General features: G+C 54.1%; 54 protein-coding genes and 1 other RNA gene (1 of these 55 cut by a window edge). 21 read left to right on the plus strand and 34 right to left on the minus strand.

From position 1 onward, the window contains the following. Positions 1-178 precede the first annotated feature (178 nt). The 3 genes from rdgB to tsaE form a co-directional block, all read right to left on the minus strand. A complete protein-coding gene (gene rdgB / locus Pla22_RS10205) occupies positions 179-787 on the minus strand; it encodes an RdgB/HAM1 family non-canonical purine NTP pyrophosphatase (protein WP_146514520.1) in 609 nt (202 codons plus the stop codon). 4 nt (positions 788-791) lie between these two features. Continuing rightward, positions 792-1,925, minus strand: a complete 1,134-nt coding sequence (locus tag Pla22_RS10210; protein ID WP_146514521.1) for a hypothetical protein — start codon at positions 1,923-1,925, stop codon at positions 792-794. A 110-nt stretch (positions 1,926-2,035) separates the two neighbouring features. Next, positions 2,036-2,536, minus strand: coding sequence for a tRNA (adenosine(37)-N6)-threonylcarbamoyltransferase complex ATPase subunit type 1 TsaE (gene tsaE / locus Pla22_RS10215; RefSeq protein ID WP_146514522.1), 501 nt, complete (start codon positions 2,534-2,536; stop codon positions 2,036-2,038). A 108-nt stretch (positions 2,537-2,644) separates the two neighbouring features. Between tsaE and Pla22_RS10220 the strand changes: the two genes are divergently transcribed. From Pla22_RS10220 to Pla22_RS10235, 4 genes are all read left to right on the plus strand, one after another. Continuing rightward, positions 2,645-4,000, plus strand: coding sequence for a Gfo/Idh/MocA family protein (locus Pla22_RS10220; RefSeq protein ID WP_146514523.1), 1,356 nt, complete (start codon positions 2,645-2,647; stop codon positions 3,998-4,000). Between the two features lie 89 nt (positions 4,001-4,089). After that, entirely contained in the window at positions 4,090-4,725 is a 636-nt protein-coding gene (gene upp / locus Pla22_RS10225) for a uracil phosphoribosyltransferase (RefSeq protein WP_146514524.1), read from the plus strand. Between the two features lie 28 nt (positions 4,726-4,753). Next, the gene (locus tag Pla22_RS10230; protein ID WP_146514525.1) at positions 4,754-5,998 is read left to right on the plus strand and encodes a NupC/NupG family nucleoside CNT transporter; all 1,245 of its coding nucleotides are present in this window, start codon (positions 4,754-4,756) and stop codon (positions 5,996-5,998) included. 42 nt (positions 5,999-6,040) lie between these two features. Then, positions 6,041-6,406, plus strand: coding sequence for a VOC family protein (locus Pla22_RS10235; RefSeq protein ID WP_146514526.1), 366 nt, complete (start codon positions 6,041-6,043; stop codon positions 6,404-6,406). A gap of 10 nt (positions 6,407-6,416) precedes the next feature. Here the strand turns inward: Pla22_RS10235 and Pla22_RS10240 are convergent, their stop codons facing one another. From Pla22_RS10240 to hisE, 11 genes are all read right to left on the minus strand, one after another. Then, positions 6,417-6,989: a hypothetical protein gene (locus tag Pla22_RS10240; RefSeq protein ID WP_146514527.1), complete on the minus strand. Its 573-nt coding sequence runs from the start codon at positions 6,987-6,989 to the stop codon at positions 6,417-6,419. A 14-nt stretch (positions 6,990-7,003) separates the two neighbouring features. Then, the gene (locus Pla22_RS10245) at positions 7,004-7,264 is read right to left on the minus strand and encodes an acyl carrier protein (RefSeq protein ID WP_146514528.1); all 261 of its coding nucleotides are present in this window, start codon (positions 7,262-7,264) and stop codon (positions 7,004-7,006) included. 36 nt (positions 7,265-7,300) lie between these two features. Next, a complete protein-coding gene (locus tag Pla22_RS10250; RefSeq protein WP_146515356.1) occupies positions 7,301-8,563 on the minus strand; it encodes a beta-ketoacyl-[acyl-carrier-protein] synthase family protein in 1,263 nt (420 codons plus the stop codon). Positions 8,564-8,762: 199 nt separating this feature from the next. Further along, positions 8,763-9,749: an NAD-dependent epimerase/dehydratase family protein gene (locus Pla22_RS10255; RefSeq protein WP_146514529.1), complete on the minus strand. Its 987-nt coding sequence runs from the start codon at positions 9,747-9,749 to the stop codon at positions 8,763-8,765. Between the two features lie 34 nt (positions 9,750-9,783). Further along, the gene (locus tag Pla22_RS10260; RefSeq protein ID WP_146514530.1) at positions 9,784-10,455 is read right to left on the minus strand and encodes a hypothetical protein; all 672 of its coding nucleotides are present in this window, start codon (positions 10,453-10,455) and stop codon (positions 9,784-9,786) included. Between the two features lie 9 nt (positions 10,456-10,464). Further along, entirely contained in the window at positions 10,465-11,013 is a 549-nt protein-coding gene (pyrE, locus tag Pla22_RS10265) for an orotate phosphoribosyltransferase (RefSeq protein WP_146514531.1), read from the minus strand. 191 nt (positions 11,014-11,204) lie between these two features. Continuing rightward, entirely contained in the window at positions 11,205-12,590 is a 1,386-nt protein-coding gene (locus tag Pla22_RS10270) for a L,D-transpeptidase family protein (RefSeq protein ID WP_242631917.1), read from the minus strand. A 291-nt stretch (positions 12,591-12,881) separates the two neighbouring features. After that, on the minus strand, positions 12,882-13,706 hold the full coding sequence (locus tag Pla22_RS10275; protein ID WP_146514532.1) for a GDSL-type esterase/lipase family protein: 825 nt from the start codon (positions 13,704-13,706) through the stop codon (positions 12,882-12,884). Further along, complete coding sequence (locus tag Pla22_RS10280; RefSeq protein WP_315854165.1) at positions 13,706-14,041, minus strand: rhodanese-like domain-containing protein; 336 nt, start codon at positions 14,039-14,041, stop codon at positions 13,706-13,708. Before Pla22_RS10280 ends, Pla22_RS10275 begins: the two co-directional genes overlap by 1 nt. A gap of 77 nt (positions 14,042-14,118) precedes the next feature. Further along, positions 14,119-15,000, minus strand: coding sequence for an ATP phosphoribosyltransferase (hisG, locus tag Pla22_RS10285; protein WP_146514533.1), 882 nt, complete (start codon positions 14,998-15,000; stop codon positions 14,119-14,121). A gap of 40 nt (positions 15,001-15,040) precedes the next feature. Next, the gene (gene hisE / locus Pla22_RS10290) at positions 15,041-15,415 is read right to left on the minus strand and encodes a phosphoribosyl-ATP diphosphatase (RefSeq protein WP_146514534.1); all 375 of its coding nucleotides are present in this window, start codon (positions 15,413-15,415) and stop codon (positions 15,041-15,043) included. A gap of 213 nt (positions 15,416-15,628) precedes the next feature. On the opposite strand from hisE, the gene hisH reads away from it, so the two are divergent. The 6 genes from hisH (at position 15,629) to Pla22_RS10320 (ending at position 24,381) form a co-directional block, all read left to right on the plus strand. Beyond that, positions 15,629-16,255 (plus strand): imidazole glycerol phosphate synthase subunit HisH, encoded by a 627-nt coding sequence (gene hisH, locus Pla22_RS10295; protein ID WP_146514535.1) that lies wholly within the window; start codon positions 15,629-15,631, stop codon positions 16,253-16,255. Positions 16,256-16,282: 27 nt separating this feature from the next. Then, entirely contained in the window at positions 16,283-16,801 is a 519-nt protein-coding gene (locus Pla22_RS10300) for a hypothetical protein (RefSeq protein WP_146514536.1), read from the plus strand. 12 nt (positions 16,802-16,813) lie between these two features. Beyond that, a complete protein-coding gene (locus Pla22_RS10305; protein WP_146514537.1) occupies positions 16,814-17,917 on the plus strand; it encodes a Gfo/Idh/MocA family protein in 1,104 nt (367 codons plus the stop codon). A 221-nt stretch (positions 17,918-18,138) separates the two neighbouring features. After that, positions 18,139-22,062 (plus strand): ATP-binding protein, encoded by a 3,924-nt coding sequence (locus Pla22_RS10310; protein WP_146514538.1) that lies wholly within the window; start codon positions 18,139-18,141, stop codon positions 22,060-22,062. 52 nt (positions 22,063-22,114) lie between these two features. Further along, positions 22,115-23,269 carry an SMI1/KNR4 family protein gene (locus Pla22_RS10315; RefSeq protein WP_146514539.1) on the plus strand — a complete coding sequence of 385 codons (1,155 nt, stop codon included), beginning with the start codon at positions 22,115-22,117 and terminating at the stop codon, positions 23,267-23,269. After that, positions 23,266-24,381 (plus strand): tRNA-queuosine alpha-mannosyltransferase domain-containing protein, encoded by a 1,116-nt coding sequence (locus Pla22_RS10320; protein WP_146514540.1) that lies wholly within the window; start codon positions 23,266-23,268, stop codon positions 24,379-24,381. Before Pla22_RS10315 ends, Pla22_RS10320 begins: the two co-directional genes overlap by 4 nt. A gap of 75 nt (positions 24,382-24,456) precedes the next feature. Here the strand turns inward: Pla22_RS10320 and Pla22_RS10325 are convergent, their stop codons facing one another. Beyond that, positions 24,457-25,413 (minus strand): flotillin-like FloA family protein, encoded by a 957-nt coding sequence (locus Pla22_RS10325; RefSeq protein ID WP_146515359.1) that lies wholly within the window; start codon positions 25,411-25,413, stop codon positions 24,457-24,459. 346 nt (positions 25,414-25,759) lie between these two features. Here Pla22_RS10325 and Pla22_RS10330 point away from each other — a divergent pair, with 346 nt between their 5' ends. Next, positions 25,760-26,779 (plus strand): restriction endonuclease, encoded by a 1,020-nt coding sequence (locus Pla22_RS10330; RefSeq protein ID WP_146514541.1) that lies wholly within the window; start codon positions 25,760-25,762, stop codon positions 26,777-26,779. Here Pla22_RS10330 and Pla22_RS10335 read toward each other — a convergent pair. Further along, positions 26,776-28,446 carry an Eco57I restriction-modification methylase domain-containing protein gene (locus tag Pla22_RS10335; RefSeq protein ID WP_165440590.1) on the minus strand — a complete coding sequence of 557 codons (1,671 nt, stop codon included), beginning with the start codon at positions 28,444-28,446 and terminating at the stop codon, positions 26,776-26,778. The two genes, Pla22_RS10330 and Pla22_RS10335, sit on opposite strands and share 4 nt — an antisense overlap. 276 nt (positions 28,447-28,722) lie before the next feature. Here Pla22_RS10335 and Pla22_RS10340 point away from each other — a divergent pair, with 276 nt between their 5' ends. Further along, positions 28,723-29,856, plus strand: a complete 1,134-nt coding sequence (locus tag Pla22_RS10340) for an exonuclease/endonuclease/phosphatase family protein (protein ID WP_146514543.1) — start codon at positions 28,723-28,725, stop codon at positions 29,854-29,856. Between the two features lie 60 nt (positions 29,857-29,916). On the opposite strand, the gene Pla22_RS10345 is transcribed toward Pla22_RS10340, so the two are convergent. The 5 genes from Pla22_RS10345 to Pla22_RS10365 all read right to left on the minus strand — a co-directional run bounded on the left by Pla22_RS10345 (position 29,917) and on the right by Pla22_RS10365 (position 35,969). Beyond that, entirely contained in the window at positions 29,917-30,759 is an 843-nt protein-coding gene (locus Pla22_RS10345; protein ID WP_146514544.1) for a class I SAM-dependent methyltransferase, read from the minus strand. A 234-nt stretch (positions 30,760-30,993) separates the two neighbouring features. Beyond that, positions 30,994-32,724, minus strand: a complete 1,731-nt coding sequence (gene polX, locus Pla22_RS10350; protein WP_146514545.1) for a DNA polymerase/3'-5' exonuclease PolX — start codon at positions 32,722-32,724, stop codon at positions 30,994-30,996. A gap of 5 nt (positions 32,725-32,729) precedes the next feature. Continuing rightward, positions 32,730-34,658, minus strand: coding sequence for a sodium/solute symporter (locus tag Pla22_RS10355; protein WP_146514546.1), 1,929 nt, complete (start codon positions 34,656-34,658; stop codon positions 32,730-32,732). Then, positions 34,658-34,969 carry a DUF485 domain-containing protein gene (locus tag Pla22_RS10360; protein ID WP_146514547.1) on the minus strand — a complete coding sequence of 104 codons (312 nt, stop codon included), beginning with the start codon at positions 34,967-34,969 and terminating at the stop codon, positions 34,658-34,660. The genes Pla22_RS10355 and Pla22_RS10360 overlap by 1 nt, the downstream gene beginning before the upstream one ends. Before the next feature lie 202 nt (positions 34,970-35,171). Next, entirely contained in the window at positions 35,172-35,969 is a 798-nt protein-coding gene (locus Pla22_RS10365) for an MBL fold metallo-hydrolase (RefSeq protein WP_146514548.1), read from the minus strand. A gap of 241 nt (positions 35,970-36,210) precedes the next feature. Between Pla22_RS10365 and Pla22_RS10370 the strand changes: the two genes are divergently transcribed. The 3 genes from Pla22_RS10370 to Pla22_RS10380 all read left to right on the plus strand — a co-directional run bounded on the left by Pla22_RS10370 (position 36,211) and on the right by Pla22_RS10380 (position 39,360). After that, complete coding sequence (locus Pla22_RS10370; RefSeq protein ID WP_146514549.1) at positions 36,211-37,143, plus strand: TIM barrel protein; 933 nt, start codon at positions 36,211-36,213, stop codon at positions 37,141-37,143. Positions 37,144-37,225: 82 nt separating this feature from the next. Beyond that, positions 37,226-37,603 (plus strand): translation initiation factor, encoded by a 378-nt coding sequence (locus tag Pla22_RS10375; RefSeq protein ID WP_146514550.1) that lies wholly within the window; start codon positions 37,226-37,228, stop codon positions 37,601-37,603. Positions 37,604-37,698: 95 nt separating this feature from the next. Continuing rightward, positions 37,699-39,360 carry a sulfatase-like hydrolase/transferase gene (locus Pla22_RS10380; protein WP_146514551.1) on the plus strand — a complete coding sequence of 554 codons (1,662 nt, stop codon included), beginning with the start codon at positions 37,699-37,701 and terminating at the stop codon, positions 39,358-39,360. 7 nt (positions 39,361-39,367) lie between these two features. Here the strand turns inward: Pla22_RS10380 and Pla22_RS10385 are convergent, their stop codons facing one another. The 7 genes from Pla22_RS10385 to Pla22_RS10415 form a co-directional block, all read right to left on the minus strand. Then, positions 39,368-41,392, minus strand: a complete 2,025-nt coding sequence (locus Pla22_RS10385) for a vWA domain-containing protein (protein WP_146514552.1) — start codon at positions 41,390-41,392, stop codon at positions 39,368-39,370. After that, positions 41,389-42,279, minus strand: coding sequence for a DUF58 domain-containing protein (locus Pla22_RS10390; RefSeq protein ID WP_146514553.1), 891 nt, complete (start codon positions 42,277-42,279; stop codon positions 41,389-41,391). The genes Pla22_RS10385 and Pla22_RS10390 overlap by 4 nt, the downstream gene beginning before the upstream one ends. Before the next feature lie 42 nt (positions 42,280-42,321). Then, the gene (locus tag Pla22_RS10395; protein WP_146514554.1) at positions 42,322-43,818 is read right to left on the minus strand and encodes a sulfatase family protein; all 1,497 of its coding nucleotides are present in this window, start codon (positions 43,816-43,818) and stop codon (positions 42,322-42,324) included. A gap of 133 nt (positions 43,819-43,951) precedes the next feature. After that, positions 43,952-44,425, minus strand: coding sequence for a hypothetical protein (locus Pla22_RS10400; RefSeq protein WP_146514555.1), 474 nt, complete (start codon positions 44,423-44,425; stop codon positions 43,952-43,954). A gap of 32 nt (positions 44,426-44,457) precedes the next feature. Then, a complete protein-coding gene (locus tag Pla22_RS10405; RefSeq protein ID WP_146514556.1) occupies positions 44,458-45,918 on the minus strand; it encodes an MlaD family protein in 1,461 nt (486 codons plus the stop codon). Beyond that, positions 45,911-46,459 (minus strand): paraquat-inducible protein A, encoded by a 549-nt coding sequence (locus Pla22_RS10410; protein WP_146514557.1) that lies wholly within the window; start codon positions 46,457-46,459, stop codon positions 45,911-45,913. Before Pla22_RS10410 ends, Pla22_RS10405 begins: the two co-directional genes overlap by 8 nt. A gap of 85 nt (positions 46,460-46,544) precedes the next feature. After that, complete coding sequence (locus tag Pla22_RS10415) at positions 46,545-46,781, minus strand: FmdB family zinc ribbon protein (RefSeq protein ID WP_146514558.1); 237 nt, start codon at positions 46,779-46,781, stop codon at positions 46,545-46,547. Between the two features lie 66 nt (positions 46,782-46,847). Here Pla22_RS10415 and Pla22_RS10420 point away from each other — a divergent pair, with 66 nt between their 5' ends. Beyond that, entirely contained in the window at positions 46,848-47,552 is a 705-nt protein-coding gene (locus tag Pla22_RS10420) for an NAD(P)H-hydrate epimerase (RefSeq protein ID WP_242631918.1), read from the plus strand. On the opposite strand, the gene Pla22_RS10425 is transcribed toward Pla22_RS10420, so the two are convergent. The 3 genes from Pla22_RS10425 to Pla22_RS10435 all read right to left on the minus strand — a co-directional run bounded on the left by Pla22_RS10425 (position 47,549) and on the right by Pla22_RS10435 (position 51,299). Next, positions 47,549-48,820 carry a cytochrome-c peroxidase gene (locus Pla22_RS10425; RefSeq protein WP_146514560.1) on the minus strand — a complete coding sequence of 424 codons (1,272 nt, stop codon included), beginning with the start codon at positions 48,818-48,820 and terminating at the stop codon, positions 47,549-47,551. The genes Pla22_RS10420 and Pla22_RS10425 overlap by 4 nt on opposite strands. A 95-nt stretch (positions 48,821-48,915) precedes the next feature. Further along, positions 48,916-50,040, minus strand: coding sequence for an A/G-specific adenine glycosylase (gene mutY, locus Pla22_RS10430; RefSeq protein WP_242631919.1), 1,125 nt, complete (start codon positions 50,038-50,040; stop codon positions 48,916-48,918). 119 nt (positions 50,041-50,159) lie between these two features. Continuing rightward, a complete protein-coding gene (locus tag Pla22_RS10435) occupies positions 50,160-51,299 on the minus strand; it encodes a PDZ domain-containing protein (RefSeq protein WP_146514561.1) in 1,140 nt (379 codons plus the stop codon). 161 nt (positions 51,300-51,460) lie between these two features. On the opposite strand from Pla22_RS10435, the gene rnpB reads away from it, so the two are divergent. The 5 genes from rnpB to Pla22_RS10460 all read left to right on the plus strand — a co-directional run bounded on the left by rnpB (position 51,461) and on the right by Pla22_RS10460 (position 55,267). Beyond that, positions 51,461-51,889, plus strand: an RNA gene (gene rnpB, locus Pla22_RS10440) — RNase P RNA component class A. 159 nt (positions 51,890-52,048) lie between these two features. Next, positions 52,049-52,267 carry a DNA gyrase inhibitor YacG gene (gene yacG, locus Pla22_RS10445; RefSeq protein ID WP_242631920.1) on the plus strand — a complete coding sequence of 73 codons (219 nt, stop codon included), beginning with the start codon at positions 52,049-52,051 and terminating at the stop codon, positions 52,265-52,267. Positions 52,268-52,425: 158 nt separating this feature from the next. Continuing rightward, positions 52,426-52,905, plus strand: coding sequence for a transcription elongation factor GreA (gene greA / locus Pla22_RS10450; RefSeq protein WP_146514563.1), 480 nt, complete (start codon positions 52,426-52,428; stop codon positions 52,903-52,905). Next, positions 52,898-53,620 (plus strand): hypothetical protein, encoded by a 723-nt coding sequence (locus Pla22_RS10455; RefSeq protein WP_146514564.1) that lies wholly within the window; start codon positions 52,898-52,900, stop codon positions 53,618-53,620. The genes greA and Pla22_RS10455 overlap by 8 nt, the downstream gene beginning before the upstream one ends. A gap of 99 nt (positions 53,621-53,719) precedes the next feature. Beyond that, positions 53,720-55,267 (plus strand): phytoene desaturase, encoded by a 1,548-nt coding sequence (locus Pla22_RS10460; protein WP_146514565.1) that lies wholly within the window; start codon positions 53,720-53,722, stop codon positions 55,265-55,267. A 45-nt stretch (positions 55,268-55,312) separates the two neighbouring features. Here Pla22_RS10460 and Pla22_RS10465 read toward each other — a convergent pair whose 3' ends face one another. From Pla22_RS10465 to Pla22_RS10475, 3 genes are all read right to left on the minus strand, one after another. Further along, positions 55,313-55,882: an ECF-type sigma factor gene (locus Pla22_RS10465; protein ID WP_146514566.1), complete on the minus strand. Its 570-nt coding sequence runs from the start codon at positions 55,880-55,882 to the stop codon at positions 55,313-55,315. 198 nt (positions 55,883-56,080) lie between these two features. Further along, positions 56,081-56,629, minus strand: coding sequence for a hypothetical protein (locus Pla22_RS10470; RefSeq protein WP_146514567.1), 549 nt, complete (start codon positions 56,627-56,629; stop codon positions 56,081-56,083). Positions 56,630-56,913: 284 nt separating this feature from the next. Next, positions 56,914-57,546, minus strand: the 3' portion of a protein-coding gene (locus tag Pla22_RS10475; RefSeq protein WP_146514568.1) for a PDZ domain-containing protein. 78 nt of this gene lie beyond the right edge of the window; 633 of the gene's 711 nt are visible here — the last part of the coding sequence; the start codon falls outside the window, past its right edge; its stop codon occupies positions 56,914-56,916.

A 57,546-nucleotide genomic window follows, 5' to 3' on the forward strand; every position in this document is an offset into this window, starting at 1 on the left:
AACAGCTGGATAGCCTTGGTGCTAGAAGTCCATTTTGAAAAAGCCGCTTGCCAAGAAGTCGCAAAACGACAAATTGAAGTTCGCGGCTGGGGAATCGAGCACTTCCAATGGCCGGCTGCCGTTGCACTCGCGACAAAGTCATTCTCGTGAGGCGACGCTGGTCGTTGAACGGTCCGAGTTAGCTCAGATTGCCAATCAATCGCATCAGCTTGGGCACGAATGATCGAAGCGCGCGACTTCGATGACTGATGGCTCGCTTGACGGTTAAGTCCAATTCGCCAAACGTGCGATGGTATTCCGGAATCACGAACAGAGGATCGTAGCCGAATCCGGCTTTCCCCGATCTGGAGGTTGCGATCACGCCGCCACAGGTTCCGTGTTCTTCCAGGCGAATGTTTCCGTCTGGATCGGACAAGCACAGATAGCAGTTGAACTTCGCCGTCCGTTTTTCAGCGGGCACGTTCTCTAGTTCGGCGAGAAGTTTGTCGTTGTTGGCTTCGTCATCACCGTGCGTTCCCGCATAGCGAGCCGAGTAGATTCCGGGATCGCCCTTGAGAGCGTCGACCGTCAGTCCGCTGTCCTCGGCCAACACCCAGCGGCCCAAATGTTTGGCTTGCTCGGTCGCTTTGAGTGCGGCATTCTCGGTGAATGTTGCTCCGGTTTCCTCGACATCAAGCGATTCGGGAATCTCCGCTAGCGTGGTCAGGCTGATGTGTCGCTCAGGCAACAGCAAACGCAGTTCGACCAGCTTTTTCTGATTGTTGGTTCCCAGGACGAGATCAAACATAAAGTTATCGCAATCCGAACGCGGCACCGTAGAGGCTGCGTTTGGTTTTCTTGGGAACGGCGATGGGTGTGGGTTCGACATCGAAAGGAATCAGTCCCACATTTTTGCTTGCGTAACCTTTGGTGCCAGGAGGAACCTGGCGTGCCAGCGCCGGATCAACATTCAGCGCGCTGTACTCTTTCATAACAGCTCGGATTTGCGGATCGTATTCGAATTGCCCATTAGGAAGTTGTCGGCCAAGGGAATCAAAGCTGCCAACTGTGACGAGCGATTTTTGACGATCATGGAACTGATAGGCTTCAACGCCCTTCTTGCGAAGTTCTTGCGCCATTTTGCTGGCGTCCATCGCCATCTTGTCCATTCGCGCGCCGCTGGGTTGGACTTCCTTGGACTTCGAAGCACCGATCAGAGTTGAAACCCCTTGGAAGGTCTTTACGACGACGGTGAACTTGCCATCGCTCTCGAGTAGATTGAATTCGTCGAACTGTTCATTGAGTTGGCTGACAAACGAATCGACCACGGGGGCTTCAAAGTACTCTTCAGGCAACATCGGATTACGAGTAACGAAGGCTGTGGCCATTGGTCCGGCGTCTTTGTCACCAGATGACTTTCGGGTCAAGCTTGCTGCAATCGCTTTGACCGTAGTCACAGGAGTCTTTGCGTTGAGTTCAGCCGCTTGTGATTTGGGATCGACCAAGACGTTTGGTTTGGCAGATTTGATTCGGTTCAAGTCACGCTCGACATCGGGATGGTCAATTCGATCGTACTCGCCGACTAATACCGCGTACGCTTCATACTCATAGCGGTTGGCATAACGCACTCGCTTAGATGTATTGTGGTCGTAGGCGAGCGTGCCGGTGAAGTCGAACTTTTCGTTATAGATGAAGGCCGCGAGGCCTAGGTCTCGACGAATTTCGATCGCCAGTTGATTGGCTCGTTCGCGTGCCCCTTCGCCAACTTGGGTCGAGGCCAGAATCATGAACGGCCCATCTTCCTCGCTCAATTCATACACCTTCGAATCGTCGGCATCGGCTTTGGGAGCTCGCCCAAAGAGGCTGCGAAAACTCGGTGGCTCAGCGCAAACAAACGTGACGCTTACGAACAGGAGGCTTAGCGAGAGCAGTGATCGTGGGATCATGATGTCTTAAGCTTGGCAAAAAGGCGTGAAAGGAACCGGAGACGAACCGGGTGTACCAAACCTGGGGCGTCAGCCGAAAGGCCGGCTCGCCGAGAAGTTTCACGCAGATTTCACAAGCCCAGGAACCCCTGAGCTACTTTGGCCGATCGAGTGCTTAAGATCAGCTCACGAGCATCGTTGTCGTCGTCGATTTCAATTCGGATCCACAATGCACCGGGGGGCATCACCGCTTCCACTCGGTCAGCCCATTCAATCAATGTCCACGATCCAGATTCTTCAAAAAGTTCATCGACGCCAAGCTCAAGGAACTCGTCTTCGTCAGCCAAGCGATACGCATCGAGGTGATGCAGCACATGCGGCAAATCGTCGTTGGTGTCGTCGCGCAGAGCCTTGGTTTGGTGACTCTGCAGAAGCGTAAAGGTGGGGCTGGTCACATCGCTGGCGTCAATCCCGAGCGATTCGGCAATGGACTGTACCAATGTCGTTTTGCCTGCCCCTAGGGTGCCCACCAAGCCAATCACCAAACTCGCTGGCATGTTCGTGATCAAAGCGGTGGCGAAATTTGGTAAGTCGTGCAACTGCACGTTGTCAATTTTGTGTTGGTGGGACATCAGGGTTCGGCAAGGACGCGCGCGGTGAAAAGTTTGTTTACAATGAGCCTCCATCTTACCACCTCTTCCTTGAGGTACCTCCCGCCTACCTTCGATTGAGTGCCCACCATGTCCAATCATTCCCAAGCCGATCATCCAGCATCCAGTCATTCCCAATCCGATCATCGCTCGTCCATTAAGTCCACTCCCACCCGTCGCGACTTCGTTACGGCAGCCGGTGCGGTCGCGGGAGTGTTGGCAACTGGCTTGCCCAAGGTTCATGCCGCGTCCGATAACGTCATTCGCGTCGGTTTGATTGGATGCGGGGGACGAGGAAGCGGTGCCGCCGTGAACGCGATGGCGGCCGATCCATCCGTTCGCATCGTGGCCCTTGCCGACTTATTTCCCGAGGCGGTTGAATCATGCCGCAAGAGCATGGAGTCTCGTTCTCGGTTCGCTGATCAATTCAAAGTGACGGATGAAACATGCTTTGTCGGCTTTGACGCCTACAAAAAATTGCTTGCCTCAGACGTCGACGTCGTGTTGTTGGCTGCTCCCCCCTGCTATCGACCTGATCATATTGAAGCGTCGGTGGAGGCGGGAAAAGAAATTTTTTGTGAGAAACCTGTGGCCACAGATCCTGCGGGAGTTCGGCGAGTTCGAGCCGCCTGTGAGCTGGCCGATCAGAAAGGTTTGAATGTCGTTAGCGGGTTGTGTTGGCGCTATGACAAGGGAATGCAAGAGACCGTTGCTCGCGTCAACGATGGGCAAATCGGAACGATCGTTTCCACCCAAGCGGATTACTTGACTCGTCCTGTGTGGGTGAAGACTAGGAAGCCTGGTGAGAGCGAACTGATGTACCAATGTCGCAATTGGTACAACTACACATGGGCATCGGGTGATCATATTGTCGAACAGTTCATTCACAGTCTTGATAAGGCACTTTGGTTGCGATTCGACAAGCCACCGGTCAAGGCGTACGGAATGGGCGGGCGTCAAGCGCGCGGTGAGTTGACCCACGGTAATATTTACGACCACTTCACCGTGGTTTATGAATGGGAAGACAACACTCGTACGTATGCGAGCACTCGTCAAATGGCGGGCTGCTTTAATCAGACTGAAGATTTCGTCTACGGTACCGATGGCATGGCGAAGTTGTGCGCTTACGAAATTGCAGGACTCAAGCCGTGGAAATTTGATTCTGATTCGGTACAAATGCATCAAGCCGAGCAGGACGAAATGTTTAAAGCCATCCGTGGGGAACGCGAACGCATCAACAATGGTGAGTACATGTGTGACAGCACGTTGTTGGCAATTCTCGGTCGCGAAGTTTGTTATACGGGAAAGGTTATGACCTTTGATGAGATCGCCAACAGCTCTCAATCGCTTGTGCCCGAGGGCCTCGAGACGGGGGATCTGTCAACGATCAAAGCACCATCGGTGGACGTCCCATCGCCCGGAAAGTACCAACATCCGAAAGCGTAAACGCAAGTAACGGCTCAACCGCTACTGTTAAGCACTTCAAACTTCGTTCTACTATTGCGGACCGAAAACTTGTCTTTGGGAATTTTGCTGTGAAACGAGTTAGCCTGATAACGCACCCGTTGGTGGACCATCACCTTTGTACCGTTCGCGATCAGGCGACTTGTTCGAGTGAGTTCAGGGCAGCCATATCAAGGTTGTCGGTCCTGGTGGGGGTTCACGCGACAGAAGACTTGGCCACCGGGCCCAAGAAAATTCAAACGCCAATCTGCGAAGCGGATTGTCGAGCGTTGAGCGTGAACGTGGGCTTGGTTCCGATCCTGCGAGCAGGTTTGGGCATGGTTGAACCCTTGCAAAACTTGTTGCCCGATGCTGCTGTTTGGCACCTTGGCATGTATCGCAATGAAGAAACCGCCGAGCCGGTCGGCTACTACGACAAGTTGCCGCAAAAGGGCGCACCCAACGTCGCGTTGGTCCTTGATCCGATGTTAGCAACCGGTGGCAGCGTGGACATGGTGGTCCGACGGTTGCAGAGTTGGGGCGTCGATGAAATACGAGTGCTGAGTATCATTGCATCTCAGGCAGGCATTGATCGCGTCTCGAAAGATTTCCCTGATGTGCGTTTGTACGTTGCTGCGATTGATCCGAGTTTGAATGATCAATCATTTATTGTGCCGGGATTAGGCGATGCCGGTGATCGTATCTTTGCTACACCGCAAAAACCCTAGTCCGTGTCACTTCTTTGCGAACGTTCTTATGCAAGCTCGATTGATCTGTGCGCTTGGCCTGGCTGTCTTCATCGGCTTGGCGTGGTTGATTAGCACCGATCGAAAACGCTTTCCGTTGCGAGTCGTCGTGGGCGGCTTGTTGTTGCAGTTGTTGCTCGGTTTGATCGTGCTGCGAACGGATCCTGGCCGATACGTGTTCCAGCTTATCGGCGACGCATTCACGGAGGTGATGGCGACGGTGAAAGCGGGCAGCGGTTTTTTGTTTTCGATCAACGGCGATCAGTCACTGCTCAATACGTTCGCCTTTGGCATATTACCGACGGTGATATTCTTTTCTTCGTTGATGAGCATCCTTTACCATTTGGGCATCATGCAAAGATTGGTGTGGGCCTTGGCCTGGGTGATGCGTTTCACCTTGGGGACTAGCGGTGCTGAAACGCTTGCGGCGGCGGCCAATGTTTTTGTCGGACACACGGAAGCTCCGTTAGTCGTTCGGCCTTACCTTGGCTCCATGACACGCAGTGAATTGTGCGCCATGATGACCGGTGGGTTTGCAACCGTGACGGGCGGCTTGTTAGGGGTCTATGCCGGCATGGGCATCGATATCTCGCACCTGTTAACGGCTTCCATCATCAGTGCCCCTGCAGCCTTATTGATTGCCAAGGTCATGGTGCCCGAAACGGAACCCGAGAAAGTGGCTGCGGAAATGACGCTTTCAGCGCCAAGCAGTCATGTGAACCTCATCGGCGCAGCGGTCGAGGGCGCCAGCGATGGATTGAAGCTTGCACTTAACGTTGGTGCGATGTTGATTGCGTTCTTGGCACTGATTGCGCTCTTCGATGTGATATTGGGTTACGGATGCTCACTGGTTGGTCTGGTTGACGACGCCGGTTCGCCGATGGTGACGCTGGGGGTGATTTTAGGATATTTGTGCTGGCCGCTAGCGTGGTTGCTAGGGATTCCAGCGGGTGAATGTATGGAAGCCGGTCGCCTAATCGGGCTTAAGACAGTCGCCAATGAGTTCATCGCCTACGATGCGTTGGGGAATGCGACGGTTGGTCCCGGCGGCGTGATCAGCGAACGAACACGCGTGGTGCTGACCTATGCACTCGCCGGATTCAGCAACTTCGGGGCGATCGGCATTCAGGTCGGAGGTATTGGCGGCCTAGAGCCCTCTCGCAAAGATGATCTAGCTAAACTAGGTCTGCGGGCGATGTTCGGGGGACTGCTTGCTTGTTGCATGACTGGTGCCATCGCCGGACTGCTTCTTTAATCTACCGCTTGCCCCAGCGTCTCGTTGACGACATTGGATCCTATGAAAGTACTGCAACTCAACCATGTCGCCCTTCATGTGGCCGATGTTACCGTCAGTGAGGCGTTCTATCGCGACGTGTTGAAATTGCCGGTAATGGAACGGCCTGCGTTTGATTTTCCGGGGGCTTGGTTCCGTTTAGGAGTTGACCAAGAATTGCATTTGATCGGTGACCGAGATCATCCAGTGCATTCGCACCATCGCGGTGGCCACTTGGCTTTGATGGTGGACGAACTTGATGGCTGGGAAGCGCAACTCGATGCCAGCGGCGCCAAGCGATTGCCACGGAAGGTTCGTCCCGATGGCGCCCAGCAAACCTTCTTGCAGGACCCTGATGGCCATTGGATAGAACTCTGCGTCCTACCGTGACTAGGCTCGCCTAACGTTGAAACGCGCCAGGTTGAAACGTATAAGGCTGAAATGTATTTGGCTGAAACGTTCCGGGGATGATGAATGGTCTGCCTTGATAATCGCCAACCACTGGCGCTTGCCACTGATAGATCGGGGCGAAGCGGCTGCCAGCGTCGGGTGAGCAATACGCGCCGCGTGAGTCATAGTAGCCGGTGAGATCCAAGTACATGGCCTGCCATAATTGCCAAGCAGGTGGCGGTGACAAGCCTGCGGCTTTGCGGCGCTGGTCGAGATCATCCGCCGGTTCGTAGTCTCGATGGCGACGGACCGACATCCCTAGTCCAAGATCGCTCTCGTCGCGAAGCAAATCGCGTCGGCTCTGGCGAGCGTTTTTTTCTCTAATGGTGGTATCCCGCTTTCCGGTATCGCCACTACCGGCACTTTGGCTTCCGGCACTTCGGCTACCGGCACGGTCACTTTTGGCGTCGAGAGATGCAGGGCCACGGACGCCGGAGGCTTGAGCCAACAGCTCGTTCGCTCCGCCTAGCAAAAGCCCGATTAGCAGCGTTAGAGTCAACAGGCGGCTGATCGGGTAGGGCATCTTAGGGAACCCGTTTAGGCTTTGACGATGTCTTTCATCTTTGGTTCCAGGTACGTCACCGTTGACGTCATGCTGGCCAAGTGACCGTAGTCTTCTTCAGGAATCTGAACGCGGTGTCGCTTACGGAGTTCCATGACAATGTCGAGGAAGTCCATGCTGTCGAGTTCGAGTTGGTCGCGGAAGTTCTTGTCGTCATCCAAGTCGTCCAACTCATCGTCAGGCGAAATGTCTTCAAGAATGTCAATGATTTCGTCGCGAATTTCAGCAGGCGTCATGCAATTATTAACAAAGGAAAAGGTCAGTAAACGGGCTTAAGACATACGGCCAATGATGACCACGGAGTTGATCCCCAGCATGCCAAACGAATTGTTCAAAATGTAGTCTACCCGTTTGGTTTCCTGGGGCTGGTTGAGCACCAATCCTGGAAGGTCGCACGCGGGATCGAGTTCGTCTACGTTGATCGTCGGATGGACAACGTTGTCCTGGAAGGATGCTAGGTTGCCGGCAAGTTCCAATGAACCGGCGGCTCCCATCGCATGACCAATGTAGCTTTTTGTGTTGTTGATTCGAGGGTTGTCGCACTCGCCGAAGACCCGTCGCAAGGCATCGCACTCTTGTGCATCGCCGCTGGCGGTGCCAGTTGCGTGCGTGCTGACGATATCGATGTCGTTCGGGTTCAAACCGGCTCGTTTCAACGCCATGTTGACGCACTCGGCCTGCCGCTCGGGGTTGGGCAGGACGAAGTCAGTCGCATCGGTATTCATGTGATAGCCGACCAACTCGCCGTATATTTCGGCTCCGCGTGCTTTCGCATCGCTGAGTCTTTCAAGCGTGTAAAGGCATCCGCCTTCGGCCACGACGATCCCGTTGCGATCGACGTCAAACGGACGTGACGCTTTGGTGGGGTCATCGTTCGTTGCCAGTGCGTTCTGGCTGTTGAAGCTGGCGAAGATTCCGAACGTGTGAATGCTTTCGCTCGTTCCGCCAGCGATCGCAACATCGCATTCTTCCAGGCGAAGCATTTGAGCGCCCTGGATTAGCCCCGCGTTGCCCGCTGCACATGCGGCGCCGATGGTGTAGTGCGGGCCTGTGATGCCCATGTTCAGTGCGATTTCCCCAGCCGGATTATTCGCGACGGTACGTGGGTTGTGGTGGTGCGACCAGCAACTCGTGTCGTAATCGAAGCCCTTGATCACAAAGATTTCGTTTTCCGTTTCGACGTTACCGTGTTCGGTGACGCCGACATAAATGCCCACTCGCGACTTGTCTGTGTTTTCCCAATCGATGCCAGAGTGCTTGATGGCTTCGTTGGCTGCGTAGACACCGACGCTGCCGGCGCGGGTTCCGCGGCGGATATCTTTTTTGGTTTGGTAGCGATTCCAATCGAAGTCGCATATACCCGCAAGCGTCTTGCCGAAGTAGCGAATTTCATAGGGGCTAACGCCACTGCGGCCTTCCAATAGGGCGTCGCGATACGAACCCCAGTCGTTGCCGTTGGGGGCAGTTAATCCAATGCCCGTAATCACGATGCGCTGGTTATCAGGAAGCTGGGAAGCGCGATGGGGGGCGATCACGTGAGTTTGGCCACCGGTAGGATGGATAGCGTTGAAATGCAGGCAAAGTTGTACGTAATTGGTCAACCGAACAGGAGGAACCCTGCTTCAGCCAACACCCGAAAGGCTAACAATCGGAGGCTGAAAAGACAACGGCCTGACTTGTAACGGACACGTAAAGATTACCCCGGTCAAAGGATTTTGGACGCGCAATTGACGCTCAATTTTTGACTTCCAAATTCTCGAGCCCTTCCGCCATCGACAGCCGAACACGGTATCCCAGCCGTTCTTTGGCAGCGGATATGTCGAAATAGTGGTCTTTGGCCAATTGCGCGGCCACGAACCGCGTCATCGGCGGTTCGCTTTGCAGCCCGAGTGCCCGATAGGCCAGTTCGAAACCGTGGCCGAGCCGTCGAGCCGCTTGGTATGAGATCCGTTTGCTGGGGGCCGGTACGCCCGCAATTTTGCAGATTTTCGCGATCCATGCCCAACAATCCACGGGCTCATCTTGGGCAATGAAGTAAGCCCGGCCTGCGGCTCGCTCGGGATCTTGCCCAAGCGTATCGAGTGCGTCGAGGTGCGATGCCGCCGCGTTAACCACGTGCACGGTGTCGACCAAATTGTTGCCCTCGCCCACGATTCGCAATCGACCGGACTTCGCTTTGGCGACGATTCGCGGCAACAGGTGTGGGTCGTTGTTACCCCAGATCAAATGGGGGCGAAGCGAAACGGTCCGCAGGCCGCCGGGTTCGTCCGCCGACATCACCGCCTGCTCGGCGATCGCTTTGGTTCTTGGGTAATGGCACAACCAGCGGTCTGGGTACGGTGCCGTTTCGTCAATTCCACGCTGGTGATCGCCAGCGAAGGTGACGCTGGGGCTACTGGTGAAAATCAGATGGCGAATCTCGTTAGCCCGACAGGCATCAATGACGTTTCGTGTCGCGGTAACGTTGTTGCGTTCGTAGTAATCAGCTTTGCCCCAGACTCCCGCGACGGCGGCCGTGTGGATCACCGCATCGACGTCTTGGCAGGCACCGACGACGAACTCGCGATCCGCTAGGTCACCCCGACGCTCGATCATGCCAGCGTCAATCAAATGGGGATAAGAGCGGCGTGATAGGCCAATCACGTTGTCGCCGCGCGAAAGGCACTGGCGTACGATCTCGCTGCCTAAGAATCCGCCGCAACCGGTGACGAGAACGCGCATGGATAAAGGCGGGAAAGAGGATGGGGAACGGACGTTAAGCGGCACGTTGATAGACGATGCCGCTACGGTTTCGGCCCTGGGTATCGATGGCGCCTACTTTACGCAAGACATAGGCGATCTGCTGCGCTTGATGTCGAGGTCGATCGATTGCCTTGGCCAAGTCCGCGGTGTTGAAGTCACCACTTACGCCTTGAAAGTCACCTAGCACACTGAGCAAATCCGTTGCTTGGTTGAACTCATGCGTCGACTCAATCGATTCCAATTTCACGTCTAGGACTTTGTAGTCCTTGTGCCAAGCACGTCGCCGCTTCTTTTGACTCGGTATGCGAATTTGCTCCACGTGAACCAACGGAACTTCGAGCGTTAGATTAGGGTGAGGGAAGACTCGCGTGAAGTAAATCAGATCTTCGAACAGATCCAGCACGCTGCCTCTTTTTGGGCTCATGCGTCGTGACTTTGTCTTACCAGTCTTTGAAGTCAGCTTATGGATTCGTGTTCGAATCACCACTGGCTTCACAACGCGAAGTGAATGACGTTCGAGCAGTTTGCGGCACTTGTCTCGAATTGCCGATAACGAGGCGCATTGGACTTCAATAAGTTCGTCGCCTCGAACGGCGTCAATTCGAAATCGGCCAAGCTGCACTTCCGTCTGCGCCGGGTTTTCGGCGTAGGCGAGTTTGAGTTGTTGGTGCAGCGTTGTTTCCATCGAAATCGGCTAGAGCCCAAAGTCCTTGATCGTGGTTAAGGTGATCAATTCAACGCCGATTGCTTTGAAGGCTTCTTCGCCACCGGCAAGTCGATCAATGATCGCAATGACGCAGTCGACTTCCAATCCAAAGGCACGGGCGGCTTCGACCGCTTTAATTGCACTGCCGCCGCTTGTGATCACGTCTTCGACGATGATCACTTTGTCGCCTGGTTTGACAGGCCCTTCGACCTGTTTGCCCATGCCGTGACCCTTGGGTTCTTTGCGGACCATGAAGCCCTTGAGCGGTAAGTCCTTCTGGCCCGCGATGGTCACGATGGAGGCGGTAATCGGATCGGCGCCAATCGCCATTCCGCCCACTGCTGCTGGTAGCGGGCCGCGTGCTTTGATGACTTCGAGCATGCCTTCGGCGATCACTCCCGCGCCCTTGGGGTGCAAGGTGATATTGCGACAATCGAGGTAGTAGTTTGCTTTTGCACCGCTGGCGAGCGTGAATTCGCCCGTTTGCAGAGCCTCGCTACGAAGCAGTTCAATCAGTTGGTCACGAGAGTAAGACATGGCGGCTGGCGGTGGCTGAAGGGATGAGGCTGAGACTTCCGCGCCAGCCTAAAATGTCTTGCCGCGTTTGAGTAGGCCGCTACAGGTGTATCGGTCCAAGCTCGGGTTTGAGTCTTGGATCGGACTCAGGTTTCATTCCAAACGCCCGACTGGGACCTCTGGCGTCTCTCGTTGACGTCTCTTGTTGACGTTTATCGTTTGATCGTGACCGAAGATCCTTGCGAGAGTATCCCGAAGAGGTCGTCAGCAAAATCGCCAGCCAAGCTGATGCAGCCGCGGTCCGATGGGCGAGTAGGATACGGACTGCCATGAATGCAGAGTTGTCCGCCCAGGTCCAGCCACGCTCCACCGTATGGATTCTCAGGTGTGCCGGGCGGCACGGGGGCTCCCGAAGCATCGTAGAACGTTCGTGATGTTTGTTTGTCTTGGACGGTAAACGTGCCCAACTTTGGTGCTGGGTCGTTACCAACAGCAATGGGGAAACGGCCTGCATACAGGTCACCAAGGAATAACGTCAGTTCACTGTTGGTCAGATCTACTTCGGCACGAAACGGACCGCGAACGACCTTCAATTCCGTTCCTGGAACGATTGCCACGGGATCGCGGACTTGATTGATGTTCGCTAGAAGTTGCCAAGGTACTTCGTAGCGATCCGCGATTTCCATCAGTGTTTCGTCGGTAGCTACCCGATACGGTCGCTCAAGAAGGTGTTCGCGTGAATAAATCACGGACGCCGCCAATGGGTCCAAGCGTGAAAGAAGTTCGCTGCGTTGTTCGCCTGAAAGATTGGGAGTGCTGTAGAAGATGCTGAGCGTTGAAAGTGCTTCGCGTCGTTGGTCGTTCTGGTACTGGAAGTCGGCGCTGCGGATCGCATTCACTAGACCCAAGTTTTCGTCAGAATGGATTGCGGCCACTTGAGCGACTTCGCCAGCGGGTGCGGTGGCTTTCATTGTCGAAGCCTGGGCACCACCGAGATCAGATTCCAACTGCGTCGGGTCAGGCATTTCGAACTTGCGTCCGGTGTTGGGGTACTTGCCGTTGAACGCGTTGGACACGGGAAGTGGTGCAGACTTCGCGCTACCATCGAGCGAAGTGGATGCAAGTGACGCCGAAGTGCCCGTGTCAAAGTTCGGCAGGTCATTATCCGAAAGTGATGCGGAAACGCCGGACGAGACTTGCGTGTTTTGGTTGGGGAAACCAAGAGCACCATCCGCTTGGTTCGATCCAGCGGTCGCGTTCTGGTTGTTTGAACCGCCAGCCATGGAAAGCGAATTGGAGAAGTTAGGGTTTGAGCCCGAGGTGCTGGCAAAGCCCGATTCGCCATCTGAAATTCCGAATTCAGTGGCCTCGCCAGCGGACGTTGGCGTCTGAGAAGCAACTTCCCCGGCGCTGATACCCAATTCAGCTAATGATGGCGGCAGAGTTGATTCCATCGGACCTAGGCTCTGGCCATCCATCACCAGCATGTCTTCGACATCGGCCGGCAATGGTTCGGGCGGAGTGGTCAACGAGACGTAGGCGCCGTAAATGACCGACATTAATAAGACCACGATGGCCGCTGTTTTGATCGTTTGCACGAGTGTCCTCCATGACAAAATCGCCTCAATGACCCACGATCTTTCGCGGGCTAGCCAGTGTTGACCATGGCGATAGTCGAGAAGGATAACCAATGCCCGGGGGCGCGGGCCAGACCAATCGTGATGATCGGATTTTCGTCAACGGCAGCCAATAATCAGGCAATACATATCACCACGAACCGTATCACCCCGAACTGCATCGCTGCAAATAGCAGCATTTCCTTTCCCGGCAATACTCGGGTGCTGACATTTGCCGTTTTCCGTCAGCGAACGCCAATCGGTCTCCTTCAGCTATCGCAAAGCAGCCGTTTTATTTTCCTTGGGTGCATGCTCTTCTCGGGCGACCTGTTCCAGCACTTCGATCAGACGGCGGCGGATCAATGACGACCAAAGTTCGTACCCTTTTGCATTCAAATGCAATTGGTCCTCACGAAACAGTTCGTCACGTGGGTTTCCGGCGGTATCAAGGACTTGGCCGGCGGTTGCGATGAAATGAGTTCGTGGCGTCGACAACGCGAGTTCTCGCAACATCGCATTGAAATCGCGGATCTTCGGCCAAACTTGAAATCGCTTTGGTGTCGGAGTGACCTCGACAATTAGCACTTGTGATTCAGGTTGATGGGCGTGCGCGACCGAAACGACGTGTTCCACCAGCGGCTTTAGCTGTTCTAGAGTCTTGTCATTCGCGCCGTCCTTGTCGCCCGTAATATCATTGGCGACGAAGATCACCACCGCTCGAAAACGATGAGGTTGGATCAGTCGTTCGGCATAGACCGCTAGATCATCAAACTTCGCCCCGCCGTAGCCTCGTCTGACAACGTGAAACGGCACGAGGTCGACTTCGGCGGTATTCCACAATCGGATGCTACTGCTACCGAGCAACAAAATGGAATCATCGTTTGAGTTCACTGTCGCGTCTGCGGCCTCAAACTTCACGATGTCGTCTTCCCACTTCTTCACTGCCGCATCGCGATAACTCGCTAGTGGATCGGTGGTTTCGGGCGACTCGGTGACGCTTGCTGTCGCTGGCGAACTTTTGGATTCATCGGCACGTGCGGGGACGGTGCCAATGCCAAGTAAAACGAGGGCAATCAATATTCGGGTGAGTTTGGACATTAGTATCGCTGTACGTTTGAATCGATCTGTTGGCTCCAGGCGTCAATGCCGCCCGTCATGTTTTGGACCTTGCTAAATCCCTGTTCGCGTAACACTTGTGTTACGCGCAAGCTTCGGCCCCCGTGGTGACAATGCACGACGATGTGGGAATCGCGATAGGGTTCCAAGTCCGCCAGGCGATCCCCGAGTTCGCTCATCGCGATCAACATGCTGCCGTCAATTTTGGCAAAGTCGTATTCGTCTTGTTCGCGTACGTCGAGCAGGACGAAGTCTTCGCCTGATGCTCGCATGGCGCTTACCGCAGCGATATCAATTTCGATGGGCAGTTCAGTCACTAGGAATCTTTTTTGTTGAGAGAGGCGTTGTAGAGAGAGGCGTTGTAGGAGGAGTCAGTAGAAAGAGAGGGGCGAGTCTACAGGCGACAATTAGAAATCGCTGTTTCCATGATGGCCGATGCACCGAGCGCTTCGAGCTTCTCCATCGCATCAATCACCTCTTTACGTTTGACCATCACTCGGATGCTGCACCAATCCGAATCCTCAAGCGAGTTCACCGTGGGGGAATTGAAGCCGGGAGTGATCGCTTCGGCCGCAGCCAGCTTCGATCGCAGAATGTTGTACTCAAGCAACGAGTAGTCTCGCGCAATCACGACGCCTTCGAGACGACGGACGACTCGATCCGCGGTCTCTTTGTCTCGACAATTTTTTCCTTGGATCAGGACTGTCTCGTAAGATCCGATCTCTTCAAGGATGCGCAAGCGGTTCGCCGCTAATGTGCTTCCCGTTTCGACAAGGTCAACGATCGCATCGGCCACACCCAAGCCAATCATGACTTCGACGGAACCCGATAGGGAAACCAGATGCGAAGTCGCGTGGTGAGCGGCAAGGTATGTCTTGGTGACGGTCGGAAAACTCGTCGCAATCCGCTTCGTGTCTAAGTCCTTCGCGGATTTAAACTCTGAATCATCAGGGATACAGATCGCCAAACGACAACGGCCGACACCGAGTTGCATTCGAGTTTCGATAGGCGATGCGTTGTCCGAAACACCGTATCCGGATTCTTCGACAAGGTCGCTGCCGGTGACGCCCATGTCGATCGCGCCTTCGGCGCAAAGAGTCGGGATGTCGTCGGTTCGCAGAAAGATGATGTCGATGGGCAAGCCGCTCACGCGTGCGAACAAGCCACGGTTTTGCCGACGATACTTTAGGCCGGCTTGCGAAAGTAGTTCCTCAGCGATTTCACTGAGTCGACCTTTGCTCGGCACGCCGATACGGAGATTGTTTTGAGAATCCAAGGAAGTTGCTTCGCGAAAAGAGTATGCGTTGAGTGGGGGCTTAGGATTTGGGTTGGCGGCTGGCTTTTTCGGCCAAGCCAGAGGTGCCTTCGCGGCGAGCCAGTTCAGCGGCGACTTCATCGATGTCGACGCCTCGCCAAGCAAGTAGCACCATCGCGTGATAGATCAGGTCGCCAGCCTCGTAGATAAAATGCTCGCGACCTGCATCGCCCTCTTCGCTGGCCGCCTCGATCATCTCTTCGGCCTCTTCACGAATCTTTCCGCCGATCTTTTCCGGGCCACCCGAAAGCAGTTTGGTCGTGTATGAGCCTTCCGGCATTTCATTGGCTCGCGTGCGGAGCGTCTGCATGAGGCGACGTAGCGACTCCAGATTGGGTGGCGATTCAAGGGGGGAATCGGCGTCGGGATTGGACATCGGAAATCGGGCGATCAAAAAAGAGCGAACTTGGGCAGTAGCGAGGGAGTCCGATAGTAAACTGGCGGTGCCAAATTGCCAATTGATGGGCTACGCTATTGCCTGCACCTGCTTGATTCTTGTGCCTACACCCGCTTGATTCTCGTGCCTACGAGTGCGCGATTCTGGCCGGGTTTTCCCGTTGCGACACTATTTGGACCCAACTTTGCGCTCATGATTACCATCGTCGACTACCAAATGGGCAACCTGCGAAGTGTGCAGAAGGCTATCGAGCGAGTCGGTGGCGAAGCTCGAATCAGTTCCGATCCAAGCGAAATAGCTCAGGCCGAAAAACTTATTCTGCCTGGCGTTGGAGCTTTCGGCGACGCCATGGCAGAGCTCAACCATCGCGACCTCGCTTCACCGATTCGGGACTTTGTTGCTTCGGGCCGCCCATTCTTGGGTATCTGCTTAGGGCTTCAATTGTTGTTCGAGCGAGGGTTTGAACACGGTGAACATGAAGGGCTGGGAGTGATTGCCGGTGACGTCGTGCGGTTCGCGCCAGCGCCCCAGCGGAAAGTGCCGCACATGGGGTGGAATAGCGTTGTTAAGAAACACGACGCACCGGTGCTTGCGGACATCGAAACGGGAACTCACTTCTATTTTGTTCACTCATACTATGTTCGCCCGACCGACCCCGGTGTCGTGGCACTGGAATGTGAGTACGGCGAAAAATTCTGTGCGATGGTTTGGAAAGACAATATCTTTGCAACGCAGTTCCACCCAGAAAAAAGCCAAGCCGATGGGTTGAAGGTTTTAGCTGCATTCGAGAAGTTGCCTGCAACGTCCAACGCGTCTTAATTCAACTTCTCCTTTCGCAAGCTATGTATGTCTGTTTCACCAAAACCCAGCTCTTTGATTGTCCATCGGTCGGTGAACAGCGACGGACGTTTGGCTGTTGAGTACTCTTGGAACGAAGATCGGTTTGTTCATCGCATACTCGTTGACGACACCGAGGTCGCTCGTAGTATCGATTCGGATGCCGAGAATGATTGGCCCGACTCGCCCCCGATTCAGCAGATCTCGCTCGAGCCAATCAACGATCAACCAACAATCCTAGGGGTGGGGGGAGCCGGTCGCGGTCATTGGAGCATCAGCGTTGGCCGTAATCCTCAGCAACCCAATTCCATTCGTTTCGACATCGCCTGTCGAGTGAAAGAGACACCAAAGTTTCTCGGCAGCAGCTATCGAGTGAGTGGTGAACTTGCGATCGAAGCTGTGGTGGGTGAAGTTGTTACGGAAGCGTCATTAGTTCGTGTGTTGCAACGCGAGACGTTGTCGGGAAACCTAAAGGACACTTACCGCTGGGTCTATGACGTAGCGATTCCAGAACCTGAACTTAGTTAGATCAAACACAACATGAGCAAGTCGACCTGCCGCTGGGGAATTCTAAGCACTGCTGGAATCGCAAGGAAAATCTGGAACGCGATCGAAGTCAGCGAAAATGGATGCGTGGTCGCGGTGGCTAGTCGTAACGAGGCCAAGGCGCAGCGGTTCATTGACGAATGCAGCGCGCAAACGGCTCCGGAACAATCTGTGCAAGCCGTCGGTGATTATGAATCGTTGATTGCTGATCCCGACATTGACGCCATCTACGTCCCGCTGCCCACCGGGCTTCGCAAGTCATACGTGGTAGCTGCCGCCAAGGCGGGCAAGCACGTGCTGTGTGAAAAGCCAGTCGCGATTCACAGTTCCGATCTTGAAGAGATGGTTGGTGCTTGCGAAGCGGCCGGTGTTCAGTTCATCGACGGTGTGATGTTTGATCATTCGCAGCGTTGGGAAGCACTCAAGTCGACGTTGCTTAACGAATCACCCATTGGAAAGGTGAGGCGAATACAAACTCACTTCTCGTTCGCTGGTGACGCCACCTTCAAGTCCTCTAATATTCGGACCGACGCCACGCTTGAACCGCATGGATGCCTCGGTGACCTGGGGTGGTATTGCATCCGGTTCACGCTGGGCATCATGGGAGGTCACATGCCGCAGTCAATACGGGCTTCTACCGTCACACCTATAAAGGGGGAGGGTTCTGCTTCGGACGTGCCTGGCGAGTTTGCTGCAGACATGACCTTCGAGGGTGGAGTAACAGCCTCGTTTTACTGCTCTTTTTTGTGTGAAAATCAGCAGACCGCGTGGATTTCAGGCGAGCAGGGCTATGTCAGCTTGGACGACTTTGTTTTGCCTTTATTGGGCGATCACACCCATTACGACGTGCATCACCACCAACTGTTGATCGACGGATGTCGCTGGCATTTCCATCGCAACAGCGAAACGGTTAAGTTCGATGAACCGGCGTGTGATCGGGCGGGAGCTCAAGAGATTGCGATGGTCACACGTTTGGCCGAAGCGGCAATTACGGGCGAAGTCGATGCACGTTATCACGATTTGGCACGACGAACGCAGTTGGTCCTTGATGCATGCCGCCGCAGTGATGCCGCGGGCGGTCAGGTCATTACGATTTGACCAATGATGCCAGTACTGCGTCTGCGGGACCCCTGTAGTGCGTAGGTGGGATTAACACGCTGCAATTGCGGATTTGTTGATGATTTAGAATATCACGCACGACACGAGTCTCTATAATCGATCCGAAACCGATTTGATGTTGCCAGGAGAGAAGTAGAGGAAAGTACAGCAAGCGATGCAGCGTTTGCCGCCGAATCGGTCACCCACCTTGCAAGCTCACCATGTCTGACAATTTCGAACTGTTTGATCGACATCGCGAAACACCTGTCCGTTGGCAATCAAGCAAAGAGACCGACAGCGATGATCACAACATTCCTTCCCCATGGAAGAATGGGGATCAATTCGGGCAATTCACTCTTGAGAAGCTGTTAGGTGCCGGCAGTAGTGGTTGGGTCTTTCGCGCGTACGACGCCGAGCGAGACCGGCATTGCGTGCTAAAAGTATTAAAGCCACGCAACAAAGAAATGCTGCTGCGGAACCGAATTGGATTCCGGCGGATGCTAACAATCGAGCATCCCAATCTTGTCAAAGCGGATCGCATCTACCAGATCGACGATTACACAGCTTTAAGCATGAACGAGGTTCGTGGAACGACGTTGGCTGAAGCGATTCGCCGCATCGCCAACATGGAACCCGAGCAGGCGTTTGCAACGTTGCTTACGCTCATTCGTGACTACGCGACCGGCTTGGCTGTGTTGCACGCGCACGGTTTGGTTCATCGCGACATCAAGCCTCACAACTTGATGGTTGATGAAAACAATCGTGGCGTGATCATTGACTACAGCCTTGTAGACTATTACGAGCTCAACGACCAAGCGTCTCATGCGAGCGGGTTATTTATCGCTACGTTGCGGTACACTGCACCGGAGGCAATTTGTCAGCAGCGTTACTTGCCCGCTGGCGATATTTATTCTCTTGGTCTCGTCGTAGCCGATGCGTTGTACATCGTCGCGAAAGCAACCTCGCATTTTCCGACAAGCCTTCGTGGCGAAGAAGCATTCACACCTCGATTCGGTGACATGGAAGTCGACACGGATCTCATTATCGAGAATCTGGGTGGTCTGAAACAAATTGTCCCGGACCTGATTCGTGATGCCTGTGTTGAGATGCTCGATCGGCATCCGTCGGAACGACCTACGGCGATGCGTTTGGCGCGACTGGGACTGCCGCCAACGTCCGTGGTGCCGTGGGTGGTCGAAGACCCAATGTTTGGGCGTCAGGAAGAACTGAAGAAAGTATCAGATTGGGCCGACAGCGTTTTCGAGGGAAAGGTTTCTCGATTGCACATTACCGGCCCATCGGGAATCGGGAAGTCACGTTTGCTGACCGAAGTGGTGAATTTGATCGAGAGCCGACGTTGGGGTCAGGTCTTTACAGCGAAGTGCCGCGCTCGCGAAGACGCTCCGCTTCAGGCGTTTGCTCAAATATGTGACATGATCGGTCACCGATACCGACGCGAAGATCGCGAGAAAATGCGACTGCATGCGTGTAGCGCAAATTTTCTTTGCCAATCGTTTCCGGTGCTGGGCGCCGTGATCCAACGGGTCGACGAATTCGACCCTACACCGGTGCAAGAACTTACTCGCGACGATGCACTCGAAGCGGGGGCGCAACTGAGTGAAGAACTTCGCAACATGGGGCCGTTGTTTATCGTGATCGACGATGCTCAGTGGGCGGATCGAGATAGCCTGAATGTCCTCGACCGTTTGCAAGTGGCAGTGGGGCAACATGGATTGGGCCTGATCACCGTTTCTCGCGAGCCGAAAGATCCGCAACGAAGGTCTGCCAACGTCACGATCGCGTTGGAAAAGTTGTCTCTGAAGACGGCCGTCGAAATGTTGCAGCACGCTGCGCAGCGTCACGGGCTCGATGTACCGTTGGATCAGATCGAACGATACGCCGTTACAGCCGACGGCAGTGCATTTCGTTTGCAAGAGTTGGCCGAGGAATTTAGCCCAAGCGGGATGCTTCATTGGCTGCATCGACCACTTGGCGAAGACGATGAACTTGGTGAATTGGCTGTTCAGCCCGATCCGTATGGTTCGATTGATCAATTTTGGCGTCGCCGCGTCGACATGCTAAGCAGTGATGCGAAGGCGTTGTTGCCGTTGATTGCTGCGGGTGGTCATTCATCGACACGTCAATTGACCGAGCTATCCGGGCTTGGCGATGCCGTCGATGCCGCGATATCGGAATTGACCAAAGCCCGATTGATCATTGACGACGCCACCGGTCGAGAATGCATTTCCATTTTGCATGACCGTGTTGCCGACGAATTGGTTGGTTCGTTTAGCGAGCAGGTTCAACATGCCGCTCATGCGAAATGGGCTGAGCTGTTGATCAAGGAAGAGAACCCTGAATTAGCAGCTCGAATTGCGGGCCATTTGTTCGCTGCCAATCGACCTACCCAAGCGGTTCACTTTGCGATCTTGGCTGCGGAGGATGCTGAGCGTTTGCTTGCTCTCACCGAAGCTGCACGTTGGTTTTCTATCGCCGCGAAGTACACCGAAGGCAAAGAACGCGTCGACTTGGTTCGCCGAACCGCACGCAACTATCTTGACGCCGACCGGCCGGCTGCGGCCGCGCAGTACTACCGTGAATTGTCGAAGCTTGTCGATGGTGACGAACGCGACGAATGCGAACGTCTTTCGGTAATTCTTTCGATCCGATGTGGTCGGTTCTTATCAGTCCGAGACCAGCTCGACAAGCTGACAAAGCGGCTGCAATTGCCGCGTCCGAAATCGTCGTTGATGTCGGTGGTTTCTATCGCCATTCGCTATTCCAAGCTCGCCTGGAAGCGTCGAAAACGAAAGACCAACGGCGTCGAGGTTCGCGACGTGGTAGAGGCGTTTGGAATCGGAAAGGAATCTGCCGACGGTGTCGACTCTTCAAGCGAGTACGTTCTGCAACGTAAACGGCTAGACATGTGCAACCAGCTTGCCCGGCCGATGAGCTTGTTCGACAGCCTTTACGCCGCCGAGCTCAATGTTGTCGCGGCGAGCTTGGTCGCGGATTACGGAACTGATGAACAACGCATCCATGTCGCTGTCGGCGAAGCCGTGTTTGGGTGCTACAACCCTGGCAAAGCTCGGAATGATGGCGAGGCGATCATTCTGGCGCTCAACCAATACGTATCTGCGAATGGTCAACTTAAATCACGGGCAGACGTTTGGGCTGCTATCGCGTGCGCACATACGCTGGCGAGTCGATGGAGCCAGGTGAATGCTCCGTTGCGTTTAGCTGTCGACGCGTATCAATCACTGCGAGACCGAAACGGGTTCGAACTCGCTCACACTCAATGGATGGATCTTTGGGCCGATTGGAACCTGGGGCGTTGGTCGCAAATGCGAGATCCGTCCGAGCAAATGATTTCTGATGCTACAAAGCGAAGTGACCTCTACATGCAATTGCTCACTGTAGGAGGCTTCGGGGTAGGCTCTTATTTGATTGACGATCGACTAGACGAACTTCAACGAGTCTTTGAAGCGAACCAAAAGACAGAATTTGATAGCCGAAATACGGTGCTGTTTCAGGTATTCGACTGGATGGCCCAAGTTCAGTTGCAATGGTACGAGGGGAATTACAGGGAAGCTTGGAATATTTACCGCACCATGGAACCAGCGCTACACCGGTATCCATTTGGCAGCATGCAAATGATGCGGATCGTGCGTGCATCCTTCGGATCGTTGGGAGCCTTGCACTGCTTCAACGACGCCCATGCTGCTGCTTGGACCCGCCAGGTGCAGATGCGCATTGTTCAGCTCCGACGAGAAAAAAATCCATTCTCCGACGCAATCGCTGATCTGCATGAAGGCCTACTTCACGAGAAATTGGTGGGGGTTTCAGGCAAGGCAAACGATCGAGACAGAGCGATCGAATTATTCAATTCGGCGATCAAGCTGGCTAAGCCACAGCGGCTTCGACCGATCGAATTGGCGGCCATTGACGCGATTTCACGTCTGAGTGCTGAACTGAATGGGGACTTAAGCGGTGACCTCATTGGGGACTTCATTGAGGACTTAAGCGGAACCGATCCGCAGGCGGTTTCCACCGGTCAGCTCGTCAACCGCATGGTGAAGCAGGGAATCGCTCAGCCGGAAAAACTTGCTCGTCTTTACACGATTGATCCCAAGTCCATAAGTTGAGAGGGCAATTGTCTGCACTTCCCTCTCTTTTGATGCTCTTCTTAGCCCAGCATTGTCTTCGTCTTCTGATTCTCCGCCGCCTTCTTCGGATTGGTCCCGGCGACTTGCCCATCGCTATCAGGTGGAACTTTCAGCAACCCTGGCTGATTGGTTCGACCGACGCATGTGGGAGCAAGTTGGGGCTGGCGAGTTTCATGCGCCCATATCACCGCAAGAGTTGCTAGAGCCGTTTCCCGACGCAATCTGGCCAGCTTTGATGCGTTGCGACCTTATCCCAATCATCGGCAATAACGCAGGCGACTACATTTGCGCCGTCGTCGACGCTGATAATCGCGACGCGGAGTACATACATTGGTTTCACGGCGGTGGAGATTGGATCCCCTGGGGCAAGTCCCTTCCAGAGGCCTTGGTGTTTGATGCCGTCAACCATCGTTTGCCGGGGCCCAAACGGGACAATGCGATCCCCGCGGAAGATCCGCGACCGAATCATCAATCGACTCTCGCGACGGATCCATTGTTGGCGTGGGCGCGATCGCACTTACCGGCCAACCTTCGATTGGAACTAGATGATTCATCGCTATACGAAACAATTTTCGAAAGCGACATTTCCTTCGAAGCAGCACGCCTTCGGAAGATCGAAGCGATCTTCGAGAATCCATCGGCAGAATCACACCTCGCCGATGCCATGCGTTTGGTCAACGAGGTGATCCGTCGACGTAATGATCTGGCATGGGCCCATCACGTGGCCGGCGACATCTCGCAAAGACAAGGTGATGCGGATGCCGCGAGTCACCATTTCTTGGCGTCATGCTTCTGTTCCGTCTTCAGCGATCAATCAGTTCGTCTGCGTCACAACTGGGACAACCGAGTCGCCGTCAAATTTGGTGCATCACAATTGGCATCGTTATCCGCCGATGATGCTTACTACCTTCAATTGTTAGTTGGCCCTGATTCATCTAAACGTAAACAGCTTATTACCGAATATTGGATCAACGAATCCGAGCGAGCGAGCGCGGCAGGCCAAAATGACATTGCTTACGACTACGTCATCAATGCAGGGTGGGATGTGGGGGCACCTGATCTTAGGTCCTATGGAAGAATCATCAAACTTGCGTCCGAGTATGCTGAAAAAGCTGGGCAATCAGCCCGACATCACATTGCCGAAACGCATCTCGCTTGTTTTCAGTCTCGCTATGGTCGACTGTGAGCGGTAGGCGAGTACTTGCGATTGATCCTTTTCACGGCGGGTCGCACTTAGCTTTTCTCGAAGGGGTGGTCGGAAGTAGTCGGCATGCGTGGACCGTTATCGCCGACAAGCCGGTACATTGGAAATGGCGAATGCGAGCGTCGGCGCTCAAGCTAGCCCAGTTGGCTCAAGACGAAGTCAACGCACGTGGCAAACCTGAATTGATTTTTTGCACGGACATGCTGGACGTTCCCGCTTGGTTGGGAATGATGCGAAAGACTGATTTGAGCGATGTCCCGGTCGTGATCTACTTTCACGAGAACCAATGGACCTATCCGACCTCGCTAAGATCACGCGTCGATTTTCATTTCGGATACACGAACTTGATGTCCGCATTTGCGGCGGACCATTGTGTGTTCAATTCAGCTTATCATCGCGACGATTTTTTGAATGCCTCGAAGAAGTTCGTGGCCTCGATGCCAGATTCGCATGAGGCTCATCCTTGGAAGATGCTGAACGACAAATGCTGCGTCATATACCCGGGATTCGATGTTGGCTCGTCTGCCCCGATTCGTTCAGCCGACTTCAGCGCTAACTCAATCGTTCTCGGTTGGGTATCGCGATGGGAATCCGACAAGCGGCCTGACGAGTTTCTGCGGTTGTGTCGCATGCTGGACGAGCGAGGCATCGACTTCCAGTTGGTTTTGTTGGGACCACAACCGAACGAGCAGCTCACCGAGTCGCTTGAACTGCGGCGGAACTTCGCGAATCGCATCATTCACGATGGATATGCTAGGACAAGGCAAGAGTATCTGACATGGCTGAGCAGGATTGACATCGTTGTTTCCACCGCCGATCACGAATTCTTTGGCATTGCGATTTGCGAAGCGATTGCATCAGGAGCGATTCCGGTCGTTCCCGATCGTTTGAGTTATCTCGAGCTAGTTCCGAAATCGCAGAGATATGACACAATCGAAAACGCTTGTTTGCAAATCCAAGAAATTGCAAACACCCCGTCGCGAGATCGAGAGCCTATCTTTCAAGAGTGTCTCAATAAAATCCAGCCCATGCACTTGAGTCAATCAGTCATGGAAATCGACCTGTTGATTGAACGACTAGTATCGACCGACTAGCTGATCCATCGCAACTGCGCTGACTGACACTTACACTCGGCCCGCGTTAAAGCAGACCCTAGCATGCGAGCTGGATTAAAGTTGGCCAGCAATGAACGCTTCGCCCATCGCCGATGGCACTTCTGCTTCGGCCAATACGAGCGCCGCCCCGTTGGCTACCACGCGAGCTTGCATTTGTTGAGTAAACGCAACTGCTTCGGCGCGGCGAATTTCGGCGTGCGCTTGTGCGATTCGAGTATCGGCAACCGCTTGATCACTCTGCAACCTAGCACCGATATTTTCTCCCACATCAATGTCGTAGATATCAATGGATACGATCTCGAATGCTGTGTTGGTATCCAATCCGTTGATCATCGGGCCTTTCGAGATTTGTGAAGGCATCTCTAGGACGTCCATGTGACTTTCCGCTGAACCGATAGCGGAGATGATGCCCTGGCCAACGCGAGCGACGATCGTCTCTTCGGTTGCTCCGCCGATCAGTTGATCAAGATTGGTGCGAACGGTTACCCGAGCGCCGACGCGAAGCTCGACCCCATTCTTCGCTACGGCACTGAGCGTTTCATTGCCACCGTTTTCGCCACTTGGGCAATGAATGACTCGTGGCGTTACGCTAGTTTGGACTGCCTGAAGGACATCTCGACCCGCTAGGTCAATGGCTGCGGCGCGATCGAAGTCGAGTGCAATCCCAGCGCGTTGAGCCACGATTTGGGCCATCACCACTTTCATCACATTGCCGCCCGCCAAATGATGAGCCTGCAGTCGCGTGGTGCTCATTCCGGTCACGCGGTCAATCGGCAAGCCCGCCTGTTTAGCCATGATTTTGGCTGTCACGATCATCGAATGGTCGATCCGCAAAAAGCTCATGACGATCAAACTCTTCAGGCTGACTTCTGCGCCGCACATGTAAGCTTGGAACCAGTAAGATCCCCACTTGATGACCACACCGATGATCGCCAGCGAGATAAGTGCCAGGACGATCAATCCACCGATCGTCCACCAGGCATTTTCTGTTGCTCCAAAGATCAAGCTCATTGCATTCACGGTCGAATTCCTGCCAAAACGCTCCACCACCGACTCGCCGAAGGAGCAAATGCCTTCGACGCAGCCGACTTCCTCGGGTGACCTTCGCTACAGGTGACCAGATTGTCATTTCTAACCGCATCATGTTAGCGTCGCGTTCATGTTAGCGGGTGGGGGTATCTATTTACGCTGAATTTCGATCAAAGACGTAAAAGTGAGCGTTCTAGCTGATGTTTTTGGTGATGCGAGTCAAACGAGGCCCAAAATCGCATTGCTCGCTAAAACGGACCGGGGTTGGCTATAACGAATCGGGGGTAGGCTATAACGAACCAATTCACCTCGTTCATGCGAAAGTATTTTGAATCCGAATAAGGTCACCGCGATTCGGTCGTCCGGGCTGACGATCTACGACTCACTCGACGATCGTCCTGAGCTATTTTTTGATTTGGATGAACTCGAGCAGACCTTGATCGCTGCGCTACTGGGGACAACGCTCGACTTTCCATTGCGGACGCGTTCCAAGGTCGCAAAGCAACGAGTCTGCAAAGCGCTCGGCTATCCGGTGCCGTCGAGTTTTCAAAGGACTCGTCCACGATTTCCGGGGCAAGAACTGGACGTCTTCGTTCAAAAATCCAACAACGTCCAAATCTGGAACGACGGGATCACTCCGACGCGACGTTACGCTCTCATCCGCGTCGACGATCGCGAACGTGTCACAGGCGTACGCGTTATCAACGGTGAAGCACTGTCGCGGCTCGATCGAAGCGATACGCTCACCCACAAATATCAAGCCACCAGTCAGGACCCAATCGTACGTAGCACGTTGGTGTCGTCAACCGATACCGGACCCGTGATTTCGAAGATCGTTTCGGCAAACCATCGCGAGCAAGGCAATTCGGTTCCCTTCTTCGCAGACTTCAAGCCTATTGCCGATGTGTTTGAGAGCCTGTCGCAACTCATAGGAGTGCGGATTGACAATCCGGGTGCCGATCAAGAACGCAATCGCGGTGCTGGTTTACATGTGGCGATTGCCCATTGCTTGGCAAGCGATGAATTGACGGATAATGGTCAGTTCCCCGACATCGCCAGCCAACTGCTTGAAATCAAACTGCAAACCGCGACGACCGTTGACCTGGGAGCAGTTCATCCCAACAGTGAAGAGATTCTGGTTGGCTATCCTGCTGCCAAACGCCTTGGCATTCGTCACTGCGATGTTCGCTACGCGATTCTTTATGGCAGTATTGATGACGAAGAAGTCATCATCGAGCACTTGGTGCTCACGACGGGACAAGACTTCTTCAAGTTCTTTCAGCAGTTTGGTGGCTTAGAGAAGAACTCCAAGAACCAGATCACGTTGCCGGGTGACTTTTGGGATTAGTCCACCCCAAAGGCTTGGCGAACGAGTACGTCGGACTCGGATTCCAATCGAGATCGCGTTGAAGGACGCTTGGCAGCGAGTATTTTTTTTGTGAGACGAATGATCTGCCGACTGTCGTCACACTTGAGATCGGGCAATGGGAACTGCTTGACGTATTGAGTCATGAACCGGCGTCGTCCAGCGTAAAGCTTGTTGTGAAAACGATGATCGTAGTAGTCCGTGATGAAGGTTGAGTTGGCGATGGCAAGGATCAGGTACAACCAGTCTTCGGGGTAGCCATTCTTTAGCGTGATCCAGTAGCAGTCGCCGTTGACGATTGCCGTTGATCGGTCCAGGAAAAACGTGGGTCGCTCCGAGATATCCGGAAATACGATCTTGGGCTCAGTCCAATCCGTTGGACGATGGGGCACCCAAATTTCATACCAATTTCGGCCACTTTCGGTCACGTAACTGCGACCTTCCAGGCGTTCGCGGTGAGAGTCAAAGTAGGCTGCCGCGCGGGGGAAGTCTTCGAGTCGAATGGCTTCTCGTCGCCCATCACGAAGCTGATGTGGATAGAGAACGGATTTGCGAATCGGGGTTCCATCGATGGACCATCGTTCTGCGTCGTGATGCGTGATCAATGGGTGGATCAATTTGCGTTCGGGTCGGCTCGCCTTATCAAGGTCGTCCCAACGCTCCCGAATGAATACAGCATCGGCGGTTGTCTTGATGCCGACACGAATGTTGGCGACATCAGAGAATTTCGCCACTTGGTATCGCTCGACCGTCTTCAACCAAGCGTTCGATTGGGGTGTCGCGAGTGTCCATATGGCATCGTCTTGCCCGATTGCCAATCTGCCCCGCTCGATCTCGTAGACTCCTTGTTCGGTTCGTAATTTTCCCGCGACGGTCGGATCACTTACGCCATCAAGAACATCGCAAGTCGTTGCCGTTTCTTCTTCTAATTCCGTGTGAGATCGGCATTCGTAGATTCGCGTAAATGGAGCTTCATCATGGAATTTGCCGCCGTTGTCCGACTTCTTTTGCGCCGCCACCACCACCGGCAATACAGACGCCGAAAACAGTTTGGTGTCGCCCAAGTCAATTACCTCGGCGATGTCGAAATGTTCTCGCAAGTAGGTCCGCAACTTGACGCCTGACTTGATTGTCAAAAAACGGTTCGACGTCAGCAAGCCGAGTGTTCCGCCATCGCGAAGGACACTCGCCATCGCGATTGAGAACGCATGGTAGAGGTCAACGCGTCCACTCAAGCCAAACCGTTTGGCCAACGACTGAGCCTCGCGAGAACCGAGTACTTGCGTTCGTACGTAAGGCGGGTTCGCAATGACGATGTCGTATCGGAAGCCATCGTCTTTCTTCACGACATCAAGAAAGTCATGTTTGACGATGGTGACACTGGCGACGCCAAGGTTTGACAAGTTGGCCTGGGCGTTGCTCGCTGCGTCGGGATCTCGCTCGAATCCGAAGAGCTGCATTCGTCGACGTACTGACGGTTTCGCGTTTTGAGCGATTGCCACAAGAAGATTTCCGTCGCCGCACGCGGGGTCCACTACGGAAATCGACTTCGAACTCTTTCCATAAGCCAGTAGTGTCCTTTGAGCTAAAAACGCAGCTAGATTTTCCGGCGTGTAATGGATGCCATTCTGTTTGATCAAGTCAGGCATCGTTTTGATCAAGTGGGCAGGATTAAGTGGTGAGCGAGGCCAATTGTGCTTTCGACGTAGCGAAAGTGTAACGGTTGTTCGGTTGTTGCGGGATGAGTTGGTTAGGAGTGTGGCCACGATCGGGCACCACGAAAACGATCGCAACAGTGTCATTTTTTCGATTCGCTTCACCGCAAGCGTTATCGCTCTAGTGCACCGGGCTCGAGTTTCGATGAGAGAAGACGAGAGGTTGTTCTCTTTCTTGTCAACAATAGTCCCACTTGCGTTTATTCACCCATGTCTGAACAAACAGGCGGAAGCCCGATTCAAGCAGCACTCGTAACGATGCTATTGGGCGCTGGTGGCTACTACTTTTACAACAACCAAGATTCAGTCGACTTAGGAAACCTTTCCAACGCCGCACGAAGCAAGTTCAGCAACAGCACCTCGATCGATGACACTTTTGTCAGTTACCGTGATGCGCCCGTGATGATTGGTCCAAACCAGTCGTTGCTTGCCAACAAGAACACTCCGGTCGACACGTCTAGTCGATTGACGGGATTGAACCACGATTACGTACCTGCACCGCGTGTTGATACACTCGCCGCGAAGTCGGCGGTGACCATTAGTTCGACGGTACCTCGTCCCTCGTATCGGCCCGTCAAAATAGCTTCTTGGTCGCTGGGAGGATTTGGTCCTACCAAGCTAGCCAGTGCTGATGCTCGCAAGTACGTTAGCAAAGTGATTCGTCGCTACGATGTGATCGCATTGCAACAAATTGCGTCCATTGAAAGAGACCTAATTCCAAGGCTGGTTGATGTCATCAACGGACCCGAGCATCGCTACGATTATGTGCTCGGTCGTTCAACGGGCCCCACCGGTCGCCAGGAACAACTTGCTTTTATCTTTGACACGACAAGTGTGAGGGTTGACCGTAGGCAGACGTACACGGTGAGCGATCCTTCCGAGCAGATGATCTACGATCCGCTTGTTGCGTCCTTTCAAGCGGCTGAACCCAACGAAAATGAAGCGTGGACTTTCTCGCTCGTGAATGTTCGCGTTGACTTAAGTCGAGCCGCAGCAGAGGTCGCTCTATTGCCCAATGTTTTGCGATCGGTCTTGAATGACGGTCGCAATGAGGATGACGTGATCCTGCTGGGGCTATTCCAGGCTGACGATGACTACCTGATTCCGACGATGGGGTCAGGCGAGATGGATGCAGCCGTTCATCATCGGTCGACGGACGTCTTTGGTCGATTCCAAACGAGCAACATCCTGATCGCCCGTGGCGCCACTAGCGAGTACCTCGGGCGTGGCGGAGTGTTTGATTATCGTCGCAACTACGATCTCAACCCAGTGGAAGCCGAATCGGTAACTAGCCACTTGCCAGTGTTCGCTGATTTTACCGCTCATGAGGGCGGCGAACTGTAGCGAGGACACTTTCATGAAGTCTCGGTGGCAGTGATAGTGATTGGATTCCCCAGGTGGCAATCACTTGACGGCGACGATGTAGCAAATCCAACTCGGGTCGCTCGGTGCCAATTCACTACGTTCCCACTTCGGGTTGTCTTCGTCTTCTTCATTTTCCCAATAGACGTGGCTTTCGCTAAAGCCTGCTTCAGCAAGCATTTCGCGAACCTCTGGAATGGTCCAGAATCGCCAATGATATTCAAAGGCTCGCTTTAGTTTGCTGCCGTCGGCAAACTTAAAGTGGATGTAGAAAGATGCATCACGGGTGATCGGGTTGAAGCTTGCTTGTTCCCAATGATATTTGAACCCCTTCTTACCCTTCTTAATCGTGCGTTTGTCGACGAGGCCTTCGTCGTAACAATCGCCGCCACCCATCATGTCCATGACCATGACACCCTGCGCGGCAAGATTACTGCGGGCAATTTTGAAATAGTCAACGACTTCTTTCCGGGTTTTGAACAACCAAAAGGAAAAGTTCTGCGCTGCTAAGACATCGGCTTGTGGCCGGTTTCTTTTGCGTACGTCTTGCTCGACGATACGAATTCGTTTCTGTTCCTCTTCGGACAATTCAGCAAGGTTGTGTTCACGTCCCCACTGCAAGGTTTCCGGGCAAAGGTCGACACCCAGGGCGGTGCGATTTTTGTCCGATGCGACCCAGTGGCAACACACTGCGAAGGTGCCGCAAAAGTCTTCTCGCAGTACCACTGGTTTCTTGCGGTAGGCATCGCGGTACGCTTGCTCGAAAAATTCGATCTCGTGCTCGGGGGTCTGGACCGATTTCTGGTAACAGACAAATTTGTCTGCTTGCTCGGCCAGCGTGGGCTTACTTTTCGCCTTGGTCGATTCGCTGCTGGATCGCGCCATGATGTTGTCTATCTTCTCGCTTGCTGAGAAGCCTTTTCAAGTTGTTCATCTAGTAGTGACTGAGCCTTGTGCCATCGTAGCTCTCCTTTGCCTCCGGGCGTGGCGTTCCTCTGCCTCAAGGTATTAGGAACCTCCAAAATATCGGCAAAATGACAGCGGACGCGAGGCCCAGTGCGAAAAAGGGTTCGCGGGTATTGGTTTTTCCCGCAAATCAGGCGATTTTTGCGTCACGGCTTAGTGCTGAACGTCGATCAATTTCTTCAGCTCGGGCCAATCTTGCGTGTTCGCGACATCTTTGGCCACCAAACCGCCTCGCCGTGCTTGGATAATTCCGTAGCCCATCACGTCCAAGCCGTCGATCGAGTGGGCGTCCGTATTGATCACGATTGGAATTCCCAAAGCTTTGGCTTTCGCCAGGTGCAAGTCATTCAAATCCAAGCGGGCGGGGTTTGCGTTGAGTTCCATGAACTTGCCGTGCTGTTTTGCCGCCGCCATGACCTGGTCCATGTCGATTTCATAAGCGGGACGACGGTTGAGCAATCGGCCGGTCGGGTGAGCGATGGCGGTGACGTTAGGATTCTCGATGGCACCGATCATTCGTTCGGTAATCTGATCGCGTGGTTGCTTCTGGCCGTAATGAATACTCGCCAGAACCCAATCGGCCTCTGCCAAGCAATCGTCAGCTAGGTCCATTCCACCGGCTTCAAGGATGTCACACTCGATGCCCTTCAAAATCGTCAGGCGGCCTTGATACTCGTTTCGAATTTCATCAATCACCGCCCATTGCTGACGCAAGCGTTTTTCATCGAGTCCCATCGCCATGGAAACACGTTTGCTGTGATCCGTGATGGCGATGTACGACAAGCCTCGTTCGATCGCAGCGTCCGCCATGTCGCGGATCGTGTGCGTACCGTCCGTGGCAGTCGTGTGCATATGCAAGTCCCCGCGAATGTCCTTCAGCTCGACTAACGTTGGCAACTTGCCGTCTTGAGCGAGCTTGAATTCTAGTCGGTCCTCGCGTAGTTCCGGGGGAATCCACGGCAGTCCGATTACCTCATAGACATCCTTTTCGGTTGTCCCCGCGATCTTCGTGTCATCGTCTATCTTGAAGACTCCGTACTCATTGATCTTAAGGCCCTTTTCCTTTGCGATCTTTCGAGTGTGAATATTGTGAGCTTGCGAACCGGTAAAGTACTGAAGTGCTGCGCCGAACTCGTCTTCCTCGACGCATCGCATGTCAAGTTGGAATGCCTTGTCCAGGCGAATCGAAATCTTTGTTTCACCGCGTCCGATGGTCTGTGACACATCGGGATAGGTGGCTAGGTGGTCCATGGCTGCTTCGCGATCGGACGCAACGACCAAAAGATCCAGATCGCCGACCGTGTCCCGGCCTCGCCGATAGCTTCCTGCCCATTCCATTTTCGTGATGGCCTTGCACTTCTGCATGTGATCAGAAATCGCGCGAGCCAATCCATCCGCTTGAGACCAATAAATTCGTGACGCCGCTTCTTCAGCGATCGCGAGTCCATCCAGGATCGCGGATTGCGTTTTTTTGCCGAAGCCCTTCAATCCCGCAACTTGGTCTTCCTGGCAGGCTTTTCGAAGATCACCCAGCGATTCAATGCCGAGTTCCTCACGCAGTTTGACCGCCTTCTTGGCTCCCAAACCAGGGATGCGAGCCATCTGGATTACTACCGCCGGCACAGCTTTTCGAAGTTCTTCAAGTTGCGGCAGGCTACCCGTTTCGACCAAGGTCTGGCACTTCTCAACCAACGTTTTTCCGATGCCCGGTATTTTCGCGAGGTCACGTTCCGGGTCACTCAAGACTGCTGCAACGGATTCGCCAAGCTCGCGAATTGCCTTTGCCCCGTTCTGGTAGGCTCGAATGCGAAAAGGATTCTCGCCACGAAACTCCAGCAGTTCAGCCATCTCTTCCAAGGCTTTGGCAATTTGAGCGTTGTCCATCAGGTCTACGTTGCGGTCGAGGGCTTGGGCTGCGTCATCAGGGAAACAACCACCAGCGTAACGAATGCGAGCGGAATCGTAACGATGCCCGGCTGGCTGAACGGAGCGATTGCTCCGGCGGGATCTAACCCGTAGACCGCCGAGTACGTGTCAGCGGAAAGCAGGATCCAGCCCAACGAGCTGAGGGCACCAATCACCACGCTTGCAATGATTCCTTCTTTGGTCGTGCCACGCCAAAACAACAGCATGACAAGTGCCGGAAGGTTGGCGCTGGCGGCGATACTGAATGCCCAGCCCACGAGGTAGCTAACATTAAGTTCCTTAAACAGAATCCCCAATACGATCGCAATGACGCCGACAACCACGGCGGCGATCTTGGCGACGCGTACCTGCGCTTGGCCTTCAAGCTCAATTCCCATTACGCCACCGATCAAGTCATGGGCAACCGCTCCGCTGCTGGCCAAGATCAGTCCGCTGACTGTTCCCAAAACGGTCGTGAAGGCAATTGCCGAGATGATCGCAAAGAGCAACGGGCTGATGCTTCGAGCGAGCAGCGGTGCCGCCATGTTGTTATCGCTTAGATCCAGCGCGCCGCTGGTCATAGCACCCAGACCAAGATAGAGCGTTAGCACGTAAAAGAATCCGATGGTGGCAATGCCCACAATGGTGCTCTTGCGTGCGGCCGCACCGTCTTTGACCGTGTAATAGCGAATTAGGATGTGTGGCAACGAGGCTGTACCGCAGAACAACGCCAACATCAGCGACAAGAAGTTAAGCTTGTCAATGAATTTGTCACCGCGAATCCCTTTGAACTTCGGGTGCTCGCCCGGCCTCAATACGCGTGTGCCTTCGGTCGGTTTTTGAAAGTAGACTTTGGTCTTCGAGCCATCGTCGTGCACGATCGTTTCGTTGCCCCATAGAATCACTTCGCTGTCGCGAATCGTGTTGAAGAACTCAAGCGGTCCTAGGGATCCCGTTTCACTCTTTCCGTCGGGCAGCTTGGAAACATGGCCAACCGGACGAAGTTGCTTTTCGCCGGGCCCCGCGCCTAGCGGAGCACCGTCGATCGTTTTGATGCCTTCGATGGTGCCTGTGGCTTGTGCTTGACGCAGCACAACTTGGCCGTCGCCCACTTCATCGATGCTGTAGATGTCAAAGCCGATTGTCTTAGGATCTTTTAATCGGACAAATCGCTTGTTGTCCCATCCGTCTTCTGGCGGCATCACATCGCGCCCACCTAGGGTTTGACTGGCGAGCAGTTCATCCGCCAACATATCGCTCGCGATCGGACCTATCGTTTCGAACGAATCGTTTGTCTTGAGTCCTTGAGCGAGCAACATGACCACAAGGACGGCACTGAAAATGACTAGTAGCGAGCCTTTTAGGAACTGCACCCACGTCGTCGAAACCATTCCGGCGGTGACCACGATCATGATCACGACGATCCCGACCATCACCACGCCGACCCAATGCGGGAATCCGAGAAGCGGTGTGATCAGCGATCCGGCGCCCACCATTTGCGGGATCAGGTAGAACACGCTCACCACCAGTGTGCTCACTCCGGCAGCAGCCTTGATGCCTCGCGAATTGAACTTCGCATCCAAGGCATCGGCGAATGTGAACTTGCCCAGTCGTTTCATCGGTTCAGCGATCACGAACAGAGCTACGATCCAACCGGCCAAGAATCCGATCGAATAAAGGAATCCGTCGTAGCCATAGGTGGCGATCATTCCACAGATACCCAGGAACGATGCAGCCGACAAATAGTCGCCGGCAAATGCAACTCCATTGATGGCCCAAGGAATTTGTCCATGAGCAGCGAAGTAACCTTCCGATGATTTCGCTTTGCGACCAAGGAAGAAACTCAGCCCTACCGTGAAGAACACGAAGAGCATGAAAATCACAACGGCAAGGATTGATGGTTCGTAAATCATTACTTGCCCTCCTGTTTCGCATCGGCTTTGGCTTTGGCGGCTAGAGCGGCTTCAGCTTCATCTTCCGCACTACCATCTCGGCACATCATCCCGTAGATCAACGCCATGATCAGGGCGGCCACGATCAGACCGAACCCGTAAACGATTGCCAAGTTTAGTCCCGCGATTGCGGTGGTTTCCATGGTGTCGGCGGCGAAGGCATTGATCAGCACAAAGCCGAGGTAAAGAAGCAAATAGATCACAAACAAGATCATGCCGAGTTTGTGATTGAATTGCCGCGCCGACGTTGGGTTGGCGTCGTTATGGTCCATGAGGGCAAACCGAAGGAGGGAGGTATTTCGAAGGGACTTAGATTAGCAGGACGCGACGCGTTAGTGTTGTCCGAGCCCCGCGAAAGCGTGGTCCGCGTCACGCCTCTTGCAGAGAGGCCCGTAACGATCGTCGTCAGGACTTTCAGACATTCTAAGCGAGGCAAACTTGTTAACAACTTTGGTTGCTTAGCAAACAAAACTATTACAGCGTGGCGGTTAGTCTGAGGCCATCGTAGGCGAGTTCAATTCCGTTGGGCAATTTGGCCATCGTCTCGCGATAGCCCAAGTCGTGACCAAGGTGCGTCAACAGCGTTCGTTCCGCCTTGACTTCCTTAGCCACCTCAATCGCCTCGTTGACACTGAAGTGAGTCGGATGAGGATGGTGACGCAGCGCACCGACCACGAACGTCTTCACTCCCTGCAATCGTTCCAAGGACTCGGGGGGGATTTCGTTGGTGTCCGTGCAATACGCAAAGTCTCCGATCCGAAATCCAAGGACGTCGAAATTAGGTCCATGCTTGAGCGGTATAGGAATAATTGACGCGCCCAAGATCTCGAATGGATCGTTTTCGTTGATGGAATGAAACTCGAGTTGCGGTCTGGCACCCGGATGCGTCGGTTTCGTTTTGCTAAACGCGTAGTCGAACGAATGTCGGATTCGTTTCTCGACTTTCGGTTCGCAGTACAACGGGACTGGTGAACCGAGTCGGAACGGAAACAGCCGCACGTCGTCGAGCCCAAACAAGTGATCAGCATGCTCGTGCGTGAATAGGACCGCGTGGGCGAGCGGAATCTTCTCTCGCAGAAATTGCGTTCGCAAGTCGGGTGGCGTGTCGATCAACAACGTGCCACCAGGAAGCTCAACGATGATCGCGCATCGCGTGCGGTTGTCGCGAGGGTCGCTGCTTTGGCAAACCGCGCAATCGCACCCGATCGCAGGGACGCCCACGCTGGTTCCGGTGCCCAGGAAGATCACCGTGGCTGATTGAGATTGAGACATAAGCGTCCAAAGATGCGAAAACTCGGTAGAAAGCCAGTGTGACGGGTAATTTTCTTGGTGAAAACGCCCCTTGGCCCTCGCCGCCAAATTCTGCGATACTCTCGTCCCCCCAAAGCAAATAGCAATCCAGATAACCACCGCCTCGAAAAGGCAAATCACGCGGGTTAAGCGGTGCCCCACGCGTGATTGTTGCCGACCCAGAATTACAAATCACACAACTCAAATCTGGAAATCCTTTCCTATGATCAAGAATTTTTCACCTGGTTCGCTGGGCATCAACGGTCGTCAAAGCGAGCTGATCGAATTGGCTCTGACCTACGGTTTCAAGGGCATGGACGTCGACATGCAAGAAATGCTTCGCCGCGCCCAGCGTAGCGAAGGCGGCATCGCTGACGCATCAAAATACCTCGACGCTGCTAAGAAGCAGTTCGATATCAAGATTGGCGGCTTCGACCTTGGTATCAACCTTGACGCCGATGAAGACGCATTCGTGGCAGCAGTCGGTGCTTTGCATCCCGTTGCCGACCTCGCCAAGCAACTCGGCGCCGCCCGCGCATACTGCAAGTTGCCAGCGGCTACCGATCGACTTCCCTACCACGAGTACTTCGAAGCTCAAACTGCTCGTTTGCGTCAAATCGCCGAAGTCCTCGGTGCACGCGACATCAAGCTTGGTATCGGCTTTTCCGCCGGAAAAGAATTGGCCGAAGGCAAAGAGTTCCCGTTCGTTCGCAACGTCGAAGGCTTTGTAAGCTTGGTCAAGGGAGTTGGTTCCGGTGCTGGCTTCTACGTCGACACTTGGGACTGGGTTGTCGGTGAAGGCGCGATGGACCAAATCAGCGAACTTAGCGTTGACCAAATTGTTGCGGTTCGATTGTGCTCGCTGACTCCGGAAGCCGATCCGGCCAAGGCTCAGTCGTTCGAGCGAGTCGTTCCTGAAGCCGATGGACTGCTCAACCACGTCAAGCTTGTCGCGCACCTTGCATCGATCGGATTCGAAGGTCCCATCAGCCCTGGCGCTCACGGCAAGAGCTACAAGGGGCAAACTCGCGAAAGCATCGTGCAAGCGGCGCAAGAGGCGATTGACGGAATCTTCACCGAAGCCGGTTTGGAAGTCGAAGCCTTGCCGAAGGACACGATCGAGGACATTCCTTACGATCCCACTCCCGTGATGTAAGATTGTTACATCGTTAGAATACGACGACGCCGTCTCATTTGAGGCGGCGTTTTTTCGTCTCCTCGAGCTTCACCCACATGCCATGACTCGACTCTTCGCCGGAACTGCTTTCGATATCCCACCGACCTGTGATGACTGCGGGAAGCTTCAATCCGAGTGCATTTGTTCGGCAGAGCAAAAAGCGGCCGCCAAAGCGGCTCGGCAGCGCGATGCTGATCGGCTTTCCCCCGGCGAGCAAAAGGCTCGCGTGAATGTCGAAAATCGCAAAGGAGGACGAAAAGTTACCGTGGTTACCGGACTGACCGCAAAGGCTAACGACTTGCCCGAACTGCTAACCAAACTGCAAGCTGTCTGTGGCACTGGCGGAACGGTCAAAGCGAAAGATGACCTGATCGAACTGCAGGGTGACCATGCCGACGTGATCCGCAAAAAGTTGCGCGAGATAGGCTATCGACTATAAGTGGGAACATCCGAATTCTGGCGGGTGGTTCTGCATGAAGTTTCGCTGCTGCCTACAATGGCGGACTGATTTTCCCTCCACCCCAAGAGACAATGATGCCAAACGTCTTCCTCCGATTCGCGTTTCCGTTCCTCGTCGCAGTCTGCATCGCGAGCACCGTTAGTGCTGCTGAGCAGCGACCGCCTAACGTGCTAATGATTTGCGTTGATGATCTCAAGCCCACGCTGGGATGTTATGGCGATCAGCATGCGGTGACGCCTAACATCGATGCACTGGCTGCTCGCGGCCTTCGGTTCGAATCCGCGTACTGTAATCAAGCGGTATGCGCACCGAGTCGCAATGCGTTGATGACGGGGCTGCGTCCTCAGACCATCGGTATTTACGACCTGGGGACAAACTTTCGCAAAGCGATCCCCGACGCTACGACGATGACAACTCATTTCATGAACCAAGGCTACCGAGCCGAAGGACTTGGGAAGATTTATCACATCGGCCAAGGCAACGGCAACGATGCGAAGTCCTGGAGTGTCCCGTGGTGGAGACCGAGAGGGTCTCAATATGTTTCCAAGCAAAACATTGCCAATCACTGGATCGACCGCATGGGAATGAAACGAGGGCCTGCGACCGAGTCCGTCGACGTTGCCGACGATGCTTATGCGGACGCAAAGATTGCCGCCGAAGCGGTGACGCGACTTGAGCGCGCTAGCAAGCAGCCCGAGCAACCGTTCTTCTTAGCAGTTGGGTTCGTAAAGCCGCATTTGCCATTTGTTGCACCCAAGAAGTACTGGGACTTGTATGACGCAAACGCTCTACCGATGCCGGAGTTTACTGAGGCTCCGGAAAACGCGCCGAAGTTTGCGAAGACGAATTTCGGCGAACTGTTGAATTATTCTGACATGCGAGAATTGAAGACGATCGATGAGGCAACCACTCGTCATCTGATTCACGGATACTATGCCGCCACTTCGTACATGGATGCTCAGGCCGGCAAGGTGCTTGATGCATTAGATCAACTAGGATTGGCCGACAATACGATCGTGGTCTTATGGGGCGATCATGGCTGGCATCTTGGCGACCACGGCATGTGGTGCAAGCACACCAATTACGAACAGGCCACCCGTATACCTTTCATCGTCGCTTCGTCGAAAACAACTGGCACCGAAACACGAGCGATGGTGGAGACGGTCGATGTGTATCCAACACTATGCGATTTGACTGGCGTCGTTGCCCCAGAAGTTATCGACGGAATAAGTTTCGCCGACGTGGTCACGGGCTCAGCATCGTCGGCCCGCCCTCACGTTACCCATGTCTATCCTCGTAACGGCATGATCGGGCGTGCCATCCGAGATTCGCGTTATCGAATGGTTGAGTGGAAGAAGCCGGCTGCAGATGCCGATTCTGCAACAATCGAACTCTACGACTATGTTGCGGATCCGCTCGAAACAAAAAACATCGCCAGTGAACAGCCCCAAGTGGTTGATGCGATGCGCGCCTTGCTTGCCAAACAACCCGAAGCGAAACCCCAGTGGCGCTCGAGCGAGAAATCGGAAAAGAAAGCTAAGCAACCGACCAAGAAAAAAATCGACCGCAACGTTCTATTTGATCGTCGGGATGCAGACGGCGACGGGGCACTCACAATGGACGAGTTCTTAACCGGCCAACCCGATCCCAAGGATGCACCGGCACGGTTCCCACGTTTCGATAAAGACGGCGACGGAAAACTCTCACGAGAGGAATTCGTCATGCCGGGCAAATGAGTTCGTGCTAGCCAACGCGACGGGTGTAGACCCACCATTCAGTGGCCAGCATTCCAAGGACGGCGACCAGTAACCAACGCCAGTACTCTTGCCGTTCTTCGATGCTGGCGGTCGCCGATGCGACCTGCTCGTACCCCAGTTCGACGCTGGGAGCAACCTTCAATTCGCTCTCGCCTTGATCGAACAAGTTCACGGCGAACAAGTCCGCTAGCCGGTCACCTTCCTTGATCTGGTAGTTGCCCGGTTCGCCAGTCTCAACGACCTCGATCATGCCTGATGGTCCAGGTTCAAGCGTGCGAAGTGTCTTGTCGTTGAGCGACAGCTTTGCTGTTGTGACAGCGCTTTCCAACCGCACTCGAACGGTTTCACCGGGGCGATACGAAGGGGCGCCAGAGGCTTCGGCTGCACCCGCGAGATACCGCAGGACGTTGAGTACGAACACCGGCCATGATCGTTCTGCGTACCAGTTGGTGTTGGTTCCGGAGTCCCCATCATCGTTCGTCGTGATGATTTCAAATCCTAGCACCATGTCTTGGAAACCATCGCGAGGAGCCAGCACCAACATTGATCCGATATCAGCACCCACGAGTTCCACCGAACCAGGCGGTCCGTCGATTCCACGCCCACTGAAGATCAGCAGCGAGAATAATTCTAAGTACTGCATCATCGGATGCGTACGATCAATGTCGACCAGCGCGACGGATGACTTCTCCGTCGACCACGACCAACCTGCCTGTGCCGCCTCAGAATCCGCAGCATTCTGGTCAGGGTTAGGTACTTCTTTGTTCGGAGGCAACGCTCCGATGAAGAAGGTGTTGGTTGCCGGCATCACCTTGGGCGAGCAGCGATCGTAGATGATGAGATCGTCCATTCCCGAAACAGCACGAATGCGATACGCATCAGAGTCCAGAAAGTCCGGCGACACAAACTCCGAGTCGCAAATCTTGGCGGCCTTGGTCGTTTGTAATCCAAGTTCCAGTGGCGTGTTTCCGGGCGTGACGACCAGCACGTTCACGTTTCGCAGCGGTGACAATGCAGCGTAAGCAATATTGTCCGTGGCGAGATCATCGTCGTAATCAAGTTTTAATTCCAACTGCACCGCTTCGTCGCTTTCGATCGAAAACGACAGGCCCGTCTGCTCTCCTGCGGCCAGCGACACGGATGATGCGTCTAAGAATTGTCCGTCCATCGAAAGCGTCGCTGAGCTTTCCACGGGCTGCGATCCCAAGTTCATGACGGTCGCGTAAGCCTGGACCTGTTGAGGATTTTCGAGATTCCGCTCCGCCGAAAACGCTGTAATGGCAAGGTTCTGGGGATCATCCGAGCCGATGCCAACATAGGTGGGAATCAAGTTTCCAAGATTGAATTCTGTCACCGGTTGAAATCCACCGTCCGAGTAGATGTACAAATCCGCCGGCAACGCTTCGGCCACTTGCACGTCATTGACGTCGCCCACTTCACTACTGCGACGTGGATTGGCGAGACCATCGGCCGCCTTCAGAGCACCTAGGATGTCGGTTGGGAAGTTCGTCGCTTGCACACGGTCGAGAGCATCTCGCAGGCGTCGCCGATCCGAAGTGAAAGACTGAACGGTGTCAGGTCGATCACTAAACGTCACCAGCATCGCGGTTTCGTCGTCCGACATTTGCTCAATGCGTTGCCCGATTAGTTTCTTGGCCAGATCCAATCGCGATGCCGCCTCGTCCACATCGGTCGCGTTCATGCTCGCGGACGTATCAAGCAGGAAAACGGATCGACCCTGCGTCGACGATTCGCCTCGCATCCCCGGGCGAAGTAAAGCCAGCGCCGCCAGCAGTACCGCCGCTAGTTGCAAGAGCAACAGCAGGCTACGACGCAACCTCTGCAGCAAACTGTTCACGTGCAGATCTTCGATGGTGCGTGACCATAAAAACGTGCTGGGCACTTCAACCGGTTCGCGGCGAAGTTTCAAAAAGTACAGCAAGACGATGCCGACCGGAACCGCCGCCATCAGTCCCCATTGCATCGGAGAAAGCGTGGAAATCCAACTCATCGAACCACGCCCCTTTCTCGCAAGTACTTTGTCACGATCGTTTCAACGGGAGTGTCGGTGCGAACAGGGATATAGACGATCGAACGTCGAGAACAAAACTGCTTCACGCTACCAATGAACTGCCGTACCGTGTCGCGGTACTTTTCCAGCACGTAAGCATTGATCGTTATCTCGGCTTCATCTCCATCTTCAATGTCAATCAGTTTTCGGTCGCCGCGAAGTGGTGGGTCGAGTTCTTCAGGGGACAAAACGTGCATGACGAAAACATCCATTCGTCGGCCAATCAACATCCGCAGCGCCGATTCGTAGCCGGCTTTGTCCATCAAGTCGCTGATTAGCACTGCAACGCCGGTGCCCGCGGTGCGCAACGAGAACTCTTTGATGCCGTCATGCAAAGAAACATTGTGTCCGGGTTCGATGGAATCCAGATAGTCCAGCATCTTCAACAGGTTGGATCGCCCGCGAAGTACGGGAGCACGACGTCCCTCGGGACCTAGGGCGGTGACGGTCACTCGGTCAGCGCGACACATGCCGACGTAACCCAAAGCCGCGGCAAGTTGTTTCGCAACGTGCAGTTTTGTGGGGTCACCGAAGTTCATCGAATCACTAGCGTCGATCATCGCGAAGAAGTGCAAGTCTTCTTCTTCGAGAAACAACTTCAGGAAAAGCTGATCGAGCCTCGCATACAGGTTCCAGTCGATCATCCTTAGATCGTCACCGGGAACGTATTGGCGGAAATCGGCAAACTCGACGCTCTCGCCTTTACGTTTGCTTCGACGTTCGCCCTTCATCCGTCCGCGAAAGACTTTTCGCGAGACGAGTTCGAGGCGTTCGAGTCGACCTAACAGATCAGGGCTAAGCAGCGAGTGACTTTTGGATTTGGGCATGCGTGTAGCTTAGCCGATTGCTATGAAACGGTGGTGGAGGTTTCACTTCCAGGTCAAAGGTAAATGTTTATCGTCCGCAGTCATCTTGCCTGGACCACGAACTCCCGAGCCTTTGCGTTTTTGCAGCTTGTCGCCAAGGTCAGCACGAGCCAACTCGGCTGCATTTTGAAGTTCCGCTAAAACATCGGGATAGTCGTTAAGCACGTTCGTTGATTCGCTGACATCATTGTCGAGGTCATACAACGCAAGTTCAGCCATTTCGTGTTGGTAAGGAATCGGCAAACCGCCCGTGCCGCCGGGATGCCCCTTCGTCGTTCGATAGCGGTGCGGAAAGACTAGCTTGAACCGTTCATTGCGAACCGCTTGCAGTTGACCACCGCCGTAGTAGCAGTAGAACGCATCGTGCGGCGTCTTGGCTCCTTCTTCACCGAGCATCAACGGGCGAATGTCTTTTCCGTCAATCTTGTGGTCGGGAAGCCTTGCGTCGATCAGTTTTGCGACCGTCGGTAGGATATCGATCGAACTGCACAAATCATCGCACGTCGTGCCTGCGGGAATTTTTCCCTTCCACCACATCAACGTGGGTTCACGGTAGCCGCCTTCGAACATCGTGCCTTTACCTTCACGAAGTGCCCCCGAGGAACCAGCGTGATTGCCATAGCTCAACCAAGGACCGTTATCACTGGTGAAAATAACTAGCGTGTTGCGTTCGATACCCATGTCTTCGATCGCGTCAAGGATTTGTCCGACGGACCAATCCACTTCCATGACGACGTCGCCAAATAAACCCGCGCCGCTCTTTCCTTCAAAGTCTTTGGAAACGTAAAGCGGTACGTGAACCATCGGGTGAGCCAAGTAGAGAAAGAACGGTTTGTCTGCTCGGTTCTTGATGAACTCGACACTACGCCGTGTGAATTCTTGGGTCATCTCGGCTTGGTGTTCGGGTAGCATGTCATCGTTCACTACTCGCACACCCTTCTTTTGATCGGCCACAATCATCGGCAGTGCAGGCCATGGGATATTGGCGTGAGGGTCATTTTGACGTTTCGCAACGGACTCGGGATGCAGTGGCCACATGTCGTTGCTGTAAGGAATGCCGTAGTACTGATCAAATCCATGCTGAGTCGGTAAGAACTTAGGGTTGTGACCTAGATGCCACTTTCCAAACATTGCCGTGTCGTAGCCTTTGGATTTGCACAGCTCCGCTAGAGTTGTTTCATCCGGGTTGATACCGATTTGCGAACGTGGGCCAAGTGCGCCCGCGATACCCAGACGCGTGTGATAAGTGCCCGTAAGAAGAGCCGCTCGGGAGGCTGAGCACACAGCGGACGAGACTACAAAGTCGGTAAACTTGCGACCTTCCGCTGCCATCCGATCTAGGTTCGGTGTCGGGTAATCCGTTGCGCCGAATGGTCCGATATCGGCGTAGCCCATGTCGTCAATGAAGATCACGACAATGTTGGGTGGCTGTTGTGAATTGGCATCCGCGAGACTCGTCAAAAAGAGAAGTATCGGAAGCAAAAGAAGTGATCGGATCATGTTGTGGTTCTTAGCGTGCAGGAGGGACCGTGCGGGAATAACGGTGCGAGTGGGCGGGGGAAGGGGAAAACTCTGCAAGGAACGCAGTGAAAGAGAAGCGTAGAAAACTGCGACGAGGTTTCCTCATGATAATTCAGTGATCGAACTCAAACTTGGACACTCCCCGTGCTCCCGTTGGTAATTGTCCAGTCACAGCGATGTCTTCGACGTGGTACTTGGTTGGTTCAAACCTCGCGCTACTGCGTTTGTCAGTGAACATGCGTTGGGGGAGTGTCAATGATTGACGAGGTTCCAAGGGAGCGTTCTGCAGATACAAGTATTGTCCGTTGATATCGACCGTCAGTTTCGCGATCGGGTGGTCCGTCAAATTCTCGACAATCACGACATCCGCCAAAACGGCGCCCGCACCGCCCGGTGTTTCGATTGGCTGTCTGCCAAGCGTTACTTTGACGGGCACCGGTGGCCCACCGACACTTTCAGGGAAAATTGCGTACACGCTCAACCCCACCACCACCATCGCCAACAGACTGGCAATCAGGCCACGACGCGAAAGTCGCAGTGTCGGGGCAATTTTGGGTGCTGTTGAGGTGCTTTCAGCGTCAGACATAGAGGTTTCTCGAGCGATGGGAAAAGCTAATTCTAAGGTAGCGGAACCACTTGGGCACCCGACGAATCTAGCAACAGCACGCCGATGACAAATTGGTCGCTCGCCGCGATCACGGGTGACCCATGCCACATGCTGCGACTCAGTTCCACGCCTGCTACATTCCATCTTCGGTCGCCCAACGAAAGCGATTCGCGACCAAGCCACTGCATCGTTGTGTTCTCAGCTTCGCCGCGGACTACAAAACAATCTTCGGTTTGCGTTGGCGTTCTCATCCGTTCGGCCAGCACTACTCGCCCGCCGGGCAATGGGTTGGGTGATGGGTAGGGAACTTTGGCAAGTAACGAATCATCACCGCCCCATCGCGACGGGGGCTCGTCAATCGAGATCGGGGCCGATTGTTTGGCAATCTGAAATTTTGCCATGAACGATTCTTCGATGGCTGATTTGGGGGCCGTCAACATATCGACGGGAATGATGGCTTGAGCTTCGCCATTGACCGCCGTAACCCACGCCGAAGCTTCGGATTTTTTCTCGCGAGCAATCCCCAAAAAGCTTTCTCGCCAGGTGGCGACGACGGGTACGGTCGCCACCGGATTGAAGTCCATTAAGTTAATTGCCGGAGCTTGCTTGAGCCACTCTTCGGCTCCCTCGTCAAGCAACCGAAAGACATCGCCATTGTTAACCGCCGATGTGTTGTCGGCGTCGAGAGTAATCACCGATATTCCGCCACGAACAATCGTTGCTAAGGATTCCGCGGAAACCTCCATCCCGGTGACGCCCAAGTCGATGTCGATTCCGCTGGTTGCCCAAAACTTAGACGACGAGCGGATAAGTCGGCGGTAGCCTTCGTCGATTCGCACCCGAATATCGACGGTCAACGAATTGGGGGACAAGTTCGTCGACAATACTCGCCCGACCTGCACGCCTCGCCATGTTACCGGTGCGCTTTCGTGAATGCCGTGGCGGTGAGCGGCGCGCAGGACCAATTCCAGCCCGCCAATCTCTCCGTCTGCGTCTGCCGGTTGTGAGGCAAGACCGCGGAAGGTCCGTTGAGCTATCGCATCACCCGAGTTCGCTTGGGGGCTGGGGATCACGCGAATGTACTTAGGACCGACTGCCGTATCCAATCCACTCACACCGCTGACCTCAATTCGTGGGCGAACGATCCAAAAGCGAGCGCCCTGGGTAGCAACGGATGAAGCATCGTGGTCCAAAATCGCTTCCACCTTGATTCCGGACATATCGTCGGCCAATCGAATGTTCACGACATGACCAATTTCGATTCCTCGATGCCGAATCTTATCGCCCACTTTAAGACCATGTCCGTCGTCGAACGAGATGGTTAGGGCGATTCCCGCTGGCTTCATCGACGACCAAACCAACACAGCAGCGATCACTAGGCAAACACCGGTCAACCACCAAAGTCTAGATGCTTTTCTTATCGACGACCGCGTAGCGATCTCAGCGACGGGAAAGGGCGATGGTTCATTCATGGTCTTCCCAAATCGAATGAGGGTCGAAAGATAAGGACGCAAGCATGCTCATCGCAACGCACGCCGTGAACGCGATTACGGCTGGACCAAATTCAAAGTGAACCAGATTTCCGAGTTTGACCAACATCACCAAGAAGGCCAACAACATCACATCCATCATGCTCCACTTGCCGACATGTTCCATCAATCGCAAGGTGAATGCTTTGTGTTGCCGTCCAAGAAACTCTAGCCAACTGAGTTCTAGCAGCAGCAAGATTTTCGAAAGGGGAAACGCGATCGAAAACAATAGCACCACGAAGCCGACAAAGTAGCTGCCGTGTTGGAACAAGTCAGCAATCCCACTCATGATGCTTTGCTGGTTGGTTTGCCCGAGTTGTTCAATCTGAAGAATAGGAAGCGTTACAGCGGGCCAGAACAGGATGAACGCTCCCATCGCTGCGGCAGCGGTACGTGAAGCGCTGACGCGGCGAGGTGTTTGAAACGTGATCGACGATTGGCATCGCGTGCACAACGCTACTTGCCCGACGCTGATCGTCGGCATCCGATGAATCAATCCGCAACAATGGCATGCGCGAAATTCGTCGGAGGTCGAGGCGTCGTCACAGGAGGTCGGCGGACTGATCACTTTACGATTGGCATCCGCCGCCGCAACAACGAGGCGCACCGCAGGACTCGCCGCTGCCCGAGATCGGCAAGCTACCACCGGACTTTACCGATGGCGAAGCTGGGACGCTGAACACTCGAGTCAGCTTCTTGCCGCCGCAATGGGGGCACTCTAGATCGGATGGGGCGGTTGCCGTTGTTCGTTGAAGGATTTCGACGACATCGCTACACGATTTGCATTCGTATTCATACAGTGGCATGCTTGTGGATCCCAGAACTAGTGAAACCTTGAAACCAAGATTTGGAAGTCACATCCTAATATGACCATGCAAGCTTTGACATGTGAGCAAGTCCGACGTGTGGACGAAATCGCGATTCGCGACTACCAAATGCCCGGTATCGTTTTGATGGAAAACGCGGGACGGGGAGCGGCCGAGATCATTCACTCGTTGTGCCCCGATGCGACCGCCCTGGTGCTTTGCGGGCGAGGCAACAATGGTGGGGACGGATACGTGATCGCCCGGCATTTGCAAATTCTAGGGCATGAGGTTTCGATTTTAGCGGTATGTGCCGTGGATGAGCTTTCCGGCGACGCAAAAGTAAATGCGGTCATTGCCGACGCGGCCGGGATTGAAATCGAAGTCATTGAAGAAAAAGCCAATCAGGAAGGAACCTCACTGGCAATGAAGTTGGGCAAAACGAACTGCATCATTGACGGGCTATTGGGAACGGGAGCAAAGCCGCCGCTTCGTGGCATCTATGCGGCTCTGGTTAGTGCGGCAAACGAGTCAGATGCGATGCGAATCGCATTGGACATACCCACCGGGTTAGATGGCGATACGGGAGAAGTAATCGGCGAGGCGTTTCGAGCGGATCATACGATGACATTTGTCGCGCCCAAAGTTGGTTTCCAACAAAAAAACGCCGACGAATTCGTCGGCGTTGTGCATGTTGTCGGGATCGGCGTGCCCACAAAATTGATCCGTGAGCTTGATTTGCCAAACAATGAGCTTGGCTTGCCGAAGAATTAGTTCGGCAATCGAGCTTGGCTAACGTAAGGGAACTCGCCGCTTAGCCCCTCGACCATGAAAGCAACCAAGTCAGCTTTTTCTTGCTCGGTCAGATTCAAGACTTTCATTTTGTCCGACAGGTAAGGGTTCTTGTGTCCGCCTTTGTCGTACCATTCAACCACTTCTTCGAGAGTCGATTGGCTTCCATCGTGCATGTAGGGAGCAGTGAAGGCAATGTTGCGTAGGGTCGGAGTCTTAAAGGCACCCTTGTCCTTTTCTTCCTTTGTTACGTCAAAGCGTCCAAGGTCGGGTGTTTCCGCATCCATTCCGACACCCAAGTTGTGGTACTGCTCATCAGTGAAATTCGCACCCGCATGACAGGCGGTGCAGTTTGCTTTCCCTGAAAATAGCGTCATGCCGCGAACGGCCGATTCGCTCATCGGATACTCTTCGGTGTCCTCTTTCAAAGCGTTGTACTTTTCTTCGAGCTCCGGTTCCTCGTCAAGATATTCCAAGTCATCGGCGAAGGCTTTCTCAAAGGCAACAAGTTGATTGTACGCATCGTAAGGCATCGGTCCCGTGACGATCGCCCTTTCGAACGTCGCCATGGCTTTGCCAACGTTATCAATGCTAAGACCGTCTTCGAAGATCTTTTCGAACTGCTTCACGTAACCTGGGATCTGAGAAATCGTTTTGACGCTCGATTCGTGAGTATTTCCCATCTCGATCGGGTTAGCGATTGGTCCAACCGCTTGGTCTTCCAAAGATGCTGCTCGTCCGTCCCAGAATTGTTCTTTGCTCAAGATGCGATTGAACGCAACGGGTGAGTTTCGTCCACCTTCTTGGCCCTGGACCCCAACACCAAACTTCATTTCTGCACCGTATCCTTGGGCGGGGTCATGGCAAGAAGCACACGAAATGGTGTTGTCGGACGACAAACGCTCATCAAAGTAGAGTTGCCGGCCGAGTTCAATCTTCGCCCGAGTCATCGGGTTGTCTTCGGGGATATAGATGTTTGCCGACGCGGTATCGAGTCCCTTAGGAAGCGCCACCTTTAACGTTACATGGTTGTCTTCGTTGGCCAGCCAGGCATCCAATTGCGAATCGGTCAGCAAACCATAACCTGGGATTCCCGACGTCAGCGAAGGATCACCCAGTACGACTTCATCAACGGAGCCCGACGACGAAGACGTCGTGGCTTCTACAGCCAATGCTAGACTAGAAAGAACGAAGACGCATCCGGCGACAAAGATGGTTTTACGTGCGAACTCAACAAAACTCTTGGACATGGATGAAACTTCTCTCACAGGTGGGCGCAACGGATTGCGTGGGGAGGGGCTGTCGACTTATATGATAACCGCATGGCTCGACATTCCAACACTCACTACGAAAACAGGGGGTGTTGCTTCGCGAGGATTTTTGCAATTTTCCGCCCCGTAACGCTCATCGGCAGTTCCGCCATTTCGTCGAGCGTCACAAATCTCCAAGGCCTTGATGGTTTTTGTCCATCGATCTCGAAGGTCGCTTGGTGCACGCGTAGTTCGATGCGGTACTTCGTCACAGCGTGCTTGATCTGTGTCAACTTTGCTCCGGCACAAAGTGTGCAACCTAGATCAAGAGAAACCTCGCCGGCGGCCTCGGCGACATCGTCGATCGAGCGGTCGATAGTTCGCGGGAAATCCCATAAACCGGACCATCGAACCCCCGGCGGCAATGGTCGCATCAAGTATTGGATTGGCCGGCCCCGTTTGGCCGGGGATTCGATCACAAACGCAAACTCGGTTCGATCTTCGTACTTTGTTTTAGTGACTTTGCCAGGGATTGATTCCTCAAGTCCCAACCGATGAGCGGCGCAATGTTTTTGTACGGGGCAGCGATCGCAAGCTGGCGTTTTAGGTGTGCAGATCAGCGCGCCCAATTCCATTGCCGCCTGATTGAAGGTCCCGGCTCCTTTTTTCGCTGGCAGCATGGACTCTGCGATTTGCCAGAGCAATTTGTTGGCGACGGTATCGGCGGGAGGTGACCGCAGGGCGACCCAGCGACTAAAGACGCGAACGGTATTGCCTTCGAGGACCGGATGCTTGGCGTCGCCGGAGATCGAAAGAATCGCGCCAGCGGTGTAGCGTCCAATGCCAGGCAAGGCGATTACATCGTCGAAGTCAGTCGGGAATTCGCCATTATGGTCAGCGACGATTTTCTTGGCTGCCGCATGGATCGAACGGGCGCGGCGGTAATAGCCAAGTCCTTCCCAGTGCGACATTAATTGTTGTTCGGGGGCGGCGGCGAGAGTTTGAACATTGGGAAACGTGTTCAAAAATCGTTCGAAGTAAGGCAAGACCGTTGCGACTTGAGTTTGCTGCAGCATGATCTCGCTGATCCAAACTCGGTAGGGAGTTGGTTCGCTTCGCCATGGCATCACGCGAGCATTCTTGCCGAACCACGCCAACAGCGACCGTCGGACGGAATTGCGCCACGATGCATCGTTCCAGGATGGGTCGTGCGGGGGCACCGTGCTCGTCTTCTTTGGGGACGACGCGTTAGTCCGCGTTTTCGATACCGCGTCGGTCACCGAGTCAGACAACGAACGATTTGATTTCTTCTTCGAAGCAGCGATGTTGCGAACCTAACTCACGAGCCAACGTAGCGACGCAACGTCACCTTCGTTTCTTTTACCTGCGCACCACGACGAAACTTGACCGTCAACTCATCGCCGGGCACGTGTTGATTGATTTCGTCTTGCAGGTCCTTGAACTTCTTAACCACCGCATCGTTGATTTGTACGATCACGTCGCTTCGAATTAACCCTGCTTCTTCAGCGGCGCTGTCTTCGATCACGTCACTGATTTCGCATTCGGTCTCGCCGTCATAGCACTTCACGCCCAAGAAGCCACCTTGGCGGTGTTCAATCGTCAAATCAGGTGAAGCGGCATTCATTGAACGCACTCGGTCCTTCGACAAACCTGTCCCCATCAGGCTCAGTTTGTTTCGCACGGCAACTCGTTCCAAGTCGCCAGCTAGTTCGTCTGTTAAAGGAACGTAGCGAAACTCGAGCGTTTCAAGCGACTTGACCTTTTCAAGGGGCACTAGGGTATCGGGTTGCAGTTTGCCATCGACAATGGCGAGCGATCGAAGGTTTGGCATCTGAGCAACGTTTTCGAGAACCTCTTTAGAGATGCCGCTTCGCATCACGCGAACTTTCTCGACGCCTGTTAGCCAACGAAGCCACTGCAACGACTCGTCATCGCCATGAAACTTGTCGTCGATTTGCACAATCATTTGCGTGGTGCTAATCGCGCCGATCATGAAATCGTCGATGCCGACAAAGACGCCAGCGGAAGCAAGTTCGACACGAGCACGCTCGGAACGCTGTTCGCCAATTTCACGCAGCGCAGATTTTGCACTCGACGCGATGCGTCCGGTTGCGTTGCGGGAAAGATTCTCGAGTTCGTCCCACGCTCCACCATCCTGAGCCGGAGGATGGTTGATCGCGATCTGGGAAATCGCAGATGTCGCTCGCTCGATCGATTCGAGGTCACCGCTACGCATTGTTTCGACAAGCGCGGCGATCGCCTCGGGACCCTGTTCAACCAACTTTTTTTCGGCTAGCTCACGACGCAGATAGTGGTCATTAGAAAGCTGCAGGACCCAATATCCGGCCGTCTGCTCGTCATGAATTGCAGGTGGATCAGCCTTCGCCGTGGCCGCGAACATCAACACCATGCCAACGGCAAAGCGGCTGATGCGACGCGTAAAAGGAGACTGATACATGGTTTTCGTCCACAAAGTTAAGGTCCTGCGCGACCCAAGCGGGAGGCTTCATTGTAGGCTTCATCGTGTCGTTACGTCATCGCCACCTAGCGGGTTTGGCTTAGTTTCGCTGCGAGCCTTGTCCTGACCGAGTGTGTCCATCATCCTGGTCACTGGAATCACCAGTGGGCGGGACGGTCGCTGGACTGTCGTCTTCGAGGCGGCGGTCGGGAGGAAAGTCCGGGCTCCGCAGGACAGGATGGTTGATAACGTCAACCGGCCGCGAGGCTAGGGAAAGTGCAACAGAAAGTAGACCGCCACGGCTTGCCGTGGTAAGGGTGAAACGGTGCGGTAAGAGCGCACCAGCGGTCGAGGTGACTCGATCGGCTAGGTAAACCCCATCCGGAGCTAGACCAAACAGAATGGAGGAGGACACGCGATCGGGTTTCGGCCCGAAAGAGGTGTCTTCCACGAAGCGGTCCGTTTCGTTACCACATTCGGGTAGGTCGCAATTGAGGCGGCGAGCGATCGCCGTGCACAGATAAATGACCGTCGGCGGGAGCGATCTTCGCTTCCCGTCACAGAACCCGGCTTACAAGCCCACTGGTGATTCCAATTTTTTCCTGCGGCTTGTGCGTCGTGATTTGACCGTTCGAGATTGGAGCGATCCCGATTTCTAAGCCTTTATTTATACGCCTCGGTTTCTAAGCCGCCGTCTCCAGTCGCCGTTTCCAGCCTCCGAATCAAAGCCCCTGAAATTGCCGATGATCATGAGTGTTCCCAATCCCCGAACGATGATTTGCAGCGGATGCGGTAAAAAGTTTCGCATTGATCAAACGTTGACGCCGCCCTTTTGCAGTGAGCAATGTCAGATGGCTGATTTGAATCGCTGGTTAAGCGAAGAGATCAGCGTGCCTCACGAGGGCGGTAATCCCGGTCAATCGCCCAAGGAAATTCGTTTCGATGACGATGACGACGAAGATGAGTGAACTTGATGCAGCCTGAACCCCCTCTTCACTCTTTACAGTGACCGGTCCAACGGCGACAATTGGGCCTGAACCTAAGTCAAACCTTTCCGAGCATTCGCCGGGAAGGTTTCTTTTTTGCCATACTCAAACTCTCGAAATTTCTGCAAGGAAACGGCGTTATGCATGATTCAGTCCCCATGACGCGCACGGGCTACAACAAGCTTAAGGCCGAAGTTGACCGCCTCGAGAATGTGGAAATGCCTTTGATTACCGAAAAGATCGCCGAGGCTCGCGCCGAAGGTGACTTGAAGGAAAATGCCGAGTATCACGCTCAACGCGACAACCAAGGCATGTTGATGGCGAAAATCAACGAGCTGAAGGACAAGATCGCGAGGGCGTCGATCATCGATACGTCGCAGTTGCCCAAGGACGAAGTGGTCTTTGGCTGCACCGTTACGGTCGAGGATTTGGCCTACGGTGACGAGGAAGAGTTCACGCTCGTTGGTGAAGGCGAAGCCGATATCGACGCGGGCAAGATTCTTGTCACCAGTCCGTTCGGACAGGGGTTGATTGGCAAGAAAGTCGGGGAAACCGCAGAAATCACAGTTCCCGCTGGCAAGTTAAAGTTCAAAATCTTGAAAATTGAATTCCGTGACTGATTCAACCAATCCCGGTGAAGAAGGCAGTAACCCGGCGATCGAATCCGAACCGCTCGAGATCGTCGACGATGGTCCGGGTTGCATGCCGGCTATCCTGGCCGCGACGGCGCTAACCGGAATCTTGGGTTTCGTGCTGTGCGGATTCACGACCTGGGTTTTGTTTCAAAAACGAACCGAGATGGCTGTGCGAACGCTTCGCAACGCGTACGTCCCCGAACTCGAACAAAGTTTGCTGGACCCGGATTCCAAACAAGGCGTCATAAAGCAAATCAAGCAATTGATCGGCGATATGGAACGCGGCAAATACGAAGACTGGCAATCCGCCGGAGTAATGCAGCGTTTGCAGCGATTGCCGGTGTTGCAGTGGGGCGATCTTCAAGCGGTTGAATCGTTCATCGCTAAAGCCGGTTCAAAAGACCAAGCCACGGAAGCCAAACGGCAATTCGACCGGTTGCGTCTAGCAGTTCGTGATGGCCGAGCGACTTCATTCGACTTCTACGATGTCTTGAAACCGGCTCAGGTCGACGACCCTTCCGCTTCAACGGGGCGTCGCGTGATGTCGCCGCTTAAGCTCGAACCAGCCCTCGAAGTCGTTCCGCTGGCGCGATTGTTGGCCGACCGAGAGCAGGTAACCGCTGATCCCACGGAAAACGTGTCGATCGAGGCGATTGTAAAGGCAGAAATCGAAGCTGGCCTGAAAGATGGGACCTATTAGCGCTTCGCGGGCCTGTTCAAGGGTTCCATTGGCGCTACAGTAAGCGGTCGGAGAGTTAGGCGACTTTCCCATCTCTTGCCCTTTGTCTGAGGTTACCCGTTGTCAAGTCGTAAAGTGGTCGTTGTCGGTGCTGGACCGGGAGGTCTCGCTTCCGCGATGCAACTCGCTAAAGCGGGTTGCGATGTGACTGTGCTCGAACGACGCGGCAAGGTGGGCGGCCGAACGTCGGCGATCGAAATCGAAGGGTTTCGATTCGACTGCGGTCCGACGTTCTTTTTGTACCCACGCGTGCTGGGCGAAATCTTTCGATCGGTCGGTTACGAATTGGCCGATGAAGTGCCAATGCACCGACTTGATCCGCAGTATCGTTTAACGTTTGGTGGCGGCGGTCAGCTCGATTGCACCCCTGACATGGACGAAATGGATCGACAGATCGCCAAATTTGCGCCGTCGGATGTCGGCGCACTTCGGCGATACATGGACGACAACCGAGTCAAACTCGAAAAGTTTCGTCCGATCCTCGAATCGCCGTTCAGTTCCCCGATGGATTTGCTTCGTCCTTCGGTGCTTGGGGCAGCACGCCATCTTCATCCGATGCGTTCCTTAGGAACCGAACTAGAGCGGTACTTCAAAGATCCTCGCCTAGTAATCGCGTTCGCATTCCAGGCTAAATACTTGGGGATGTCGCCGTTTCAATGTCCGAGCTTGTTCAGCATTTTGTCGTTCCTTGAATACGAGCACGGCGTCTGGCATCCCGAGGGTGGATGCAGCCGAGTTAGCGAACGAATGGCCGAGCTTGCCGAGGAAATGGGAGTTAAGTTTCGACTTAACGAATCGGTGACATCGGTGGAAATGCAAGGTCGCCAACTGACAGCTTTGCATACCGATAGTGACCGATACGAAGCGGATGCGTTTGTGGTCAACGCGGACTTTGCTGACTGGATGAGCAAGACGGTTCCGAATGAAACTCGGAAACGTTGGAGCAACGAGAAGCTCGCGCAGAAGAAATATTCGTGCAGCACTTACATGCTCTACCTTGGCATTGAAGGTAGCTACGACCTGCCGCACCACAACATTCATATCTCCGAAGACTACGAAAGGAATCTTCGTGAGATTGAGATCGAACAAGTGCTCAGCAAAGATCCATCGTTCTATGTGCAGAACCCATGTGTGACCGATTTGTCGTTGGCACCATCGGGAATGAGTTCGCTGTACGTGTTGGTTCCTGTCACGCATGAGAGCAAGCATGTTAATTGGAAGACGGAAGCGGACGGTTTCCGTGAACTCACCCTCGACAAACTAGCGGCAATCGGAATGGATGACATCCGCGACCGCATTCGTGTCGAGCATCGGATCACGCCGGACGATTGGCAAAATCAATACGCGATCTACAAAGGTGCAACGTTCAACCTAGCGCACAACCTTGGCCAAATGCTTCACAACCGTCCACACAACCGGTTCGAAGAAATGGATGGTGTCTATTTGGTCGGCGGTGGGACTCATCCTGGCAGTGGGCTTCCCGTGATCTACGAGTCGAGTCGAATTACCACTCGATTGCTACTCGATGACCTTGGGATGTCGACTCAGTTCATCGACGAGGGAACGAAAATGAAAGTCAGTGGATTCGAGACACCGGTATTTGCGTGACACCCGTTTCACATTATTGCCGCCTCAATAATCCGTTCGTGATATTCAACTACGCAGTTGATCAAACAGCTTAGCTCGAGCCAATCGCCAATCTCGCTCGACGGTTCCTTCGCTCACTTCGAGGATTTCGGCAACTTCGGGAATGGACAAACCCGAGAAGAATCGCAGTTCGACGACCTCTCGTTGTCGCGGCGAATCTTGCCCGAGTTTTTCCAGTGCTTCTTCGAGCTGTTCAAACTGACAATGATTGCTCGCTTCGAAGTTCTCTAGAACGATATCCAGCGAGCCTCGTTTGAATTCACCGCCTCGCTTTGTGGTTTTTCTGGCGCGAGCATGATCGATCAGGATTTGCCTCATGGCACGATTCGCCATTCCGAAAAGATATCGCCGATCAGTGGCGTTCTCGGCGGCATCCGAATCGAGTAAACGAATGCAGGCTTCGTTGACCAACGCCGTCGCTTGCAGCGTATGATCAGGACGCTCGCGGTGCATCATCGCACCGGCCATGTCACGAAGTTCACTCTGCAGTTCTGCGAATAATCGTTGCCTTGCTGTCTCGTCGCCATTCTTGACTTGCTGCAGCAACATTGAAACTTCGTGACGCTCGTTTTCCATGACTACCACTTTGCGATGGATGAAAAATCATTCTTCAGTGGTTTGATGATAGTCCACAAGGATCAATCGCGTTGCAGCATCGGCCGGTTACGAAACGAAAAACCCTCGTTCACCTTGAATGGGGTGAACGAGGGTTCAAGCGGATTGGCAAGGTTTAGCCGGTAAGCAAGGAAGGGCGTGCGAACGACCTCGAGACGACTAAGGAGTGAAGTAGGTTCCGTTGTAAACCGGAGCGCCGTAGGTGGGCTGGCCATAAACCGGTTGTGGGTAGGTGTATCGGTTGTCGGTAGCCGAAGCTCGGGAACGCGAGAACTGACCCCATTGAGCGTTGGCGCGGGATCTTGCTGTTGCGTTAGCCCAAGGGCCGTTGGCGTTCGCGTTTGAGTTGCTGATCGCGGTGCCCCAGTTCGCCCGGGCGGTCGAACGAGCATTTGATCGTGCACCCCAACCGTTTGCGTTGGAAGTCCCGTTGCTGATGGCAACGCCACCGTTAGCGACAGCAGTGCTGCGACCGCGAGCGAATCCGCCATTGGTGCCAGAGCCAGTCATGTTGGCTCGAGCATACCCGCCGTTTCGTGCGACGGCCGTTGCGTTGAGTCGAGTGTTGCCTCGTCCGCTCGCATTGGCAACGGCGGTGCCGCCGTTGCTGTAGCTCGAAGCGGTGACTTGGGCATTGGCCTGTTCAGCGAAAGCCATCGAGAACAAGCAGAGAGCGGCGAGTGCGGCGGTGTGGTTGAGAGTCTTCATCGTTAGGTTCCTGAGTTGAGATGCTTGAAAGGTGTTTGAGTTTGAAGGTCAGTTGTTTGCCTTCAGGAGTACCTGCGAGAGACCAAGCTTTATCCCTTAACGTTTTTCCAAAACTTTCTAGCGAAGTTGGTAAATCACGATGCCAATCATTCAAAGTGAGGCATTGTTCAAGGTGATTCACCGCTGGCTAGTACGTGAAGAACCTTGGCTGAACGAAAAAGGGAGCCGACGCAAACTGCGCCGACTCCCTCGTTTCTTGGTTTCGAGAATTGCTTACACGTGCATTAAAAACCAGCGGAATCTAGTTCTTGACGGACACGTGCTTCAAGCTCGGGGATGTAGTTGGCGTCGGCAATCTGATCCTCAATCTGCTCCCGCGTCCCTCTTAAGATGACCGCTCGGTTGGACAACGCGGGCAATCGCATTTCTACCGAAAATCGGTCGTTGGCCTGGCTGATCGATACCGCCTCGCCCTGGCCGCTCGCTGATGCATTTGATGCGGCTGACGAAGACGCGGCGGGGCCGGAAGCCGCAGACGTATGAACACCCCAGCGTCGATTACCCCGAAAAGTCCCGGGATTCATGGGGGTGGGATATGCGGGAAAACTTGCAACCGCTGTTTGCGGATCGGTAGGCGGAAGCATATGAATTTGGCCTCGTCGCAGCACCATGACTAGCTGGGCGTTCGTCGCCGGAACTAATCTCTTTGCGTCGGTGACGGGGATCCCGTTGATTTGCAACAAGATGTCGCCGGATCGCAAACCGCGAACATCTGCCGCACCATTGTCGGCCACGCTTTCAACCAGCAATCCATGACGCAGTTGAGGCAGATGAAGTCGTAGGATCTGGGGTATCGGCTTGGTCTCGAAGCCCCACCCTGCATCGCTGACAACTGGTGCAAGCTCATTTTGTGCTCG

It is taken from the genome of Rubripirellula amarantea, from assembly GCF_007859865.1.
Classification (GTDB): Bacteria; Planctomycetota; Planctomycetia; order Pirellulales; family Pirellulaceae; genus Rubripirellula; species Rubripirellula amarantea.

What these genes read in the sequence shown, in the direction of transcription:
- rdgB (WP_146514520.1), bottom strand. Translation starts at nt 787, where the DNA reads ATGTTTGATCTCGTCCTGGGAACCAACAATCAGAAAAAGCTGGTCGAA.
- Pla22_RS10210 (WP_146514521.1), bottom strand. Translation starts at nt 1,925, where the DNA reads ATGATCCCACGATCACTGCTCTCGCTAAGCCTCCTGTTCGTAAGCGTC.
- tsaE (WP_146514522.1), bottom strand. Translation starts at nt 2,536, where the DNA reads ATGTCCCACCAACACAAAATTGACAACGTGCAGTTGCACGACTTACCA.
- Pla22_RS10220 (WP_146514523.1), top strand. Translation starts at nt 2,645, where the DNA reads ATGTCCAATCATTCCCAAGCCGATCATCCAGCATCCAGTCATTCCCAA.
- Pla22_RS10230 (WP_146514525.1), top strand. Translation starts at nt 4,754, where the DNA reads ATGCAAGCTCGATTGATCTGTGCGCTTGGCCTGGCTGTCTTCATCGGC.
- Pla22_RS10235 (WP_146514526.1), top strand. Translation starts at nt 6,041, where the DNA reads ATGAAAGTACTGCAACTCAACCATGTCGCCCTTCATGTGGCCGATGTT.
- Pla22_RS10240 (WP_146514527.1), bottom strand. Translation starts at nt 6,989, where the DNA reads ATGCCCTACCCGATCAGCCGCCTGTTGACTCTAACGCTGCTAATCGGG.
- Pla22_RS10245 (WP_146514528.1), bottom strand. Translation starts at nt 7,264, where the DNA reads ATGACGCCTGCTGAAATTCGCGACGAAATCATTGACATTCTTGAAGAC.
- Pla22_RS10255 (WP_146514529.1), bottom strand. Translation starts at nt 9,749, where the DNA reads ATGCGCGTTCTCGTCACCGGTTGCGGCGGATTCTTAGGCAGCGAGATC.
- Pla22_RS10260 (WP_146514530.1), bottom strand. Translation starts at nt 10,455, where the DNA reads ATGGAAACAACGCTGCACCAACAACTCAAACTCGCCTACGCCGAAAAC.
- pyrE (WP_146514531.1), bottom strand. Translation starts at nt 11,013, where the DNA reads ATGTCTTACTCTCGTGACCAACTGATTGAACTGCTTCGTAGCGAGGCT.
- Pla22_RS10275 (WP_146514532.1), bottom strand. Translation starts at nt 13,706, where the DNA reads ATGTCCAAACTCACCCGAATATTGATTGCCCTCGTTTTACTTGGCATT.
- hisE (WP_146514534.1), bottom strand. Translation starts at nt 15,415, where the DNA reads ATGTCCAATCCCGACGCCGATTCCCCCCTTGAATCGCCACCCAATCTG.
- hisH (WP_146514535.1), top strand. Translation starts at nt 15,629, where the DNA reads ATGATTACCATCGTCGACTACCAAATGGGCAACCTGCGAAGTGTGCAG.
- Pla22_RS10300 (WP_146514536.1), top strand. Translation starts at nt 16,283, where the DNA reads ATGTCTGTTTCACCAAAACCCAGCTCTTTGATTGTCCATCGGTCGGTG.
- Pla22_RS10305 (WP_146514537.1), top strand. Translation starts at nt 16,814, where the DNA reads ATGAGCAAGTCGACCTGCCGCTGGGGAATTCTAAGCACTGCTGGAATC.
- Pla22_RS10310 (WP_146514538.1), top strand. Translation starts at nt 18,139, where the DNA reads ATGTCTGACAATTTCGAACTGTTTGATCGACATCGCGAAACACCTGTC.
- Pla22_RS10325 (WP_146515359.1), bottom strand. Translation starts at nt 25,413, where the DNA reads ATGAGCTTGATCTTTGGAGCAACAGAAAATGCCTGGTGGACGATCGGT.
- Pla22_RS10335 (WP_165440590.1), bottom strand. Translation starts at nt 28,446, where the DNA reads ATGCCTGACTTGATCAAACAGAATGGCATCCATTACACGCCGGAAAAT.
- Pla22_RS10340 (WP_146514543.1), top strand. Translation starts at nt 28,723, where the DNA reads ATGTCTGAACAAACAGGCGGAAGCCCGATTCAAGCAGCACTCGTAACG.
- Pla22_RS10345 (WP_146514544.1), bottom strand. Translation starts at nt 30,759, where the DNA reads ATGGCGCGATCCAGCAGCGAATCGACCAAGGCGAAAAGTAAGCCCACG.
- polX (WP_146514545.1), bottom strand. Translation starts at nt 32,724, where the DNA reads ATGGACAACGCTCAAATTGCCAAAGCCTTGGAAGAGATGGCTGAACTG.
- Pla22_RS10355 (WP_146514546.1), bottom strand. Translation starts at nt 34,658, where the DNA reads ATGATTTACGAACCATCAATCCTTGCCGTTGTGATTTTCATGCTCTTC.
- Pla22_RS10360 (WP_146514547.1), bottom strand. Translation starts at nt 34,969, where the DNA reads ATGGACCATAACGACGCCAACCCAACGTCGGCGCGGCAATTCAATCAC.
- Pla22_RS10365 (WP_146514548.1), bottom strand. Translation starts at nt 35,969, where the DNA reads ATGTCTCAATCTCAATCAGCCACGGTGATCTTCCTGGGCACCGGAACC.
- Pla22_RS10370 (WP_146514549.1), top strand. Translation starts at nt 36,211, where the DNA reads ATGATCAAGAATTTTTCACCTGGTTCGCTGGGCATCAACGGTCGTCAA.
- Pla22_RS10375 (WP_146514550.1), top strand. Translation starts at nt 37,226, where the DNA reads ATGACTCGACTCTTCGCCGGAACTGCTTTCGATATCCCACCGACCTGT.
- Pla22_RS10380 (WP_146514551.1), top strand. Translation starts at nt 37,699, where the DNA reads ATGCCAAACGTCTTCCTCCGATTCGCGTTTCCGTTCCTCGTCGCAGTC.
- Pla22_RS10385 (WP_146514552.1), bottom strand. Translation starts at nt 41,392, where the DNA reads ATGAGTTGGATTTCCACGCTTTCTCCGATGCAATGGGGACTGATGGCG.
- Pla22_RS10390 (WP_146514553.1), bottom strand. Translation starts at nt 42,279, where the DNA reads ATGCCCAAATCCAAAAGTCACTCGCTGCTTAGCCCTGATCTGTTAGGT.
- Pla22_RS10395 (WP_146514554.1), bottom strand. Translation starts at nt 43,818, where the DNA reads ATGATCCGATCACTTCTTTTGCTTCCGATACTTCTCTTTTTGACGAGT.
- Pla22_RS10400 (WP_146514555.1), bottom strand. Translation starts at nt 44,425, where the DNA reads ATGTCTGACGCTGAAAGCACCTCAACAGCACCCAAAATTGCCCCGACA.
- Pla22_RS10405 (WP_146514556.1), bottom strand. Translation starts at nt 45,918, where the DNA reads ATGAATGAACCATCGCCCTTTCCCGTCGCTGAGATCGCTACGCGGTCG.
- Pla22_RS10410 (WP_146514557.1), bottom strand. Translation starts at nt 46,459, where the DNA reads ATGCCGACGATCAGCGTCGGGCAAGTAGCGTTGTGCACGCGATGCCAA.
- Pla22_RS10415 (WP_146514558.1), bottom strand. Translation starts at nt 46,781, where the DNA reads ATGCCACTGTATGAATACGAATGCAAATCGTGTAGCGATGTCGTCGAA.
- Pla22_RS10420 (WP_242631918.1), top strand. Translation starts at nt 46,848, where the DNA reads ATGCAAGCTTTGACATGTGAGCAAGTCCGACGTGTGGACGAAATCGCG.
- Pla22_RS10425 (WP_146514560.1), bottom strand. Translation starts at nt 48,820, where the DNA reads ATGTCCAAGAGTTTTGTTGAGTTCGCACGTAAAACCATCTTTGTCGCC.
- Pla22_RS10435 (WP_146514561.1), bottom strand. Translation starts at nt 51,299, where the DNA reads ATGTATCAGTCTCCTTTTACGCGTCGCATCAGCCGCTTTGCCGTTGGC.
- yacG (WP_242631920.1), top strand. Translation starts at nt 52,049, where the DNA reads ATGAGTGTTCCCAATCCCCGAACGATGATTTGCAGCGGATGCGGTAAA.
- greA (WP_146514563.1), top strand. Translation starts at nt 52,426, where the DNA reads ATGCATGATTCAGTCCCCATGACGCGCACGGGCTACAACAAGCTTAAG.
- Pla22_RS10465 (WP_146514566.1), bottom strand. Translation starts at nt 55,882, where the DNA reads ATGGAAAACGAGCGTCACGAAGTTTCAATGTTGCTGCAGCAAGTCAAG.
- Pla22_RS10470 (WP_146514567.1), bottom strand. Translation starts at nt 56,629, where the DNA reads ATGAAGACTCTCAACCACACCGCCGCACTCGCCGCTCTCTGCTTGTTC.